Origin of the sequence: Collinsella sp. AF25-2LB, from assembly GCF_003458415.1 — a bacterium.
Taxonomy (GTDB): Bacteria; Actinomycetota; Coriobacteriia; order Coriobacteriales; family Coriobacteriaceae; genus Collinsella.
This window is the reverse complement of sequence record NZ_QRUF01000001.1, coordinates 1-57,671: the sequence shown is the minus strand read 5'-3', so window position 1 is coordinate 57,671 and position 57,671 is coordinate 1. Positions and strand designations below refer to the sequence as shown.

The window sequence follows — 57,671 nt, the reverse complement described above, 5'->3', positions numbered from 1 at the left end:
TATATTTGGACAGTGCATCACGCAGGGCGGGGCGACCGTTGTTGGGCGGATAGTGCGTGTCACCGCGGTCCAGTGCGGCGGTCACCTCGGCGCTAATCACATCGGGCGTGGGAAAATCGGGCTCGCCGAGCGCGAGCGCGATGCACCCCGGATGCTGGGCGGCGAGCGCGTTAATCCGGCGGATACCGGAGGGCTTGAGCGTGGCAAGCGAGGTATTCATGGACAGACGCATGGCGTTCCTTTCGTAAGGGTTGCACTAGGATAGCGCGGCGGGGCGCCACCAGACGGTGTAACCTAAACGGAAACGAGCCGGAAAGGAGATGGCATGGAGACGACCGCGCGCGGCGATGTACCAAAAACGCTGCAAACCATTGCGTATATCAGCATTCCCAATAGCGCCGATCTTGAGTTTTTGCTCTGGGACCTGCAGGATGCCATCGCCGCCTATGCTCAACTTTCCGGCACCGCACTCCCCCGCCCGGTCGACTTGAAGGCAAATGACGCCGGCAGCGTTGCCGATGGCATCGTGCTGGCCATTGAAGATGTGGCTGACGATGAGACGTTGACAGCCATCGAGCAGGCGCTTGAGCGCTTTGGCGGTACGGGAACGCGCGTCTATGTCGCGATTCGAGCCGCACAAGAGGGCACTGAGCAGGCGCGTGGGACCGCCGTTCGCCTGCACAAGGCATGTGAGCGCCATGGCCAATTGTGGTGTGGCGGCGTTGCCATCTGCGCCGGCAGCGGCATTGCGGCGCTTCGTCGCTCTCCGCGCATGGGACTCTTGCGGCGACCGTTTTCTGAGGCCATGGACAAGCTCGTGGGCGCCGTGCGCATGGGCTGCTCCGTCAAGCATGCACAGCGACTTGGCGGCGGCAATGCCGCCAACGTCGACGCCGACGGCATGGTTTGCGCCGAGCCAGCCGTGCCCGCGCCGATCTGGCGAGGCGTTCTGAAACGTCTGGGCGCCCACGCTCAAACAAAAATCTAAATTAAATTACAGCCCAGTCAACGGCCTCGCGCCAGCGCTCGACAAGGCGTTCCAGGCGCCATGCCGCATTGGCGGGACTTGTCGACGGCAGAACGATGGCCGGCAGCCCGGTGCGCTCTTGTAGATAGCGCTTGTAGAGCCGCCCTGCCGTGCCGCCGTTACAGACAACGACCTCGATAGGAGCTGCGCCGGTAATGCGCTCGACATGCGCCGGAACGACGTTTTTGATGCTGGCGTCACTCGAACCCTTGATGTCGCAGCTCTCGATCACATCCCACAGGGCCACGCCGCCGTTCAGCAGCATGGACCGCTTGGCGGCAATGGAGGCATCAAGCGTCGCGGGCTCACCGCTTGCCAAAGGGTCGCCCTCGTTGGGCGGCACAGGCACACCGAGGCACGCGGCCATCACGCGCCAAAAGCGATTCTGAGGGTTGCCGTAATAAAAGGAATTGGCGCGCGAAAGCACCGAGGGAAACGACCCGAGCACCAAAACGCGCGAGTGCTCGTCAAACACGGGCTCAAACCCATGCTCAATATGTTGATAGCCCTCGTCAGATACGGCCATGGGCTAGGCTCTCAACAGATAGCGCACCTCGTAGGGTGCAAGCTCAAGGGTACCCGTCAGCTCGACCGTGGGCGCATCGTCGGCAAGCAGGTCGACGAAGGACCCGTTGAGCTCGCCGGCGCCAAAGGTGTAAGGCTCACCCACAGCATTCACCGCCACGAGTACCGTCGCGCCGTCACAAGCGCGCTCGAACAGCAGCTGCTTGTTCTGGATCACCACGTTGCGATAGGCACCGTAGTTGAGAGCACGGGCAGCCGCGTCGTCGGCCGAGCGAAGGTGCGCAAGCTGCGTGATGAACGCCGTCAGCTCGTTGGGCGCAGGCTCATTGAGCGCAGGTCGCAGCGCCCAGTCGCCATCGGGGCCACCCTTTTCGCCGGCAATTCCCCACTCGCTGCCATAGTAGACGCACGGGATGCCCGGCATGCCAAAGAGCATGCCGTAGGCGGGACGCAGACACGACTTGTCGGTGAGGATACTTGCCAGGCGCGGCACATCGTGGTTGTCGACAAACGACAGCAGATGTTTGCCGCGGTAGATGCACCACGGATCGCCGCCAAACTGGCGGTGCAGCGAATGGGCGATCTCGAACATGTTGACCGAGTTAAAGCTGGAGTACAGGCCCTTGTAGCACTCGTAGTTGGTGCAGGAGTCGAGCATCTCGTCGTTGACGATTTGGTTGTAGTCGCCGTGGAGCGTCTCGCCGATCAGCACAAAGTCGGGCTTGAGCTCACGGGTAAAGGCGTGCAGGCGGCGCATAAAGTCGCGGTCGAGCATATAGGCAACGTCCAGGCGCAGGCCGTCGACGCCAAAGACCTCGGCCCAGCGGCGCACGGACTCGAGCAGGTAATCGACCACAGCGGGATTTTGCAGGTTGAGCTTCACAAGCTCAAAATGGCCTTCCCAGCCCTCGTACCAAAAGCCATCGCCATAGCAGGAATCGCCGTCAAAGCTAATGTGGAACCAGTCCTTGTACGGCGAGTCCCACTTGCGCTCCTGCACATCGCGGAAGGCCCAAAAACCGCGGCCGACGTGGTTGAAGACGGCATCGAGCACCACGCGGATGCCATGGGCATGCAGCGTGTCGCATACGGCGGCAAAGTCGGCGTCCCCACCCAGGCGACGGTCGATATGGCGCAGGCTGCGTGTATCGTAGCCGTGGCTATCAGATTCGAGCGGTGGGTTGATGAGCACAGCGCCAACGCCGAGTTCCTGCATGTAGTCGGCCCATTGGGCGACCTTCATGATAGGAGCATCGGGGTTGGGCGCGGCGTTGGCAGCCTGGGCGAGCTCACCCTCGGCAACGGGCGCGGCGTTTTCGCGCGGAGCCCCGCAAAAGCCCAGCGGATAGATCTGATAGAACGTCGTCTCGTATGCCCACATAACAGCCTCCCGGTAAGCTCAACACAACGACATCCATTGTATGCCCAGCTTGTATCCTCTCCCCCAAAATAAGTTGCGGTGGAATAGTTCCTGTCTGGGCCTTCAGAAGCCTTAAACAGGAACTATTCCACCGCAACTGATGAGGGGACGTGATTAGGCGACGGGCTTGGCGCGGCGGATGGCCGGAAACAGCACGGTGATGGCGAGGATGACGCCCACGACGGCAATCGCCCCGCCCACAAAGCCGATCCAGGCGATACCGGGACCCGAAACCACGGCTCCGCCGATCGCGGTACCCGTGCCGATACCGAGGTTGAACAGGCCCGAGAAGATCGACATGGCGACGGCCGACGAATCTGCCGGCGTGTGCTTGATGAGCTCGGCCTGAAACGCCACGTTAAAGGCCGTGGCGCAGCAACCCCACAGTGCGCAGACGGCAAGCACTGTCACGAGCGACGATGCGGCCGGCCCCATGAGCAGCAGGGCCACCGGCACGCCGGAGAGCGTGATAGCAAGGAACGGAAAACGGTGCCCGTCGAACAGGCGGCTGAACAGCCAGCTGCCCACCAAGCCGGAACAGCCAAACGCCGTCAGCGTCATGGTGATGGCGCCCGCATCGACGTGCGCGACCTGCGCCAGGAAGGGCTCGATATAGCTGTAGCTTGCGTAATAGCCGGTCGCCATGAAGACCGTGACTGCGTAGAGCGCGATGAGGAGCGGGTTCTTGAGCAGCTCGGGCAGCTGTTTGACGGTAAAGCGCTCACCCGCCGGCATGGCCGGGAACACCGCTGCCTGGTAGACGACCGCGATGGCTGAGAGGCCCCCGACCACGGCAAACGTCATGCGCCAGCCCACGGCCAAGCCAATGGCGCGACCGAGAGGCAGGCCAAAGATCTGCGCGATGGACGAGCCCGTGGCGATCATGCTGATGGCGAGCGCGCCGTGGCGAGTGTCGACCAGGCGCGAGGCCATAATCGAGGCGACTGACCAGAACACGGCATGTGCGCAAGCGACCACCAGGCGCGCGCAGACCAGGATGGGATAGGTCGGCGCCACAGCGGACAGGAACTGACCGAGCGAGAACACGGCAAGCACGCCCAGCAGCATCCGCTTAAACTCGAAACGCGAAGCGAACACCATGAGCGGCAACGACAGCAGCATGACGCCCCAGGCATAGACCGAGATCATGATGCCCGCCTGGGCCTCGGTGAGCGAGAACGACGCGGCGATATCAGTCAAAAGGCCGATGGGCATAAACTCCGACGTGTTGAACACGAACGCACAGCAGGTGAGCCCGACGAGTGGGAGCCACTGCCTGAGCGTGATGCCGTCTTGCCTTGCCTGAGTCATATATAACGTCTCCAATCGTTTTGAGCGGAGGCGATTATATAGCAACGGCCCCGCATCCGTCAGTACAGAAGCGGGGCCGAAAACAATTCGATACACAGAGGTTGCGTCGTCAATTCATAACTAAGCCAACCCCAGCAATATGCCCGCCGAATGCACGACAAACGCCACGATCCAGGCGACCGTCACCTGAAACGCGAATACGGCCACGGCATAGCGCGCGCCCAACTCGCTCTTGACGGCGCCGATGGACGCAACGCAAGGCGGGTACAGCAGCGTAAAGACCAAGAACACGTAGGCGGTAAACGGCGAAAACATGGCTGACAGTGCCGCGGGAGAGGTTGCGCCCAAAAGCACCGTGAGCGTCGAGATGACGCTCTCCTTGGCAATAAGTCCCGTGACGAGTGCCGTCGAGGCGCGCCACTCGCCAAAACCGAGCGGGGCCAACACCGGTGCGATGATGCTACCCAGACCGGCAAGCAGGCTTTGCGACTGGTCGGCGACCACGTTAAAGCGGATATCGAACGTCTGCAGGAACCAGATGACCACCGTAGCGGCAAAGATAATGGTAAAGGCCTTGGTAATAAAGTCCTTGGCCTTATCCCATGCCAGCATCACCGTCGTCTTGACGCTCGGCAGGCGGTAATTGGGGAGCTCCATGATAAACGGCACCGGGTCGCCCTTAAATGCCGTACGGTTGAGCACCAAAGCCGCAATGCAACCAACCGCAATACCAATCAGATAGAGCGAGACCATGGCGGGAACCGTCGCCTGTGGGAAAAACGCCCCGCACAGCAAGCCGTAAACCGGCAGCTTGGCCGAGCAGCTCATGAACGGTGTGAGCATGACCGTCATCTTGCGGTCGTGCTCGGATGGGAGCGTACGGGTCGACATGATAGCCGGCACGGTGCAGCCAAAACCGACGAGCATGGGCACAAAGCTGCGGCCCGACAGGCCAAAGCGACGCAGCACCTTATCCATGACAAAGGCCACGCGTGCCATGTATCCGGAATCTTCCAGAATGGAGAGGAACAAGAAGAGCACGACGATAATCGGCAGGAAGGTCAGCACGCTACCCACGCCCGTAAGCACGCCGTCGACAGCCAGCGAGCGCACCACGTCGTTGGTTCCGAACGCCTTGAGGCCCGCATCGGCCGAGGCGATGATGGCAGCGATACCGTCCTCCATGAGTCCCTGCAACGCCGCGCCGATCACGCCAAACGTCAGCCAAAAGACGAGGCCCATGATCACCAGAAACGCCGGAATGGCTGTGTAACGACCTGTCAGGATGCGGTCAATCTTGACGGAGCGCACGTGCTCGCGGCTTTCGTGCGGCTTGACGACGCAACGCCCGCACACGTCGCCGATAAAGCTAAAACGCATATCGGCCAACGCAGATAGGCGGTCGGTGCCGGCCTCGCCCTCCATCTGGGTAATGATGTGCTCGATAGCGTCGAGCTCATTGCGATCCAGGTGAAGCGCCTCGGTTACCAGCTCATCGCCCTCGACCAGCTTGGTCGCCGCAAAACGCACGGGAATGTGCGCCGTCGCGGCATGGTCCTCGATAAGGTTGGCGATGCCGTGGATGCAGCGATGCAGCGCACCGCCGTCTGGACCATCGGGTGCGCAAAAGTCCAGGCGACCGGGGCGCTCGCGGAACCGCGCCACGTGCAAGGCATGATCCACCAGCTCGCCGATGCCCTCGTTGCGGGCAGCGCTAATGGGGACAACAGGCACGCCCAACAGGCTCTCGAGCAGGTTGACGTCCACGGCGCCGCCGTTGGCCGTCACCTCGTCCATCATGTTGAGCGCGATGACCATGGGGCGGTCGAGCTCCATAAGCTGCAGCGTCAGGTACAGATTGCGCTCAATGTTGGTGGCGTCAATGATGTCGATGATGGCGTCCGGACGCTCATCGAGGATGAACTGACGGCTCACGACCTCTTCGCCTGTGTACGGCGACAGGGAGTAAATGCCAGGCAGGTCGGTAACGCTCGCCTCGGGATGGTTACGGATGGTGCCATCTTTGCGGTCGACCGTCACGCCGGGAAAGTTACCGACGTGCTGGTTGGAGCCCGTCAGCTGGTTGAATAACGTGGTCTTGCCGCAGTTTTGGTTGCCGGCAAGGGCAAAGTGCAGCGGCGCGCCCTCGGGCACGGCCGTCTTTGCCGCACGGGGCGAATACGTTCCCTCGCCCAGGGCCGGATGCTCCGTCGTGCCGATTGCGGCGTTAGCGCGCGGACCCGTATCGGTGTCGTGAATACCCACAAGCTCGATGCGAGCGGCATCGTCCTTGCGCAGTGTCAACTCGTAGCCACGCAGGCGAATCTCGAGCGGGTCGCCCATGGGGGCGTACTTCATCATGGTGACTTCGGTGCCCGGCGTTAGACCCATGTCCAAAATATGCTGTCGGAGTGCCTGATCGTCCGATGCCACCGATGCGACAACGGCGTCCTTTCCAATCTCGAGTGTATCGAGCTTCACGTCCGTGTTCCTCCCCCGGCGCCCACAGGGCGTTGCATTTATGTTCACCTTGGCTAACCGTTTGCCACGGCTAACCAATTTAACCATGCATGATAGCGCGAACACACAACGATGTTCAATCAGCAAATTGGCGCAATGGGGACAGGCAGGAGAGTTCAGGGCCATAGTTTCCCGATGAGGCCTCTCGGGGAAACTACATCCCAGAATTCCGGCTCGAAACGGGATATGGTTTCCCAAACAGACCTCTTACGGAAAATGCATCCCGGAATCCCCGCTCGAAACGGGACGCGCTTTCCCAGTCGAGGCCCTATGGGAAACTGCGTCCCACCTTGAAAGGCAAAACTGGGGCGCAGTTTCCGGACGGGGCATCAAAAACGAAGTTGCGGTGGAATAGTTCCTGGATGGGCTGGTTGATGCCCCAGATAGGAACTATTTCACCGCAAGTTATTGAAGGGCTTGGATGCCGGGACTCTTACAGATGGCGCTCCAGGAAGCGGAAGGCTAGGCGGATCCAGGGACGGACTGCCGCCTGCTTGTCCTCGTTGTCGACCGCGGTGTTGGCGTTGCCGAGCGAAAGGCCGTGACCACCCTGGTCGAAGACGTGCATCTCGCATGCAACGCCCTCCTCGGCCATGCGCTGCGCAAACGGGTAGACCTGCGCGATCGGCGCCGTCTTGTCGTCGGACACGCCCCACACAAAGGTCGGTGGCATCTGACGCGAAACATGCGTGGTGGGGCAGATGTCGGCCAGATGCTCGTCAGTTGCCTCGCCGCCCGTCACCATCGACAGGTAGTCGTTGAGCAAATCGCGCCCCGTCTTGCCGCCCGTCTTGGGCACACGCAAGTCAATGCGCGGATCGCGCGTCTGCATGTCACGCACATAGGCAAAGTCGAGCAATGGATAGCCCAGCACCACGGCATCGGGACGAATGTCGTCCGGACGCGCCCCGGCAAGTGCCGCGAAGGGGCCGGTCTTCCACTGTGTTGCCAGCGAGGCGCAAATCATGCCGCCAGCAGAAAAGCCCACGACGCACACGCGCTTAGGATCGACATGCCACTCGTCGGCGTTGGCGCGCACCGTGGCGACCATCTTGGCAAGATCTGCCTGGGGGTGCGGAAAGCTCACGTCACCCGTAGAACTCGTGACATAGTTGAGCACAAAGGCCTGGTAGCCGCGATCCAAAAATGCAAACGCCACCGGGTCCTGCTCGTGCGGAGCGATATGCGTAAACCCGCCTCCGCCGCAGATGATCACCGCGGGGCGGCGGCCATTCGGTTTATCGGGCAGCGGCTCGGCACCCAAATACGTAAACGTCGCCGGATAATCCTCGGTCGGCTCCTCGCCCCACAGCGCATGGTTCTCGACAATCATATGTGCTCCCTTCGCGCAAATTATGCGCCCTTGTTTTTCGCCTTCAAGCGTACCCCACTTGAACCCGTGGCGCAGAAACACTCCGGCAATAAGTTTCCCTTCAACTGATATATCACATAATCCCAGTTCAGAGGTATCGTTGAGCAGCGTAGAATAGGGGCGTTGACCAAGCCGCGAAACACATGTGAAACGTTTCCGGCAAACCAAACGCGCGATATGCGCCTATTTAAGTTGGAGGCAACTATGGGTCTGCTCGATTCGCTTAAGTCCACCTTCACCTCGACCGGCGAGGCGTCCGTTCCGCCCGCAGCAAGCTTCGCTACCCGCGAAGGCGTCATCTATGCCCCCGTCAACGGCGTGCTCGTCAACCTGAACGAGGTTCCCGACGAGACGATCGCCTCGGGCATGCTTGGCCAGGGCTATGGCATCGAGCCCATTACCGGCACCATCTATGCGCCCGCCAACGGCCGCATCGGTGCCACCACTGTCACCAACCACTCCATCGGCATGATTACCGAGGACGGCCTGCGCGTGTTCATCCATGTTGGCCTGGGCACCGTGGAAATGAACGGCAAGGGTTTTGCCCGCTTTGTCGAGATGGGCGATGTGGTCAAGGCAGGCCAGCCGCTCATCAGCTTCGACCGCGAGGCCATTAAGGCCGCTGGTCACGAGGACATCGTGACCGTCATCGTCTCCGAGCTCGATCGTCTTAAGAGCATCGACCATGTCGGCGAGTCTGGAACGCTTATCGGCGGCAACCCGCTCGTCAAGCTGGGCGACCCGCTGCTGGTTGCCAAGACCAAGTAGCCAGGCCCCACGCCACACAGCCAAAAGGCACCTCGTCAAGCGCCCGCGACCATTTGGCCGCGGGCGCTTTTCGTTTGAAAAACCATCCCGCCAATGCTTTATCTGTATAGCTCAAATGAGCCGAGCTGCTAGAATATCGAACTGTATGGATAACTATCATTCAACCGTTATGGGAGGATACGTGAACCGCACCAAAATCGCGCAGCTCTATGCCGATGCCGAGTCGCTCGGCGGCCAGACCGTCACCGTCGCCGGCTGGGTCAAGTCCGTCCGCGACATGAAGAACTTTGGCTTTGTTACGCTCAACGACGGCAGCTGCTTCCGCGACCTGCAGGTCGTCATGAACCGCGAGGCACTCGACAACTACGACGAGATCGCCCATCAAAACGTCTCGGCCGCACTCATTTGCACCGGCACCGTCAAGCTGACCCCCGATGCGCCCCAGCCTTTCGAGCTTTCTGCCACCTCCATCGAGGTCGAGGGCACGAGCGCCCCGGATTACCCGCTGCAGAAGAAGCACGCAACCGTCGAGTTCCTGCGCACCCAGCAGCACCTGCGCCCGCGCACCAACCTGTTCCGCGCCGTGTTCCGCATCCGCTCTGTCGCGGCTGCCGCCATTCACCGCTTCTTCCAGGAGCAGGGCTTTGTCTACGTCAACACCCCCATCATCACCACGAGTGACTGCGAGGGCGCCGGCGAGATGTTCCGCGTGACCACGCTCGACCCCAAAAATCCGCCCCTCACCGAGTCCGGCGAGGTCGACTGGAGCCAGGACTTCTTTGGCAAGCATGCAAGCCTCACCGTGTCCGGCCAGCTCAATGCCGAGAACTTTGCCATGGCCTTTGGCGACGTGTACACCTTTGGCCCCACCTTCCGTGCCGAGAACTCCAACACCACGCGCCACGCCGCCGAGTTTTGGATGATCGAGCCCGAGATGGCCTTTGCCGACCTGAACGACTACATGGATAACGCCGAGGCCATGCTCAAGTACGTCCTCAAGGACGTTATGGCAACCTGCCCCGACGAGCTCAATATGCTCAACAAGTTTGTGGACAAGGGTCTGCTCGAGCGCCTGGACCATGTCGCCAACTCCGACTTTGCCCGCGTTACCTACACCGAGGCCGTCGAGATCCTGGAGCAGGCAGTCGCTGCTGGCCACCAGTTTGATTACCCCGTGAGCTGGGGCATCGACCTGCAGACCGAGCACGAGCGCTTCCTGACCGAGGAGCACTTTAAGCGACCGACTTTTGTGACCGACTACCCGGCCGAGATCAAGGCGTTCTACATGCGCATGAACGAGGACGGCAAGACCGTCGCCGCCGCCGACTGCCTGGTGCCCGGTATCGGCGAGATTATCGGCGGCTCCCAGCGCGAGGAGCGCCTGGATCTGCTCGAGGCCCGCATCAAGGACCTGGGCATGAATCCCGAGCAGTACAAGTACTACCTTGACCTGCGCCGCTACGGTTCCTGCAAGCACGCCGGCTACGGTCTGGGCTTCGAGCGCTTGGTCATGTATCTGACCGGCGTGGGCAACATCCGCGACGTCCTGCCGCACCCGCGCACCGTGGGCAACGCCGACTTCTAATCGTCGGACGCTAGCTCGCGTCGCCACACGCCAATGCTCATCGCATAAGCGTCTCTCGACATCAGTCGAGAGACGCTTTTTTCAACAGCATCCGTCAAGCTTTTGGCAAGGTTTTGGTCAGTTGAGCAGGGCTGTTGAAAACTCAACCCGCCGTTTGCCGACGACTACCGACCGCCCAGAGCGCTCTGCGCCCCTGGGAAAGCCCCACGTCCTAGGCTCCATACCGTCGCCACCCAAAACGGAAAGGACGTGGGCACGATGACCGAAGCCGCTGTTGAAACCTACGACACCACGACGAGAGGCGCCGCCTCGATGGCAGCCTATCGCGCCGTTCGTATCCTGCAGCTCTTGAGCGAAAACACCGGCGAAGACAAGGCCATGCTTTCCGATGAGTTGATCCGGCGCCTCGCCCATCCCGACGACCCCGCCCGCATGCCCATCTCGGCGGCGCGGCGCAGCATCTACACCGCCATCTCCGCGCTTCGCCATGCCGGATACGAAATTGAGTACAAACGCGGCGTGGGCTACAAACTTCTTACCCGTCCGCTCACCGATGAAGAGATCATCCGGCTCCACGGTATGGTCATGCGCAACCGCTCCACGCCTATCGCTATCCGCAAGAGCATGGCGCAGCACTTAGTTGCCATGGCGAGCGCCGACGTTCGCGGCTACCTCGATACACCCGAACCCGCTCCAAGCGCAGGCAGCAAGGCTACCAAGGCAACACGCACGCCCATCAAGCGCATCGACACGTGCGAGCTCGTCGAGCAGGCCATCGACCACGGAACCACGGTGAGTTTTGATATTTCGAGCGTCACGGCACGTGGCGAAACCGAAGTAGCACGGATGACACTCCGCCCCTTTGCCATCAGGCAGCGCGATGGCATCTCGTATTTGCTGGGAACGGTCTATGACGCCCGAGGCGCCGATGACACGCTGCGTACCGTAGAGATTGGCCGCATGAGAAACGTCACCACACGTCTCCTCGACGGCAAGAAGCTTTTCGCCGCCCTGGACGAGGAGGAGGACGCCTCCGCTGCATAAGACCCTCCGCCGCCCATTCGACTACCCGTACCGCCCATCCGATTCTGTATTAAAAAACCCGCCAAGTTATTGTAAAAATGGACATCCGCGCTACTATAGTTCCACTTGCACTTTGTTTGAGTGCAGTGTTTCCAGCCATTTCTATACTGGGGGTAACGATATGAAGGACATCACCATCAGCCGCAGGAGCCTTCTGGTATCTGCTGGCCTGCTCGCGCTCGCTCCGCTCGCCGGATGCGGCGGCAACTCTGGTTCCGGCTCTGCTGCCGCCGGTTCCGACTACACCGTCGGCGTTCTGCAGCTCACCGAGCACTCCGCACTCGACGCCGCCAACGACGGCTTTGTCAAGGCCATCAAGAAGAGCGGCCTTAAGGTCAAGATCGACCAGAAGAACGCCCAGAACGACCAGTCCACGTGTAAGTCCATTGCCGACAAGTTTGTGGGCGACAACGTCAACCTGATTTATGCCATCGCCACGCCCGCCGCGCAGGCTGCCGCCGGCGCCACGGCCGATATCCCCATCGTGGGCTGCGCCATCACCGACTACGCCGCCTCCGGCCTGGTCCAGGACAACGACAAGCCCGGCACCAACGTCACGGGCGCTTCCGACCTCACCCCGGTCGCCGAGCAGCTCGAGATGATGCAGAAGGTCCTGCCCGACGTTAAAAAGGTCGGCCTGCTCTACTGCACCGCCGAGTCCAACTCCGACGTCCAGATCAAGGCCGCCAAGAAGGAGCTCGACAAGCTGGGCCTCGAGTACACTGACTTCACCGTCTCGAGCTCCAACGAGATTCAGTCCGTCGTCGAGTCTGCCGTGGGCAAGGTCGACGCGCTGTACTCCCCCACCGACAACACCATCGCCGCGGGTGCTTCGCAGGTCGGTCAGATCTGCAAGGAGAATAAGCTCCCCTTCGTGACCGGCGAGGAGGGCATGTGCATGGCCGGCGGCCTGTTCACCCTCTCCATCAACTACGAGGATCTGGGCTACGCCGCGGGCGAGATGGCAGTTAAGATTCTGAAGGGCGAGGCCAAGCCCGAAGATATGCCGATCAAGCACCTCTCGAGCAAGGACCTGGTCGTCGTCAAGAACGACGAGATGGCCGAGGCTCTAGGCATCGACCTTTCCGCTCTGGACGAGTAGCGCCATGCGCGGTAACGCGTCTAGGGCCCGCACGCGCGCCACAGCCGCGTTATTCAATATCTGAGCCACAGGGGCGGGCGCTGTAGACCGGCGTCCGCCCTGCTTGTTTCAGGTAAAACAAAACGTCTGTCCGCAGCTCTTTTATACATTGTTACCGCTATTATGGAAAATCACGTGTCCACCCTATTCTAGGAGGTATGAAGCATGCTCATTGCATTGCAGGGCGCCGTTTCGCAGGGCGTCCTCTGGGGCATTATGGTGCTTGGCGTGTTTATCACGTTCCGCCTGCTCGACATTCCCGATATGACCTGCGACGGCAGCTTTGCCCTCGGCGGCTGCGTCTGCGCTGTGCTCATCGTCAATAACAACGTCGACCCGCTGTTCGCCGTGCTGGCCGGTATGTGCGCCGGCGCCATCGCGGGCGCCGTCACGGGCATTTTGACCACCGTCTTTGAGATTCCTGCGATCCTCGCCGGAATCCTCACCCAGATCAGCCTGTGGTCCATCAACCTGCGCATCATGGGCAAGTCCAATACGCCCATTCTTGCCAAAGGCACCGTGTTCTCGGCCGTCAGCAATATGACCGGTCTGCCGCAGTCCACCGTTGCCATCATCTTGGGCATCCTGCTCGCCGTGGCTATCGTTGCCATCCTGTATTGGTTCTTTGGCACCGAGATCGGCTCGGCGCTGCGAGCCACCGGCAACAACGAGTACATGATCCGCGCTCTGGGCGTCAACACCAACTCCACCAAGATGATCGCCCTCGTGCTCTCCAACGCCCTCATCGGCCTTTCGGGCGCGCTCATCTGCCAGAGCCAAAAGTATGCCGACATTGGTATGGGCACCGGTGCCATCGTTATCGGTCTTGCCGCCATTGTTATCGGCGAGGTGCTCGGCCGTCTGCTGCCCGGCGGCCTCACGCAGTTTAGCGTCCGTCTTGCCTCCGCCGTCTTTGGCTCCGTGGTGTACTTCCTTATCCGCGCCATCGTGCTGCAGTTGGGCATGGACGCCAACGACATGAAGCTGCTCTCCGCCGTAATTGTCGCTGTGGCCCTGTGCGTGCCCGTGGTTTGGGAGCGCTATAAGCTCCGCAGCTCCTACACGAAGGGGGATGAGGCAGATGCTTAAGCTCTCGCACGTCAAGAAGACCTTTAACAAGGGCACCGTCACCGAGAAGCGCGCGCTCACCGGCGTCGACCTTACCCTAAATGACGGCGACTTTGTAACCGTGATCGGCGGCAACGGCGCCGGCAAGTCCACGCTGCTCAACATGATCGCCGGCGTGTACCCGCTCGATTCGGGCGTTATTGAGCTCGACGGCACCGACATCTCGCGCCTGAGCGAGTCGCAGCGCGCCAAGTACCTGGGCCGCGTGTTTCAGGACCCCATGCGCGGTACCGCTGCCGACATGCAGATCGCCGAGAACCTGGCCCTCGCCAAGCGTCGCGGCCAGCGTCGCGGCCTTTCGTGGGGCGTCACCAAGGCCGAGAAAGATGAGTACGTCGAGCTGCTCAAGCGCCTGGACCTTGGTCTGGACACGCGTCTCAACGCCAAGGTCGGCCTGCTCTCGGGTGGCCAGCGCCAGGCACTCACCCTGCTGATGGCCACGCTCACCAGGCCGCGCCTGCTGCTGCTCGACGAGCACACCGCGGCCCTCGACCCCAAGACGGCCTCTAAGGTGCTTAACCTGACCGAGGAGATCGTCGACGAGAACCACCTGACCACGCTCATGGTCACGCACAACATGAACGACGCCATCCGTCTGGGCAACCGTCTGATCATGATGCACGAGGGCCATGTGATCTACGACGTGGCCGGCGACGAGAAGAAGTCGCTCACCGTGGCCGACCTGCTGCAGAAGTTCGAGGAGGTCTCGGGCGGCGAGCTCGCCAACGACCGCATGCTGCTAAGCTAAAACCTGCCAAAAAGGGACAGGTTTATTTTGGTAGGTTTTATCTGCGCAAACGCCAAAACCGCCGCAAAGGGACAGAGGCCCTTGCGGCGGTTTTCGCATATTATGTCGATAATCCGATATTCAACCAGACATTCTGGCTAAGAACTAAGGAAACTGCCATGAAAAGACTCCCCCGCTTTGCGTTGGCCGCCGCGTTGTTTGCCGGCGCGCTCGCAGGCATCCCAAGCCTCGCTTTCGCGGGAAACCTGCCCGCCGCTATTGACGGCTCCGTGGCCGTCATGCACACCAACGATATCCACGGCAGCTACAAGTACAGCTACAACGCAAGCAAGGGCACCGGCACTGTGGGCTTTGACGGACTGGCGGTTCTCTATAGCGCCCAAAGCAGCGCCCCCGATCTTTTACTCGATGCGGGCGACACCTTCCACGGACAGTCCTTCGCCACCATGAGCGAGGGCAAGAGCATCGCCGAGCTCATGGACACCTTCTACGCCGACGGCTACGACGCAACCACGCCAGGCAACCACGACTGGAGCTACGGCGCGGACAAACTCCGCACCATGACCGGCTACAGCACCACCGGCACGCCCTTCGCCATGCTCTGCGCGAATGCAACGTCCTCGAACGGCGCATGGAGCTCGAGCATCACGAAGACGCTCGATCGCACCTGGGAGGATAGCGAGGATCACTCCACATTCGACTACAAAATCAAGGTCGGCGTCGTCGGAGCCATGGATGAGTCGCTAGGTTCCTCGCTGCGCGCGGACCTGGTCGCGGGCACCAGCTTCTCGAGTGCCGCGAACGCCATCAATGCCGAGGCAGAGCAGCTGCGCAAGGAGGGCTGCGATGTTGTTGTGTGTATCGCGCACACGCTCGACGCAAAGACCTTTGCCACGCGGCTCCGTGGCGTCGATGCCCTTATCGCAGGCCACGAGCACATCAACCTTAACGAGAAGGTGACGGGAGCCGACGGCAAGACGATCCACGTTGTCGAGGCAGGCAGCGCCTTTGCCGAGGTGGGGCTGCTTTCCATTCCGTACAAATACGACACGAATGGCACCGAGACGACCGACGATGACACGGTCACGGTCCCTGCAGACGGCAGCGACGAGAAGCTCTACACCGCCAAGAACGTCAACGACCTTTTGACAGACCCCGACAAGGGCTCCGACTACCAAAGCCGCCTTGAAGCCGTCCGCAACAAGATCAAGCCGCTCGACGAGGACTTTGAAAACGAATCGAACAAGGTGCTCGGCACATCCACCACCAACTATTTCTACGGCGAGGACGCCGCAGGCACGCATGGTTGGGAAATGGTGCGCACCACCGATTTCCGCCCCGGCAAGGAGGGCGACACCACCAAGGCCCAGACCATCGGCCACGTGATTTGCGGCTCCTATCTTGCCCTGACGGGCGCGGACTTCGCTATCGAAAACGCTGGCGGCATCCGCGGCGGCATCGCGGCGGGCAACGTGACCGCCGGCAACGTCATCGCCATCTCGCCCTACGGCAACACTGTGGAGACCTGGACCATGACCGGCGCGGACTTCCTCGCAGCGCTCGAGCACTCGCTACAAATCAGCGACGATTGCAACGACAGCTACGAGCTTCAGCAGGCTTATGTGGCGGCCGGTCACAGCGAGCAGGAGGCGCAAGACAAGTACAAGTGGCGCGATGACTCTGGCAGCGTTCTCTCCTTTGGCGGCATCAACGTGACGATTGATTGGACACAGCCCGAAGGCAAGCGCATTGTGAGCGCCACACTCACCAAAGACGGCAGCACGCTCGACCCCGCCAAGACCTATACCGTCGCCACCAACAACTACATCATCACCAACACGACCGACTTCCCCACCTTCGCAAACGCCACCAAGCACACCGAGTGGGGTACCTGCGAGTCAGCGCTAAGGGCGCTGATCGGGCAGGACAGCTGGGAGAGCAAGATGACCTCGCTCGCGGGCACCATCAGCTTTGGCTCCGCTGCCGTGGACCCCACGCCCACACCGGCCCCGACGCCTAAGCCCTCGCCTAAGACGGACACGACGACCACGAAGGTCATCACCAAGAAGACGACCGGTAAGCTCGCCGCAACGGGAGACCGCACGCTGGCAGTAGTTGGCGCGTGCCTTATCGGCGGCATCATCGTCATCATGCTCGGCATTATCTGGAAGCGTCGACGCTAAGCTACACCGCCGGGCCTTACAGCCCCGCCGCGTAAACCTTATATCGAGCACAGAAGCCCGTCCGAATTTGATCGGACGGGCTTCTTGGTGGGTATCATGGTTGAACGATCATTAGGAGGTTTTCCCTACATGGAATTGTTTGAGCCGATTCTTCATTTCTTTGAGCAACGGTGGGTCCACAACATCATCTGGGCCGTCATCTTGGCGATAGGCACCGCCGTCGCCGCCAAGGTCGTATCCAAGACCCTGAACCATCTGCTTAACCGAGACGATAACCCGCTTCCGGCATCGAGTATCTTCATCAACATCGCGCGCGCCGTCATCTGGATGATTGGCGGCAGCTTTATCCTCGATAACTGCTTTGGCATTAACGCAAACGCGCTCGTCGCCGCCCTTGGCGTCGGCGGCATCGCCATCTCGCTCGGCTTTCAGGACACGCTGTCAAACCTTATCGGCGGCATGCAGGTGACCTTTATGGGCATCATCAAGCCCGGCGACAATATCGAGGTCGGCGGCGTATCCGGCGTGGTCCAAGACATCACTTGGCGCCATACAACGATTGAGGATGCCTGTGGGCAGACCATCATCGTCCCCAACTCCAACATCTCCAAGAACACGCTCGTGCACCTCATGCCCTTTGGGCGCGTTGCCGTGCCCGTCGCGGTCAAGGACACGTCCAAGTGGGCTTCACTGGACGCACTGGCAGACGAGCTGACCAGCGCCACCAAAGCCGCCGTGCTTCCCATCTCGGGCTTTGACAAGGAGCCCTACGTACTCTTTAGCGAAATCGGCGACTTTGGCATCAAAGGAAAGATCGTCTTTATCGTCAGCGACGACAGCACTACTTTCACGGCAGCCGACGCCTGCATCCGCGCCATCGCCCCCATCATCGCCTAACCCGCCAAAAAGGGACAGGCACCTTTGTGGTGGTTTTCATTCGTGGTACCATGGTTTATGTAGTTGTTTAAACGACTAAGGGAGCAACATCATGGAAGAGGCCTATCGTCAAGCACGCAAGCGCGGCGAGCAAGGACGTCGACGCGCCATTAGCCAAAGCGAGCATCCATACCTTACGGACCTCGACAGTTTGATTGCTCAGCTCCCCTTAGGTCAGCGAGTGAGTGTCGGCCTGCGGGATATTCCGATCGAAATGGTCGTCGGCACTGTCACCAAGGGCCGTCAGTCCGCCTTTTCATGCAACTTTATGCCCCTGCTGCCGTTTAACACCGAGTTCGCCCGCAAGTGGTCCAACCTCTACGACATCCAGGTAACCGAGGGCTATCGCGACCCCATCATCGTCACCGAGTTCATGCATCGGTTCTATGTCCAGGAAGGCAATAAACGCGTCAGTGTCCTCAAATTCTTGGACGCTCCAACGGTTTCGGCCAGGGTCACCCGTCTCTACCCCGGCACATGGGATTCCGTCGAAAGCCGCCTGTACGGTGAATTCTGCGCGTTTTGGCGCGTCTGCCCCCTATACGAGATCGAGTTCTCGCGTGAGGGAAGCTACGAGACGCTCGCCAAGATGCTCGGTCAGAATCTTATCGAAAAATGGCCGCAGAAAAAGGTCGACTACCTGCGCCACACCTTCCTGCTCTTTAAGCGCGCCTACCTTCGCGCAGGCGGCGACCACCTGGACATTACGCCCGCCGACGCCATGCTCGTGTACCTCAATGTGTACAACCAGGACCGCCTGCTGGATACGCCAACGGATATCGTCGTAAACCGCCTGTGCAAGATTTGGCGCGAGCTGGTCATTGCCGGCAAAAATGACGAGGACAAGGTCGATCTTGTTGAAGCGCCGAGCGTCGACGAGGAGGAGTCGCCCGCCAAGTCCACCTCCGGCGTGCTCAACTTCTTTATGGGCAAGACCGTCTATTCGGCGACCAACCCCCTGCGCATCGCCTTTATCCATGAGTTCCCCTGTGCGACGTCGAGCTGGGACAGCCTGCACGACCAAGGGCGTCAGTATCTCGATGAGCACTTTGGCGGTATCGTGCGCACCGAGGCGTTCGAGGACTGTCACGATCCGGATGTGTTCTACGCCGCCGTGGAAACGGCTGTCAAACATGGGGCAAACGTCATCTTCTCGACCTCGCACCGCCTGATGGAATACACGCTCAGGGCTGCCGTTGAGTATCCCCAGGTTCGGTTCCTCAACTGCTCTATCGGCCTTCCCCATCAAAGCGTCCGTTCGTACTTTGGCAAGATGTACGAGGCCAAGTTCCTCCTGGGCGCCCTTGCCGCCAGCATGGCGGACAACCACCGCATCGGCTACCACGCGTCGGTCTTCGCCTCGGGCGCGCTCAGCGAGATCAACGCCTTTGCGATTGGCGCCTCGCTGCTCGACCCCCGTGCGCAAATTATCCTGACTTGGGGCGATGTGCCCGCCGGAGGCCTTGCCGAGGCCATGTGCCGCGAAGGTGTAAGCGTCATGACCGGCGCCGACATGTCAAAGTCGCTCGAAGACCCCACGGCCTACGGACTTCACCGCCTGGTCGATGGCAAGGTTACCGGCATCGCCATGCCGGTATGGAACTGGGGCCGTTACTACGAGCTCATCGTTCGCAGCCTTCTGCACGGCACGTGGGACGAGACCAGCGATGACAACCAAGTGCGCGCCGTCAACTACTGGTACGGCATGAGCTCTGGCGTTATCGACATCCGTTACGCTCCGGGCCTACCCTACCAGACGCGCAAACTCGTGCAGTTGCTCCGTAACGGCATTGTTGAGGGATCCATCAACCCCTTTGGCGGCGAGCTCCACAGCCAGAACGGCGTGGTACAGATCGAAGGCTTCCCTCCGCTGCCGAGCACGCAGATTGTCGAGATGAATTGGCTGGCGGATAACGTGGTAGGCACCATTCCGCAGCTCGACGATGAGCCGAAAGTCCCTGCCCTATGAAAATCCTTGCCATAGCCGATACCGAAGAACGATGCCTTTGGGAGTGCTTTCGCAAGGAACGCTTTGAGGGCGTCGACCTGATTTTGTCCGCCGGCGATCTGGACCCGGACTATCTTGAGTTTTTGGTTACGGTCATCAACAAACCGCTCATCTACGTGCGTGGCAATCACGATGACCGCTACGCACGTCATGCACCGGGCGGATGTATCTGCGTAGAAGACAGCGTGTACACGTACCGAGGGATTCGCATTGCGGGCCTTGGCGGGTCCATGCGTTATCGCGACGGCGCCAACATGTACACCGAACGCGAGATGTCCAAGCGCATGCGTAAGCTGTCGCGTAAGGTTAGGATGGTCGGCGGGTGCGACATTCTGCTTACCCATGCACCCGCCGCCGGTATGGGTGATCTGGACGATCTGCCGCATCGAGGGTTTGAGTGCTTTAACACGGCGCTTGAATCCTGGGGGGCCGACTACATGGTGCATGGGCATGTACACCAAAGCTACGGTTACGATTTTCAGCGCGAGCGGCAGCATGTGTGTGGAACGACGATCATCAACGCCTGCGGCTATACGCAGTTTGAGCTCGACCAGACGCGCTACCCCATCCGTGGCTGGCAGGCAGCCTGGCTCAATTCGCAAACCATGCGCCGCGAGCTCAAACGCCACGATGCCATCGAGTCCTCAACAGCCAGAACACCCTGGTAACCACCATAAAGGGGACACTGTCCCCTTTATGGTGCTTTTGACGCGATAGCAAGAAACCCGGTCCTGCACAAGGCAGAACCGGGTTTCTTTAGCAATGCTTGCTGTACTCAGGCAGTAACTAGCAGTTACTCAGCCAGGAAGTCACGCTGGACAGCGGGATCGACCTTGACGCCAGGGCCCATGGTGGAAGACACGGAGATGGACTTGACGTACTTGCCCTTAGCAGAAGAGGGCTTGACGCGCAGAATCTCGGTGTACAGGGCAGCGTAGTTCTCGACGAGCTGCTGCTCAGAGAAGGACTTCTTGCCCAGGGGCACGTGGCAGATGCCGTAGCGGTCGGCGCGGTACTCAACGCGGCCAGCCTTGAGCTCGGAGACCATCTTGGCGACGTCCATGGTCACGGTGCCGAGCTTGGGGTTCGGCATGAGGCCACGGGGACCAAGGATCTTACCGATGCGGCCAACCTTGGCCATCATGTTCGGCGTAGCGATAGCGGCGTCGAAGTTGATCTCGCCCTTCTGAATCTGGGCGACGAGCTCGTCGGAACCGATGATGTCGGCGCCGGCAGCCTCAGCCTCACGGGCCTTCTCGCCCTCGGCGAAGACGGCAACACGAACGGTCTTGCCGGTGCCGTGGGGCAGGGAGATGGAACCACGGATGTTCTGGTCAGCCTTACGAGTATCGATGCCCAGACGGAAGTGGGCCTCGACGGTCTCGTCGAACTTGGCGGTGTCGAGCTCCTTAATGAGCTTGGCAGCCTGAAGGGGGGTGTAGAGCGTGGCGCGGTCGATCTTCTCGGCAGCGGCGTTATAGCTCTTACCATGCTTAGCCATGTGCATTACCTCCTGTGGTTAAACGGGCGTGAGCCCTCCCACATCGTATCGTGTGCCCTATTGCACACATATAACGGGCGCCCCGGTCGGAGCACCCGTCATTACCTAAAGAAATCGCTACTCAGCGATGGTGACGCCCATGGAACGGGCGGTACCGGCGATGATCTTCTTGGCGGCGTCAATGTCGTTGGCATTGAGGTCCGGCATCTTGATCTCGGCGATCTTGGTGAGCTGCTCCTGGGAGAGCTGACCAACCTTGTCAGCCTGGGGCTTAGCGGAACCAGACTTGAGGTTCAGCTCCTTCTTGATAAGGTGAGCCGCCGGCGGGGTCTTGGTGATGAAGGAGAAGGACTTGTCCTCGTAGACAGAGATCTCAACGGGGATGATGTCACCCTTCTTGTCCTGCGTCTCGGCGTTAAAGGCCTGGCAGAACTGCATGATGTTCACGCCAGCAGCGCCCAGGGCGGGGCCGACGGGAGGAGCGGGGTTTGCTGCACCAGCAGGAATCTGGAGCTTAATGACGTTGGCAACCTTCTTCTCAGCCATGGTCATTCCTTTCGAATCACGAGTGTGAAGTACTTGCTATATCGTAAGCACGCACGTGTTAGAAGCACTCCTGAGATGAGCAGTCACAGAAGAAGCACGCTCGCGCGAACGGACGAAAACTTAAGCGATGACAGCGACCTGGTTAAAGTCAAGCTCGACCGGCGTCTCGCGGCCAAAGATCATCAGCGTGACCTTGAGCTTGCCAGCCTCGGTGTTAACCTCGGAGACCTTGCCATCAAAGTCGGTAAGCGGGCCATCGGTGACGCGGACGGACGTGCCGACCTGAATATCAACCGAGGTGCGCTTGGGCGAATCGCCCTTACCGGGACGACGAGTCATCTTGTTGTACTCGTCACGGGAAAGCGGAGCGGGCTTGCCGTTGCCGCCTAGGAAACCGGTGACGCCGGGCGTGTTGCGAACACACGTCCAAGCATCGTCATCCATCTCCATGCGGACCAGGACATAACCCGGAAAGATCTTGGAATCCTTGGTCTCACGCTTGCCACCCTCTTTGATCTCGGTGACGCGCTCCATAGGAATCTCGATATCAAAGATACGGTCCTGCATGCCCATGGTCTCGATGCGATGCTCGAGATCGGACTTAACGCGGTTCTCGTATCCAGAGTAAGTGTGAACGACGTACCAACGCTTAGACATGGTTTAGCCCCTCAATCCAGAGAACAGAGCAAGAGCCTCGCCAAAGCCAGCATCGAGCAGAGCGATGACGACGCCGACGACGATCAGAGAAGCGCAAACGACGACCGAGTAGTTCACGAGCTCCTTCTTATCGGGCCACGTGACACGCTTCATCTCGGACTTCACCGAAGCGAAATACTTCTTGGTGCGGGCGAAGAAACCAGGCTTCTCGTTCTTCTTGGACTTCGCAGCCTTCTCGCTCTTCTTGGCAACGGCCTTCTTGGCCTCAACCTTGGAGTTGGCGGCAGCGCTGTTGGCAGGTGCCGGCTGCTGAGCCTTCTTCTTGTTCTTCTTGTTGGCCATTTGGGTTACCTCCGCGCAATGCGCTTATACATGAGTAAACCGTAAGCTCCCAAGTGGGAGCTTACGGAATAATGACTGGCACGCCAGGAAGGACTCGAACCCTCAACACTCGGTTTTGGAGACCGATGCTCTACCAATTGAACTACTGGCGTATATGACTAGAGACTAGCGAGTCTCTTTGTGCAGCGTGTGGTGACGGCACCAGGGGCAATACTTCTTGATCTCCATACGATCAGGCATGGTCGACTTGTTCTTGGTGGTCGTATAGTTGCGGCGCTTGCACTCAGTGCACGCAAGAGTAACTAGAGTACGCATGTATCCTGAACCTTTCATTTCCGCCCCGTACGGGCACGAGTTGTTACTTTATCAGCTCCACGTAAGTGCTGTCAATGAAAACCTCGAGTCAATTGGTTCTCGGTGGATCCATTCATATTTGGAACACATCAATGAAGCCATCGAGATCTAATCGACGGTGCATCCAGGACCATTATCGATCCTCTCGACACCAGCAACGGCTCAATATCCATTGCAGAAAAGAACCCGGCACCCATATAAGTGCCGGGTTCTCTAAGTCAGCTATATCAAAGAGCTAATTTACTCAATGATCGTGGAGACGATGCCCGAACCGACGGTGTGGCCACCCTCGCGGATAGCGAAGCGCAGGCCCTCCTCCATGGCGATCGGGTGGATGAGGTCGCCCTCGATGGTGATGTGGTCACCAGGCATAGCCATCTCGGTGCCCTCGGGGAGCTTGACCGTACCGGTAACGTCGGTGGTACGGAAGTAGAACTGAGGACGATAACCATCGAAGAACGGGGTGTGACGGCCGCCCTCCTCCTTGGTCAGAACGTAGATCTCGCCGGTGAACTTGGTGTGCGGGGTAACCGAACCGGGCTTGCAGAGAACCTGGCCGCGCTCGATGTCCTCACGCTTGATGCCACGGAGCAGCAGACCGACGTTGTCGCCAGCCTCGCAGAAGTCCATGGACTTACGGAACATCTCGATACCGGTAACAACGGTGTTCTGGGTATCCTTGATGCCGACGATCTCGACGGGCTCGTTGAGCTTGAGCTCACCGCGCTCGACACGGCCGGTAGCAACGGTACCACGGCCGGAGATGGTCATAACGTCCTCAACGGCCATCAGGAACGGGAGGTCGTTGTTACGAGCAGGCGTCGGGATGTACTCGTCGACGGCGTTCATGAGCTCGCGGATAGCGTCCATCCACTTGGCGTCGCCCTCGAGAGCGCCCAGAGCGGAACCACGGATGACGGGGATGTCGTCGCCGGGGAAATCGTACTCGGAGAGGAGCTCACGGGTCTCCATCTCGACGAGGTCGATAAGCTCGTCATCGTCGACCATGTCGCACTTGTTCAGGAAGACGACGATGTAGGGAACGCCGACCTGACGGGCGAGCAGGATGTGCTCGCGAGTCTGAGCCATGGGGCCGTCGGTAGCAGCGATGACCAGGATAGCGCCGTCCATCTGAGCAGCGCCGGAGATCATGTTCTTGACGTAGTCAGCGTGGCCCGGGCAGTCAACGTGAGCGTAGTGACGGGAAGCGGTCTCGTACTCGACGTGGGAGACGGAGATCGTAATGCCGCGCTCGCGCTCCTCGGGAGCCTTGTCGATGTTCTCGAACGCAGTGAAGTCAGCCTTGCAGCCCTCGGTCTCGGAGAGAACCTTGGTGATGGCGGCGGTCAGCGTGGTCTTGCCGTGGTCGACGTGACCAATGGTGCCGATGTTAACATGCGGCTTAGTGCGCTCAAACTTCTCTTTGGCCATAAAGCCCTCCTCTTAACAGGTCGTCCCCGGACGGGACTTTGCCTTTATACCATAGTGGCCTCTCAACATACTATTGAGAAGCCACCGTGTTACCTATGGTAGCGGTGACTGGATTCGAACCAGTGACGCCACGGGTATGAACCGTGTGCTCTAACCAACTGAGCTACACCGCCGGATGGAGCCTGCAACCAGACTTGAACTGGTGACCTCTTCGTTACCAACGAAGTGCTCTACCGACTGAGCTATACAGGCACTTGACGGGTGGGAGCTATAGGATTCGAACCTATGTAGGCAAAGCCAACGGGTTTACAGCCCGTCCCCATTAACCACTCGGGCAAACTCCCAATCGTTCAAGTATCCGCAGGTCCTTTGGTCTTTTGGACCGCCGCCCCCGCGAACGAAAAAGATAATACGATGCAACCTTGGGGGCTGTCAACGAAAACCTCTAGATACACGGTTCCGGGCGTATCTATATAGCCGTGACCTGCGGTTTTATTGAGTTTGGATATGAAGGACGGTGGTTTTGGATACAGAGGTGACATTTCCCAAGGTAACACTTTGGCGTAGTGGAGTACACCTTCAGGATCGAACTTCGATAACAGCCTATTTGCACCTATATATAGGTCGAGATCGGGCTTCCGTGGCAGATTCGAGCGTGGATTTTCTTCCGTTTGAAATCGAGCGTGGACAATCTCCCACTATTGGCGTGCCCCCAAGGCCAAAGTGGCAGATTATCCACGATCATTCACTAAGCGGGAGATTTTCCACGCTCGTACGTCCGATAATCCACGCTCAGGGGGGGGCAGCCGAGCTCGACACGGCTTTTGTCTCGATCTGTAACATATAGAGAACATTTTCTCCCCTATCTGTTACAGGTCGAAATATTACGCAGAGACCCCAGCTTACGTCTCAATCTGTAACAGTAAGAACGGTTTTCAGCCTCTTCGTGTTACAGACCGAGATGTTATCGTCCGTCCCTTGGCAATGTCTCGATCTGTAACAATAAGGAGGGTCTTCAGCCCGCCCGTGTTACAGATCGAGACAAACCTAAAGCCTGGTGGGAGTCAAACCCGCTGACATGTCAACATAAATAGAAACGGGCCCTGTCCCATATAGAGACAGAGCCCGAAACTCTCATGGAGCCAGTGACAGGAATCGAACCTGCAACCCACTGATTACAAATCAGTTGCGCTACCGTTGCGCCACACTGGCACACTTGGCGCTTTCGCGCGAAGCCAATTAAGAATAAAGGAATTGCTGACAAGGCGCAACAGACCCTTTGACCGACCACATCTCAAAACTATTCGTCAGAACGAATAGTTTTATCCGTTCGCCAAAACCAAAAACTATTCGTTTTGGCGACGGCAACCCACAGTCCGTTGATTACAAATCAACGGACCGGCCAATTGGGAAACGGGTCTCTATGGATAATCCCCTACCTCCCGCGCAGGGCCTTGAGCTTGGCCAGGGAATCGGGGCTCAGGCGGCTGCCCAGGGTCATCTTGATCTGCGGAGCTTCCTCTGCCTCGTGAACGTCGTTGTCGATCTGTTTGATCTCGTCCACCAGCATACGGCTCGAGATGCGCGTAACGCCCTTACCCATGACGACGGCCTGGATCGTGCCGTCGCTCGACACCACGGAGCACGCGCGGCCTTCCTCGCGCGCCTCGATGCAGAGCTTCTGCACCACGGTGTCGGCCGATACGCCCGTCGGCGAAAACTCGATGCGCACGCCGCGGGCCGGCAGGTTGGGGCGCTCGCTGGAGATATTGCCCGCGCCGTCAAACACGATTACGGCCTCGTAGCGGCCCTGGGCAAACGCGGCAACATCGTTGATGAGTGCCGTGCGCGCCATATCGTGAACGTCGCTGGAATACGGATCATCGGAATGGTCGTAGACGAGCTTTTCGTAGCGCGGCGTGCAGTGGATCACGTTGTAGCCGTCGACCACCAGCAGCTCGGGCTTATTGGAGTGCACCGTCGAGACCGGGTCGGCGATGGCCTGCGCAAACGCATTGCCGCCCACGCCATAGGTCGCGGCCGAAACAATCGGCTTGGCCGAGCCTTCGCCAAAGCGCTTGGCCTTGGACTTGGCGCGGTTCTTCTTGGACATGCGCTACTCCTCCCCCATGAGCTCGCCGGCATTGCGGCGCAGCCACTCAAAGCACAGCGCGGTGGTCGCCTGGGCCACATTGAGACTCTCGGTCATGCCGCGCTGGGGAAGCTTGGTCAAAAAGTCGCATTTCTCGAGCACCAGGCGCGAGATGCCGTCGCCCTCGGAGCCCATGACGAGCGCAACGCGGCCCTCGAAGGGAGCATCCCAGCAACTGCCCTCGGCGTGCTCGGAAGCACCGCCCACCCAAAAGCTGGCGGCCTTGAGGTCGTCAAGCGCTCGGGCGATATTGGGAACCTGCGCGATGGGCAGGTGCATGACGGCACCAGCGGAGGTTTTGTAGCTGCCCACGGTCACACCGGCGGCGCGCTTGTTGGCAATGATGACGCCCGCTGCGCCCACGACCTCGGCAGAGCGCACGATCGCACCAAAATTGCCATCGTCGGTCACATGGTCGAGCACGACGACGAGCGCCGGTCCTTCACCCGCGCGATCGAGAATATCGGCGACATCGGCATAGGGGAAATTGCCCACCTCGAGCGCAATGCCCTGGTGAGCGCCATGGCTCGACAGCGCATCGAGCTGCGTGCGCGGCACATACTTAATGCGGACGTCCGCGGCGTTGAGGTCGTCGACCAGACGCGACAAGGCGGCATCGCGCTCCCCGCCCTCGGCGATGAGCGCGCACTTGACGGGAAAGCCGGTACGCAGTGCCTCGGCGGCAGCACGACGACCTTCGATAAACTCGCCCTTGGGAACCTGAACATTGTCGCGGTTGCGATCTCGCTGCGAACGCGCAGCCTGGGCTTGGGAGCGCTCGCGCTGGCCCTTGGGAGTGGCAGCGCGGTCGTTGCGGCGAATCGCACGCGAGCCAGAAGCAGCCTGCTTGCCTCCACGCGGTGCACGTTTGCGATTGTCGGCCATAAAACGGCCTCCTTAAATAGATAACGAACAAGAATCGACCGTCCGAGCCACGGCACCTTGCCTTTCAATCGTTGGGCATGACCACCAGGTCTATGCCCCCCCCTCTTTCAAGGCAATCTGCCGCACCTCGAACGGTCGACAAATACTAGAGACTCTTAATACGAGTACCCGCGGCCGTATCTTCAATCGTCAGGCCCAGGTCCTTGAGCTGGTCGCGGATGGCGTCGGCCAGATCCCAGTTCTTGGCGGCACGGGCCTCGGCACGGGCCTCGAGAATCTTGGCAGCGGCCTCGTCCACGTCGTCACCCGTGTAGGCGACCAGGCCGGCGGCAACGCCCAGCAGGCCCAGCGGCAACTCGACCTTGGGCTCGGGGAGCTCGACGCCAAACGTATCGAGCAGCTCGACCAGCGTATCGGCAGCAGCAAGCGCAGCGGCCTTGTCGGCAGCATCGCCCGCCCGCTCCAGGTACTGGTTGCACTCGGTCACAAAGCCAAAGACAGCACCCATGGCACCGGCAGTGTTAAAGTCGTCGTCCATGCACTCCTTAAAGGTGGCACGGGTCTCGGCGGCCTTGGCGGCAAACGCCTCGGATGCTGCCTCATCGGCATCGGCCGTCGCATGGTTCGCGGCCCAGCGCAGGTTCTCGACCGTACCGGCGATACGCATGAGCGAGTTCTCGGCACCCTCCAGGCGCTCCCAAGAAAAGTCAAGCGGCGAGCGATAGCTCGTCTGCAGCATCAGCAGGCGCAGGGCCGCGGCAGAGTGCTGTTCGAGCACCTCAGCCAGCGTAAAGAAGTTTCCGAGCGACTTGGACATCTTCTCGCCGTCGACCAGCAGCATGCCCGTGTGCATCCAGGTGTTGGAGAAACCCTGGTGCCAGGCGCAGGTGGCCTGGGCGCACTCGTTCTCGTGATGCGGGAAGGCAAGGTCGGAGCCGCCGCCGTGGATGTCGATCGGGGTGCCCAGGTAGCGATGCACCATGGCGGCGCACTCGGTGTGCCAACCGGGACGGCCCTCGCCCCAGGGGCTCGGCCAGCTGGGCTCGCCGGGCTTGGCGGCCTTCCACAGGGCAAAGTCGAGCGGGTCGTTCTTGTCCTCGTTCTCCTCGATGCGCGCGCCAACCATAAGGTCGTCGATGTTGCGGCCCGAGACCTGACCATAGTTGGGATCGCTGCGCACGGCAAAGTACACGTCGCCGTTATCGGCGGCGTAAGCGTGACCCTGCTCGATAAGCGTCTTGATCATAGCGATCATGGGGCCGATCTCCTTGGTGGCGCGGGGGCGCACATCGGGATCGAGCACGTTGGCGGCGCGCATGACGCCGATGAACTTGTCGGAGAACTCCGTCGCGACCTCGGCGGCCGTTCGGCCCTGCTCGTTGGCGCGCTTGATGATCTTGTCATCGACATCGGTGAGGTTCTGGGCGAACGTGACCTCGTAGCCGCTCGCGATGAGCCAGCGGCGAATCACATCGAAGCTGATGAACGTGCGGGCGTTGCCGATGTGGATGTTGTCGTAGACCGTGGGGCCGCACACGTACATGCGGACCTTGCCGGACTCGATGGGCTGGAACTCTTCCTTTTTATGGGTAGCGCTGTTGTAGATACGCATTCGTTACTCCTTAACGGTTTTCTGTAGCAGGCAGACGGCCCAGGCGCCAATTCCCTCGCCTTGGCCTTCCCAGCCGAGCTTTTCGGTCGTAGTGGCGGCAACGCCCACGTTTTCGACGTCAACGCCCAGGGCATGGGCAAGGTTGGCGCGCATGGCATCGCGGTGCGGGGTGATCTTAGGCTGCTGGCAGGCAATGGTGCAGTCGGCATCGACAAACTCAAAGCCAAGCTCGCGCGCATAGTCCATCACGCGAGCGAGCAGCACCATCGAATCGGCACCCTCGTAGGCGGGATCGGTGTCGGGGAATAGCTTGCCGATGTCTCCCCCGCGGCAGGCTCCCAGAATGGCGTCTGCCAGCGCGTGTGCAAGCACATCGGCATCCGAGTGGCCCAGCAGGCCGCGCTCGTAGGGGATGTCGACCCCGCCGATGATACATCGACGCCCCTCCACCAAACGGTGGACGTCGTAGCCGTGGCCAATGCGCAGGTTACTGAACATGGGGAAGGTCCTCTCCCTCGGCCATACGGCCAAGCAGAATCGCGGTTACGGGACGCAGGTCCTCGGGCACCGTAACCTTAAGGTTGTCGCGCGGACTCTGGACGCAGCGGACGCGTCCACCCATGCGCTCAACCAGCGATGAATCGTCGGTACCGATAAAGCCCTCGGCGATGGCTGCGGCGTGAGCGCGCTTCATGGCGTCGACGCTAAAGATCTGCGGCGTCTGCGCGGCCCAATAGAGCTCACGCGGCGGCGTCTCGACGATATTATCGCCGTCGACGATCTTGAGCGTGTCGATCGCGGGCTGACCGCACACGACACCGTCGAGGGCGCGGTCGCCCACAAGCACGTCGATCGCATGATCGATGGCCTCGGTCGTGATGAGCGGACGGGCGCCGTCGTGGATGGCGACGTACTCAAAGCCCGCCGGCACCGCGTGCACGCCGGCGCGGGTGGAATCCTGACGAGTATCGCCGGCATCGGCAAAACTGATGGGCGTGTCATAGTCAAACGGGTCGATGGCCAGGCGGCGCATCTCGGCACGGCGCTCGGCAGGGCACACCACCACGATGTGGCCGACCTTGTTGCTACGATCGAACGCGCGGATGGACCAGCTCATGAGCGGACGGCCCGCCACGTTAACGAGCTGCTTGCCGCCGGGATTTCCAAAGCGCTGGCCGCTGCCGCCGGCAACGACCACGGCGCATACGGGCGCCATTATGCGTTCCCCTGTTTGGTGCCCTTCATGCGGTACAGGGAGTCCGCAAGAATGGCAGGGTTGTTGACGCCAAAGTCGCCCAGGCGCTCCGGATCCTCGCTGATGTCATCCATGAGCTCCTGCAGCGAGCCGTACTCGTCGACGATCTTCTCGGCCACGCCGTCGCGCACAACAGACACGCGCGAAAGCGTGCGCAGGCCCAGCGGCGTCATGACGGAGTCCTCGTCCAGGTCGTCGTAACCCAGAACCGCCGCCACATGCTGTGGGTCGGACAGGTCCTTAGGCGTCATACGGCTCAGGTTGGCGCGGATCTTTTCGGCATTGGCCTCGGAGGAATCACTCGCATAGTCGCGAATCATCAGGTCGTACTCGGTATCCATGCTGGAGCCGGCGAGCTGCTCGAGCTGCATCTGCACGAGCTTGCCCTGGTTGCCCAGCTTGACAATGCAATCCTTAAGCTCAGTCTTTGCCTGCTGCATGATCTCGAAGCTCGAGAAAATCCCGGTGATATCGGCGAGCGTAACGTAGTCATCGAGCTCGAGGGCCGTCAGACGCAGCAGGGAGCGGTCGAGCGACTGACGGGTGGTCTGAAGCGTGGCGACGAGCTGGTTGACCGAGCTCATGATGGTGGTGACGGGCTGGATCTCATAGCTCTTGCCGTGAACGTACACGTTGACGACGGCACGACGGGCCGAGACCGAGATCACGATGGCATCGGTGAGCACCGACATGCGAGCGGCAGTGCGGTGACGCATGCCCGTCTCGCTCGTGGCAAGCGAGGGATCGGGATTGAGGTGGAAGTTGGCGCGCAGGATCTGGGTGAGGTCGCCGTCGATAACGATGGCACCGTCCATCTTGGAGAGCTCGAACAGGCGGTTCGAGGTGAACGAAATGTTGAGTGGGAAGCCGTCGTTACCGGCAGCGAGCACGTTTTCGGTGTCGCCGACGCAGATAAGGGCACCCAGGTGACCGGCGATGATCATGTCGAGGGCGGTGCGGATCGGCTGACCAGGTGCCGTCAGGCGGATGGCCTGTTCCATACGCTTTTGCAGCTCGTTCTTATCCAAGGCATCGCTCCCATCGCATACGCTCCATAAACGCTAAATAGTTTCTCACGGTTTGTCCCCGCGGCGCTCGCGAAATCCGATGCTTACAGAATGAGCGAACACCGCTGAGAGCCTCAACCCAAATGAGCTGTTCATGTGGTAGCATCGGGATTCACATGAATGAGGGAGTAGTCGCGTGACCGGGTTCGCCTCCGGTGGCGCGGCAAGTCAACATACTGGCCGATGCGGCCTGGCTTGCCTTAATGAACGAGACTCGTGGTTGTACGCGCAGCGCGTACGCCACGGGTCTTTTTTGTTGCTCCCCTGTCAGAAGTACACGCGGGTTCGCCCGCAAGGAGGGAGCCAAACCATGGGACTCGTAGAGCTCGTGCTGCTCGCCATTGGCCTTTCGATGGACGCCTTTGCCGTATCCATCTGCAAGGGCCTTGGCATGAAGAAGATCAACCTTAAGGTCGCCGTAGTGCTCGGCCTGTTCTTTGGCGGCTTCCAGGCCGGCATGCCCGTGATCGGATGGGCGCTTGGCAGCCAGTTTATAGGCATCATCGGCCCCATCGACCATTGGATTGCCTTTATCCTTTTGGCCTTCATCGGCGGCAAAATGCTGTGGGAGGCTTTTACCGAGGACGAGGATGAAGGCGACGGCAAGAATGCCGAAAAGATTGAACTGAGCGAGTACCTGATCCTCGCCATCGCCACCTCAATCGACGCCCTGGCCGTGGGCATCTCGTTCGCCGCGCTTTCGGTCGACATCGTTCCCGCCGTATCGCTTATCGGCGTCACAACGTTTATCTTCTCCGTCGCCGGCGTAGCGATCGGCCACACCTTTGGCGCGCGCTACGAAAAACCTGCCACCATCGTGGGCGGCATCGTGCTCATCCTCATCGGACTTAAGATCTTGCTTGAGCATCTGGGGATTTTGGCGCTGTAACGCCAAACACAATCGCTCAAAACTCAACGCCAGTATAAGGCCTCATGCAAAGTTTTGCATGAGGCCTTTTCGTGCAGACTTTTGCATGTCATACTGATATGCAAAAGTCTGCACGTTAGGAGATCGCCGTGAATACCCTTCCCATCACCACACCGCGCCAAGCTGGCATCTACGTGCGCCAGGCACGCGAGGCTCAGGGTCTCACCCGTGCCGCCCTCGCCAAAACGGCCAGTGTTTCGGAGCGCCTGCTCGCATCGCTCGAGCTAGGAGACGCCACCGGCATTCGACTCGACAAGTTGCTGTCCGTCTTTAACGCACTCGGCATAGGTCTCTTTGCGCAAAGCGATAACGACTCCATCGCATCGCCCTCCGAACATCCGACGACGAAAGCGGACCTCCCTATCGCGAACTCGAATGCCCTGCCAAAGCCAAGCGTAGGCAGACGACCCGCTCGACAGGGAACGCCATCTTCCTATGGTGCCTTGCTGGCCCAAATCGCAGCCGAGCAAGGCCTTTCCGACACTTCAGACCTCTCCTTTGGCTGTAAGGTTGTGAAATAAATGGCAGAGATGGAGCTTGCGACCCTCATTTGTGGCGAAATCGCAGGCACTCTCCGGCAAGACGAGCATGGACTCTGCAGCTTTGTATACGCCCCAACCTATCGCGGAGCACCACTATCGCTTACAATGCCGCTTTCCAATCGCACGTATGGCCATAACATCGTCCGCCCGTTCCTATTTGGCCTTTTGCCCGACAGCCAAGAGCAGCGTCGCGCTATTGCCGCCGAGTATGACGTTGCATCCAACAACCCCGTCGCCCTCTTGTGCCATATCGGTCTTGACTGCGCAGGGGCCGTTCAGTTTTGTCGAACCGATCAATTAGGCGCCGCCCGCGGCAGGGTCTCGGCATACCGCCCGCTTACCAATTCTCAAATCGCTCACAAGCTCAAAGCAATTCGCGATGACGAAAGAGAGACATGGATGGGCTCCAACGAAAGCTGGTCCCTGGGCGGCAACCAAGGCAAATTTGCACTAGTTTGGCATGATGGCCAATGGTGCGAATGTCTAGGGTCATCCCCCACTACCCATATCTTCAAAAATGGTGTCGTTGGGTTCAAACATCAGGCCTTAAACGAATTCGTCTGCATGAAAACGGCTCGGCGTGTTGGCATTCCAACTGCCAACGTCTCCTATTGCACATTTGAAGACGAAGCCGCGCTCGTCGTTGAACGGTACGACAGAATGGTCAATAGCAGCGGAAATATCGAAAGGCTGCATCAGGAGGACTTTTGCCAGGCGCTCGGTGTATTGCCAAGCCAGAAATACACCGCCGACGGAGGACCAACCACACGAGACATCCAAGAACGACTGATTAACACAGTCCCCCACCACATGAATCTTGTGCTTTTTACCTATATGTTGTTCTATAACGCCATTATCGGAGCGCCTGACGCACACGCTAAAAACTACTCGCTCATCCTAGGCAAAGGCACAAACGCAGCGCTCGCACCCATGTACGATGTCGCATCGGGCTTGGCGTACGAACGTATGCGCCGCCGGGCGCGCCTTGCCATGAGCGTTGGCGGCGAAAATCGAGTGGGGCGCATCGGTCCAGGCGCTATCCGCCGATACCACGGTATGGGCGACCCCGCGCTGGAGGCGGCGCTCACCGATGCCGGGCTATCCGAGAAGTTTTGCTTTGCGACCATGATGGACCTCGCCTACGAGGTGCCCATTTGTATGGAAGAGATCATGGACGAATACGCCGACCTGCCCGGCATGGCGGACCTGCGCGAGCATATGCTCGGCCCCGTCCGCGAAAACTGCCAGCGCACCCTCGACCTCATCAAGGCGGATATGGGCTAGGCGCCAATCAATCCACATTTCTTAAAAGAAGAGGGGGGCACCCGTCGCAAAAGTTCGGATGCCCCCTCTCGTAATGTCATTTGCAATCCGCTAGCACGTGGCTCGAACTGCTGCTAGCGCGACCCTTACGCGGCAAGGCGCTTGAGGACGTCGATGAGCAGCTCGTAGAAGCGCTCGGCAGAAGCGAGCTCCATGCTCTCGTCCGGGGTGTGGACATCGGAGAGCGTCGGGCCCACGGCGATGGCGTCCAGGCCGTGCAGGGCCTCAGCAAACAGGCCGCACTCAAGGCCAGCGTGAATGGACTCGATGCGCAGCTCGGAGCCAAAGAGCTCGCGATAGCTCTCGACAAAAACGTCGCGGACCGGCGAATGCTCGGCATAGCTCCAGCCGGGATACTCGAACTCGAACTTGGCGTCGAAGCCCAAGACATCGGCCAGCGTCTGCAGGCGGTCCTTGAACTCGTTCTGCAGCGAGGTAATCGAGGAGCGCGGGGACAGCATGATCTTGACCTGGTCGTCGGAAGTGGCGACCACGCCGATGTTGGAGGAAACCTCGACGGAGCCGTCGGTGGCGACGTTGCGGCGAATCACGCCATTAGGGGCAAGACGCAGGGCGCGGATGAGGGCAAGCGCGGACTTCTGATCCATGGCCTCGACCTCGGCGTCGTCGGCAATCTCGACGGTGCAGGTAAAACCGGGGTCGAAGACCTCGAGCTCGGCAGTGACGTCGGCGATGATGTCCTTTGCGATCTGGGCCGCGGCCTCGGCGGCAGCGTGGTCGGCGTAAACCAGCTCGGCCTTGCACTCACGGTTGATGGCGTTATCCTTAGTGCCGCCGTTAAAGCTAACGATGGCGGGCTCGCCGGCGACCATCAGGCGGTCGATGATGCGGGCCATGATGAGGTTGCCGTTGCCGCGCTCCAGGTTGATATCGTTGCCGGAATGACCACCCAGTAGGCCGGAGATGTCGAGCGTGAGGGTGCTGCCGGTCTTGTGCTCGCGCACGATGGGGCAGGTGTAGGTAACAACGACGCCGCCGGCGCAGCTGACGGTGGCAACGCCCTCTTCCTCGGAGTCAAGGTTAATCATGGTGCGGGCGTTAATCTGGGACTTGTCGAGCGTCTCGGCGCCGACCAGGCCAGTCTCCTCATCGGTGGTGAATACGCACTCGAGGGCGGGGTGAGCAATCGAATCGTCGTTGAGCACAGTAAGCATCAGAGCGACAGCAATACCGTTGTCGGCGCCCAGGGTGGTGCCGTTAGCGGTGAGGACGCCGTCCTTCACGACCAGGTCGATACCGTCGGTCGTAAAGTCGTGCTCAACAGAGCCCAACTTGTCGCACACCATATCGATGTGGCCCTGCAGCATCACAGTCGGGGCATTCTCGGCGCCGGCAGAAGCGGGCTTGCGAATGATGACGTTGTAGACCTCGTCCTGGTACACATCGAGGCCGCGCTCCTTGGCAAACGCAACCAGGAAATCGCTGATGCCCTTCTCGTTGCCAGACCCACGGGGGATCGCGCTGACCTCCTCAAAGAAATGGAACAGCTGGGCGGGCTCGTAGCCGGTGATCTTGTAATCCATGGTGCCTCCTTGGCGCAACTGGTTAGACAGTAAGACATGCGCCTTGTATATTCCCAGACTTTGCGTGCATAAACCAGTCGAAAACGCCGAGCGCCCTTGCATCATCGGCTAACGGTGGGGAGACGCCACTTTATTAAGGTAAAGCAGGTTAGACGGGCCGCGCCGAAGGGACGTTGGACCCTTCAACCAACCTCAACGCTTGATCAACGTTTATGCATACGCCATTGATATGTTTAATGAGATCTACTTTGAACGAAGGGGGCTTTCCAACAGAAAAAGGGCGCTCCTTTGGAACGCCCTCGTGGACACAAGGTTTTGTTACGCCCTACAGCGCGCCGGAACCGGTTTGCATCATGCCGCCGGGGCCCGAGGTCACGCCGCCGCTCACGGGCGCGGCGCTGCCAGTGTGCGGTGCCGCCGGGGTGGTATCGCCACCGAGCGTACCTGCCGGACGCGGCGCCGGAATCTCGCCCGTGCCGTGGCTAAAGACAAACTTGCCATCGGCCACGTCGCACAGGACGGTATCGCCCTCGCCCCACTCGCCGGCCAGAAGTTCCTCGGACAGCGGGTCCTCGATGAGCTTTTGAATAGCACGGCGCAGCGGACGCGCACCGTTGGTGAGGTCGGTGCCCTCGGCCACGATCTTGTCATAGGCCGCATCGGTGAGCTTGATGTTCATGCCGTTGGCAATCAGACGCTGGCGCAGGTCGTCCACCAGCAGGTGCGCGATCTTGGTGAGATTCTCGCCCGAGAGCTTCTGGAACACAACAATGTCGTCGATACGGTTGAGCAGCTCGGGGCGGAACAGGCGCTTGAGCTCGCCCATCGCGCGACCACGGATCTCACTCGACGTGAGACCCTGCTCGCCGGTGGTGCCAAAGCCCACGCTCGCATCCTGCGCAATCTCGCGGGCGCCCACATTGGACGTCATGATGATCACGGTGTTGCGGAAGTCGACCGTCTTGCCCTGGCTATCGGTCAGGCGGCCCTCCTCCAGCACCTGCAGCAAGATGTTGAAGATATCGGGGTGCGCCTTCTCGATCTCGTCGAACAGCACGACCGAGTACGGGTGGCGACGAACGGCCTTGGTGAGCTGGCCGCCCTCGTCGTGACCGACGTAGCCCGGAGGGCTACCGATGAGCTTGGAGACCTCGAACTCGCTACCGAACTCGGACATGTCGAAGCTGATGAGCGCGTCTTTGCTGCCAAAGAGATACTCGGCGAGCGTCTTGGCGAGCTCGGTCTTGCCCGTGCCGGTGGGACCCAGGAAGATAAAGCTGCCGCCGGGACGACGCGGGTCCTTGAGCGGCGAGCGGCTGCGGCGCACGGCCTTGGCGACGGCCTCGACGGCCTCGTCCTGGCCGATAATGCGGGTCTTGAGCACGCTTTCGGTCTGCAGCAGGCGACGGCTCTCGCTCTCGGTGAGCGAGGAAACCGGCACGCCCGAAGTCACGGACACGATGTCGGCAATCTGACTCACGTCGATGGTGAGCGGGCTGGCGTCGAGCTCGGCGGTCCAGGCGGCCTTGGCTTCGGCGAGTTCAATCTCGGCGGCCTTCTGCTGCTCGGTGATCTCGGCGGCCTTGTTCATGTCATCGCTCTCGGTGGCCTCCTGCGCGGCGGCCTTGAGCTCCTCTATACGATGCTCGGCCTCGCGCACCGGCTCGGGCGCGCGATTCGCGGCGATGCGAGCGCGGGCACCGGCCTCGTCGATGAGGTCGATGGCCTTATCGGGCAGGAAGCGATCCTGGATGTAGCGGTTGGAAAGGTTCGCGGCGGCCTCGATAGCACCCTGCGTATAGCGCACATGGTGGTGCTCCTCGTAGCGCGGCTTGAGCGCGGTCAGGATCTTGACCGTGTCCTCGACGCTCGGCTCCTCGACATCGATGGTCTGGAAGCGGCGCTCAAAGGCCGGATCTTTAGTGAGGTACTTACGGAACTCCTCAGCCGTGGTGGCACCAATGATCTGGAAAGCACCGCGCGCGAGCACGGGCTTGAGCATAGAGCTCGCATCGATAGAACCCTCGGCAGAACCGGCACCGATGATGGTGTGCATCTCGTCGATAAACAAGATGACGTCGTCGGCTTCGGTCGCCTCCTGGATCACGTTCTTGAGGCGCTCCTCAAACTCACCGCGATACTTGGCACCCGCGACAAGACCCGGCAGATCGAGCGTCCAGATATTCTGGTTCATAAGATTCTCGGGCACATTGCCAGCAGCAATCTGCTGCGCCAGGCCCTCGACGATAGCCGTCTTGCCCACGCCGGGATCGCCCAGGATAAGCGGATTGTTCTTGGTGCGGCGCGAAAGGATCTCCATCATGCGCTGGACTTCCTTTTCGCGGCCAATCACGGGATCGAGCTCGCCGTCGCGCGCCTTCTGCGTGAGGTTGGTGGCGAACTGCTTGAGCGTGTCGGTGCCGCCCCCCTTTTGCTGAGAGGCATCCGAGCCGCTAAAGAACGGCAAGCCCGCACCGGGGCGACCGGCGCCGGCTCCGGCGAGCGGACGCTTCTTGTCCTGATCCTTGGCGGTGAGTTTCTCGATAGCCTTTTTGATGGAGGCGGACGACACACCCAGGCGCATGAGGATGTCCATGGCCATGCCGTTGCCCTCTTCGACGATGCCGATCAGCAAGTGCTCGGTCGACACGTAGGTCTGGTTGTTCTCACGCGCCACGCGGAAGGAGCGCTCCATCACGCTAATGACGAGCGGCGTAAAGGCAAGCTTGGCAGCCTCGGTCTCCTCGCTGGGCTCGGGAACCGTGGTCTGGACCTCTTTGAGGGTATCCATGATGTCGTCGTAGGAGATATCGAGCGAGCGCAGCGCCTCAGCGGCAATGCCCTCGTCCTCCTTGGCGAGCGCGAGCAACAGATGCTCGGTACCCACCTTATTTGAATGAAGATCGAGCGCCTCCTGCTTGGCCATGGACATGACCTTGCGCGCGCGATCGGTAAAACGGTCTAACATGCTAGTTCCTCTTAGACGAGCTAGTTTTTTTCAAACGCAAAGCGCCACTCGTGGCGGCGCTTTGGTCTCTTTACCCATATGGAGTATATGTTAACCGCTGGGGCCTTTTCCGCATGCAGCCATACGACAACGTCTACAAAAAAGGAATTGCCAGGTGCGTCTGCATCGGCCCAACGAGCGTGGATTTTCGGACACCCATTCCACGAGCGTGGATAATCTCCCGTTTTGAGCCCGTAAACAGGCCAAAAACGGGAGATTATCCACGTTCATGTTTTGCGGATCAGTTTCATTTGCACCAATTAGCTGGTGTGGCGCCAGCGAGGGTCGGTGAGCGTACGCGCCACACCCAGGCCAACGGGCAAAAACGCCACGATGAGCACTGCACGCACAAACCAGCCGAGCATATTGACCGTGTCGAAGGTGCACATGTAATACATCGAGCGATACAGATACAAGCCCGGCACCATAATGACAATCGATGGCACCGTGAGGGCGATACGTGGGTAGGTGAGCTTGATTTCGGCTAAGCTCGCGAGCAGCCCCGATACCAGCGCGCCAATAAACGCTGCCGCCTCGGGAGGCATACCTACGCTCAGGCCCAGGAAGGGAAACAGCGCCGGCGCATCGACGAGCGTAAGACGCAAGGTATTGGACACGGCGCCGATCAGCCCAGCTGCCGCGGCCATCTTTACCGGGCTGTTGAACATCACCGAGAAGCCGAATACGCCAACGAAGCTCATCACCACGCGCAGGAGCGTAAGGGCAAGCGGCGAAAGGCCGAGCGGGGCAAAATCATCCGGTGCCAGCCCCACACACTCGGCAACCATCCAGCCCACAAGGGTCGCCATCACAATAATCGACACGGCATACGAAAGACGCTCAATGCCGCTTCGCATATCGAGCTTAGCGATGTCGAGGCCTGCCGTAATGAGGGGAAAGCCGGGAATCACAAAGAGCATGGCGCCGATATAGCCTTCTTGGTGCGACATTGCCCCCGGTACGACCTGGCCAAGGCCGAGCAATGCCAGCAGATACGAAACGCAAGCGAGCGCAACGCCAATCGTCAGCGCGCTAAACTGGCCAAGACCCTGCTTGAGAATATGAGAGCGAGCAAAGTTGCCAACACCAGCGCCTACGAATGCGCAGGCCATCTCGATAGGGCCGCCGCCGAGCAAAAAGACGAAGGCGCCGCAAGCACAAGCTGCCGCAAGGCCCTGTTGCCAGGGAGAGTAATCGGGTTTTGAACTCTCAACGGTCTTGAGCATCTCGTGGTATTCGTGCACGGTAAACCGGCGCCCATACGTCTCGATTTCCTTTAGGAAGCTCTCCATCATCCAAATGCGATGGGTATTGACTCCCGTTGTGGGCAGGCTGACAACCTCGTTAAAGCAGTGGCCATCTTCGATGCAGGTGCACTCAAACGACAGAAGACTTAAGTCAACGTGGACGGTGACACCGAGTACGGCGGCAACGCGATTCATGGTATCGCGTACACGCCAGGCACCCGTTCCGCTCGCGAGCATAAGCATACCGGTGCGGCAGATGATGGATGACTTATCGGTGAGCGGCGCATCGACGGCAAGCTCATCGCCTGCCGTCACGATCTGGTGCCAGTCTGTTTTCATATGGAGTGCGCCGGCACGAACACCGTGGTGCATGGGGGCTCTCGAAAGCAGCGAGTCAAGGCGCGAAGACTGTGGGGGCTCCGCTGATCCGACCTCGTCCTCGTCGGGCTCTTCATCAATAAGGTCGAAAGTATCGAGCGCCGCCGGCTCGCGACGGTCGATCAATTCCTCGTCCTCATCATCAAAGTAGTTGAACTGATCGAGCATGTCCTCTTCGATTGCACGCTCGCTCGCGTCGTCCATATAGACGCTCCCTTCCTGCCGACTAACCCCCATCCTAGACAGCAACGGCTAAAGGAAACATAAAAGAGACGACTGTCACGCGAGCCATGTGCGCAATATCCGTTGGGCAGTCGTCTCCCTTGCACCAATAGCTTGACAAGGACTGTCCCCAAGTGCCGGCAGAAAAGGAACGTCCCTAAGTGCCAACCAGGGCAACACCGCAGATAGAGGACGGACAGCGAGCGACGTCCAGGGCGAACAAGTTGGCATGAAAAAGGCAAGGCATAGACCTTCTGGTCATGCCTTGCCTTTTGAATGACAAATTGTCGCCCTGGGCGGCGCGCAGCGTCAACTGGTTACGCGGGTTGGTAAACCCGCGTAACCCCCTAGTACATCTTTGCGCCGGCAGGGATGGAATCGTCGAGCTGGATCAGGTTGAGACGCTCCTCGCCCTCCTCCTCGTGGATGGCACTGATGAGCATGCCACAGCTGGGGATGCCCATCATCTTGCGCGGAGGCAGGTTGGTGATGGCGAGTAGGGTCTTGCCGACCAGGTCCTCGGGCTCGTAATAATCGTGAATGCCGGAGAGGATGGTGCGGTCGGTGCCGGTGCCGTCATCGAGCGTAAAGTTCAGCAGCTTCTTGGACTTCTTGACGGCCTCGCATGCCTTGACCTTCACGGCGCGGAAGTCGCTCTTGGAGAAGGTATCAAAGTCGACGAACTCCTCAAACAGCGGCTCAACGGCAATCTTGGAATAATCAACCGTGGGCTTAAGCGGCTTGACGAAGGGGCTCGCGGCGTTGCCGGCCTCGGCGGCCTTGGCAGCAGCGGCACCGGACTGGAAACCCTTCTCGGGCTTCATGTGCGGGAACAGCAGCACGTCGCGAATGGAAGCCTGGTTAGTGAGCAGCATGACCACGCGGTCGATACCGATGCCGATGCCGCCCGCGGGAGGCATACCGTACTCGAGGGCGCGCACGTAATCCTCGTCGTACTCCATGGCCTCATCGTCGCCGCCGGCCTTCTCGGCCATCTGGGCGGCGAAGCGCTCGGCCTGGTCGACCGGGTCGTTGAGTTCGGAGAACGCGTTCGCGTACTCGTGGCCGGCGATGACCAGCTCAAAGCGATGGGTCAGGCGCGGGTCATCCTCAAAGCGCTTGGCAAGCGGGCTAACCTCGATGGGGTAATCGCACACGAAGGTGGGGTTGACGATGGTGTCCTCGCCCAGCTCGTCATAGATCTCGGCGATGATCTTGCCGGCGGTCCACTCGGGCTTGATCTCCAGGCCCTTCTCGCGCGCGGCGGCAGCAAGCTCCTCAACCGGCGTGTCGATGGTGACCTGCTTACCAATCACGTCAGAGACGATATCGGTCATGGAACGGCTTGCCCACTCACCGGAAAGGTCGATGGTCTGGCCCTGGTACTCAATAACCTCGGGATTGCCGATAGCCTTGTTAGCGGCCTTAATGACACCCTGGGCGAGCGCCTTCATGCCCTCGAGATCGGAGAAGGCGCGGTAAGCCTCCATCGTGGTGAACTCGGGGTTGTGGGTGAGGTCCATACCCTCGTTGCGGAAGATGCGGCCGATCTCGAAAACGCGCTCAAAGCCGCCGACGATGCAGCGCTTGAGGTGCAGCTCGGTGGCAATACGCAGGTAGCACTCCTGATCGAGCGCGTTGAAGTGCGTGATGAACGGCTTGGCAGTAGCTCCGCCCTGGATGGTCTGCAGGATAGGGGTCTCGACCTCCATGTAGCCATCGGACTCCATAAAGCGGCGGAACGTGGAGAGGATCTGCGAGCGCTTGCGGAAGGTCTCGCGAACGTCGTCGTTGGCGATCAGGTCGACATAGCGCTGACGATAGCGGGTCTCCTTGTCGGAGAGACCGTGAAACTTCTCGGGCAGCGGGCGAACGGCCTTGGACAGCAGCGTCGCGCTCTTGGGGGCAACGGAAAGCTGGCCACGCTTGGTGCGCACGACCACGCCGGTCACGCCAAGGATATCGCCAAGGTCGAGGGCCTTGAGCGTATTCCAGGCGGCCTCGTCCATATCGTTGATGCGGCAGAACAGCTGGATCTCGCCGGTCGCGTCGCGCACGACAATGAACATGATCTTGCCCTGACCGCGCTTGGCGACCACACGGCCGCCGATCTTCACGACGTCCTCGGTGTCCTCGCCATCGGTGAGCTCGGCGTACTTAGTCTCGATGTCGACGACGTAGTCCTCAATCTCGGAGTGCTCGGGATAGGGGTTCTGGCCCGCCTCGAACAGGGCGGCGCGCTTGGCCAGGCGCGTGGCGCGCTCGTCGTTGAGCGTCGATGCCTGCTCGGCGGCGTTCTGGTTCTCTGCCATAGTTAGCTCCTCAAACTAAAACGCTCCCCAGGATTCGGTCCCAGGGAGCGAAAACATACCTTTACGCGGGACCGTGGTCTAGCGTGCGATCTTGGCGATGGTGTAGATGCGGGTCTTGCCGGAAGGCGTAACGACCTCGACGGAGTCGCCCTCGCCGTGACCAATGATGGCGTGGCCGACCGGAGACTCGTTGGAAATCTTGTGCTCGAGCGAGTTGGTCTCGGTGGTACCGACGAGCGTGACTTCCATGACCTCACCGTTGGGATCGATCAGAGAAACGGTGGAACCGATGGAGACGGTCAGATCGCCCGTGGTGGCAGCAACCTGAGCGTTGGCGAGGATGGCCTGAATCTCGGCAATGCGAGCAGCATTCTGGGCCTGCTTGTCCTTGGCGGCGTCGTACTCGGAGTTCTCCGAAAGGTCGCCGAACGCGCGGGCTTCCTTGATGTCCTCGACGATCTCCTTGGCGTAATCGCCCTCACGCCAAGCGAGCTCCTCGACGAGCTTCTGGCGGCCCTCAGCGGTCAGTACGATCTGGCTTGCGTCCATACGGATATCTCCCCAACTATGATGTAACGATCAACTGTCAACAAAACGAAAAAGACCGGCTAGCCTGCGGGCAAGCCGGTCAGGTGCTCACCCCAAAGGGATGGGACTACTCTGCGTCCGCGTCGCTGTCCTCTGCCTGCTTCTTCTTGGCAGCAGCGAGCTTGGCCTCGAGCTCAGCGATCTCCTTGTCCTCCTCGGACTGCTCGACCACGACCTCCTCGGCCTGCTTGGTTTCGCCCTTATCGTCGCCCTCCATACCCTCGCGGATATTCTTGACGGTAGAGCCGAGGGACTTGCCGAGCTTCGGCAGGTTCTTGGGCCCGAAGATAATCAGGACAACAACGAGAATAATGATGAGCTCAGGAGCCCTCAGTCCAAACATGTAGACCTCCACAATACAGCGAGACAAGCTCGAATGAGTATACCGCGGGTGTCGCGGTATCACAACAATAGCTAAAAAAAGGGACCGCAAGAAGCGGTCCCTCCTCATGCTCTGGTCGGGTTGACTGGATTTGAACCAGCGACCCCTGCGTCCCGAACGCAGTGCTCTACCAAACTGAGCCACAACCCGTTAGCTCGACTATAGTAACAAAGATTTCCGCCATGTGCTAGAAAATTTTTTACTTCTTTGGCACTTCGATGCGAACCGCGTTGGAAATCAGCTCCGTTGCGCAGGCCCACCAGCCATTTTGCCGAGCGGATGCCGCGAGATTGGATGCCGTGGCTGCGGTGTCGCAAATGGCAAACGAGCAAGCACCCGACCCGCACACATCCACGGCAATAGTGCCGTCCTGCGCACGCAACCAGTCGAGAACCGTTTGGATTTGAGGCTCCATTTGCGCGGAAATGACGCCCAAATTGTTGTGGATGAGCGTATATGCCGTCTCGGCATCCCCAGCACGCAGGGCCGAAGCGATCGCGCCGGGCTTGTCTGCCGGTACCGGGTTCTCATCAAAACGTCGATAGGCTTCAATTGTTGAAACGCTCGCCTCGCGCGGCTTGACCAGCACAACGGGCGTTGCGGGCAGCGCGGGATACTCGGTTGCCAGCACGTCTCCCCCGCCCACATAGAATGCGGGGCTCGCGTGTAAAAAGAACGGCACATCGGCGCCAATGCCGCGCGCGATGTCATCCAGCGCAGGATCGCTGCGATCGACGCCCCAGAGCTCCGCTAAGGCGACAATGACCGCCGCGGCGTCCGTCGAGGGACCGCCCAGACCAGCACACAGCGGAATGTGCTTCTCGATCGTCACGCAAACGTTGGCCTCCCGACCATAACGCTCGGCCATAGCGGCCGCCGCACGATACGCCGTATTCTTTTGCATGGGAAAGTCGGATGCCGGAACCGTCTGGACGGTCAGCTCCTGCGCCGGGGCGACCGTCACGATATCGGCAAGACCGACGGCTGCCATCAGGGAATCGACCTTGTGGTAGCCGCGGTCGTCACGCTCGGTATGAACCCCCAGGTAGAGGTTGATCTTTGCCGGCGCAGAAAGGGTCAGGGACCAATCGGTCACCGTTAGTGCTCCTCGAGCTGATTGCCGAGCGGGGTAAAGATGTGCTCGCCGCTCTCGGGGTCGAACAGCTCGACCTGGCCGGTGAGGACATCGATATACTGGTAGGACTGGCGCGACTTGCGGCCACGGCGCTCGTCAACCTCGACGATAAAGACGGCGGGGTGAACACTCTTGATGGTGCCCATGCGCTCGACGACGCGGGTGCGGCCCATGTTGGCCTTCACCTTGACGCGATCGCCCACCATATCGGTCAGCTTCTCGTGGATGTCGTCGACGTGATTGACTTCCATCTCTTCCATGAACAGGGCCTCCAGAAGGTGCAATTCAAAAAGGGGATAATACCCCTAAGATAGACAAAACTCTAATACTATAGCACCCTGCTGTCACCATACGCAAGTCGAATCTCTACTTATATGCGTAACCTAAAGGTTGTCAGTGTCCAGAACGATGGTAAAGGGGCCGTCGTTGACGAGGCTGACCTTCATGTCGGCTCCGAAGATGCCGTGCGCCACATGCTCGACGTCTTCGCGCACCAGCGCCAGGAAGTACTCATAGAGCTCGTTGGCCACATCGGGCGCGCCGGCATCCGTAAAGGACGGGCGGCGGCCATGACGGCAATCGGCAAACAGCGTGAATTGCGACACCATGAGCACCTCACCGTCGACATCGGCAAGCGCCAGATTGGTCTTGCCGTTCTCGTCCTCGTTAATGCGCAGGCCCCGGAGCTTGCTCCACAGCTTATCGGCCTCGGCGCGTGTATCACCATGGCCCACGCCCAGCAGTACCAGGTAACCGCGGCCAATCTTTCCCACACACTCGCCGTCGACCGTCACGCCGGCATTGAGCACGCGCTGCACCACCGCACGCACGGCCTACTCCTCGCCCGTCAGCTTGGCAGACAGGTGCTCGAGCGCATGGAAGCGATGACTAATGGCGTTCTTCTCGTCCGCCGTGAGCTCGGCCATGGTCTTGCCCGGCGTGTCGAGCGGCAGGAACAGCGGGTCATAGCCAAAGCCATGGTCACCGCGGCCCTCATGCGCGATAACGCCTTCACAGGTGCCCTCGCCATAGGTGACCAGGCCGTCCGTGTCGATAAGCGCGACGACGCTCATAAAACGCGCGGTGCGGTCCTCGTCGGCCACGCCCTCCAGATTCACGAGGAGCTTGGCGTTGTTGGCGGCATCGTCGCCGTGCACGCCCGCATAGCGTGCGCTGTACACGCCCGGCTCACCGTCCAGGGCATCAACGACCAGGCCCGAATCGTCGGCGATGGCCATAAGCCCCGTCTCCTCTACCGCGGCTTGCGCCTTGATGATGGCGTTCTCCAAAAACGTCGTACCGTTTTCCTCGGGGTCCTCAAAATCACCCAGCTGACCCAACGCCACAAAGCGCACCTCAGGCATGACCTTGCCCAGAATGGCCTCGATCTCGGTGAGCTTATGGGCATTGCCCGTTGCCACGACGATGGTCGCTGCCGGGTCGAGGGTGTCGATGTCGATCTTCTCAAGTGCCATGAGTGGTCTCCTTGTCTCTATAGCAATGCCGCGCCGAGGGCGACGAGGGCCTCCGCCTCTCCCCTCTCAATCAACGGCAGTCTTATACTTCGACGTTTTCCCAGATAAAACCTGCCAAAATAAACCTGTCCCTTTTTGGCAGGTTAGGCGAGGGCCTGGCGCTGAAGCTCGATGAGCTCGGCGATGCCCTTGTCGCCCAAGTCGAGCAGGGCGTTGAGACGCTTGCGGTCGAAGGGCGCTTGCTCGCCGGTGCCCTGGAGCTCAATCATCTCGCCGGTGTCGGTAGCGACAAGATTCATGTCGACCTCGGCGTGGCTGTCCTCGGAATAATCCAAGTCGAGCAGGGTGTTGCCGTCGACGACGCCCATGGAAATAGCGGCAACCTGACCGGTAAGCGGAATGCGCTCGATCTTGCCGGCCTCGACCCACATAGCAAGGGCGTCGTGCAGCGCCACCCAGGCACCGGTAATGCTCGCCGTACGCGTGCCGCCATCCGCCTGGATCACATCGCAGTCGACGGTGACGGTGTACTCGCCGAGCGCCTTCATGTTGACGACGGTGCGCAGGCTGCGGCCGATGAGGCGTTCGATCTCCATGGAGCGGCCCTTACGCTTGGCGTACTCGCGCTTGCAACGCTTACCGGTCGATGCCGGCAGCATGGCATACTCTGCGGTTACCCAACCGGCCTTGGCACCCTTGCGCCAGCCCGGCACGCCATCCTCGATGGTGGCGGCGCACAGCACGCGCGTGTCGCCAAACTCTGCCAGGCACGAGCCGTGGGCGTGCTTCATGACGCCGCGGGTGAGCTTAACGGGACGCAGCTCGTTTGCGGCGCGGCCGTTGGCGCGGTTGACCTGCATATATTCCATGGAACTATCCTTTCGGCAAAAGATGTGGCGAAGACTCCGGCGACATTGTGTGCCTAACCGAGTTCGTCGATATCGACATGCTCGATGCTTTTGAGCGGCTGGCCAAAGATAAAGCTGCCCGCCACCGCAAACTCGGCAATGTTGTCGGACGTGGTGGCAAAGCGATGCTGCGGCTCGGCGGTGTTGCCCGCCAGCTGCTCACGGCGCGTGAGGATATCGGTCAGCTCGCGGGTGGTCTCCTCGGCGGAGCTCACCACGCGCACCCCGGGCCCCAACGCATGACGGATGGGGCCCACCAGCAACGGAAAGTGCGTACAGCCGAGCACCACGGTATCGATGCCACGATCGTGCAGTGGCTCGACTGTGGCGTTGACCAGCGCGCGAACGGCTGGCGTATCAAAAATATCCTCGTTCTCGAGCCATTGCTCCTGCAGATGCGCGCCCGAGGCGAGCTCGTGCTCGACAACCTCGACAAAGCTCGAGGCAGGGCAGCCATACACGTCCACGCCGGCATCCAAGTCCTGGATGGCGCGCGTGTAGGCGCCCGAGCGGATGGTGAGGTTGGTGGCGAGCACGCCCACACGGCGCGTGCGGGTGCTGTTGATGGCGGCACGCGCGCCCGGCGCGATTACGCCAATCACGGGGACATCGAGCACCTGCTGAGCCAGGCGAAGCGCCGCTGCCGTCGCCGTATTGCAGGCGATGACCATGATCTTGACGTCGTGTCTCGAAAGCCAGCGCCCCGCCTGTAGCGCAAACGAGCGCACCTCGTCCTCGGTGCGGGTGCCGTAAGGGCAGCGCTTGGTATCGCCAAAGTAGTAGACGGACTCGTGCGGAAGCGCCGTCGCAATCGCGCGCGCAACCGTCAAGCCGCCCAGACCCGAGTCGAACACGCCGATGGGGCGCGTATCACCGGCCAGATTCTCGATATCGGACATTACCTCACCAGATTCTCTCTCGAAAAGATATGGCCAAGCGTAACGGCACTGCGCTATGAACGGGCCGCGACGAGCAGCTCCGCCGTCGCCGCCCAGCCGTCAACGATCCTGCCGCGCGTGACAAAGGCGTTATCGCAGGACGCAAGAAACTCGGACGCGCCGGCGCTGGTCAGACCGTTCTCGACCAGGCAGAACGTGCCCACGTGGTCGGCCATGTAGAAATCAGACTCGGAATCGCCGAGTGCCAGCGTCTCGTCGCGCTCGATGCCCAGATGCTCGCAGAAACGCGCGACCGCCACGCCCTTGTCGAGACCCGACGGATTGATGTTAAAGGCACGACCGTCCTCGACGCGATCGAGCTCGAGGGTCGTCGGCTTGGACAGATGAGTCAAGTGGCCGTTGCAGGCCCAGACCAGACCGCAGCCGGCCTCGTCGAGGATGGCCTGCGCCTCGTCATCGGGAATATCGCCGCGCATGCCGACGGTGACCTCGCGGTACTTATAGCCAGTCGACATGTCGTTGTGGTACTCGATCTTGTGCGGCCAGCGAGCGAGAATCTTCTCGCACACGCCGGTCTGCTCAATCACCTGGTGCGGCGTAAGGCCGCAGGCGGGGTCGTAAGGCATGTCGCCGGTCAGATACTCCCAGTCGTTGGCCTTGAGGTCGTACATGACCAGACCACCCATCTCGCCAATGTAGGAGTTGAGGCCGAGCACGCGGGCATCTTCGTGGATCATGGTGCGGTTGCGACCCGAGGTGGGAATTACCTGGATGCCAGCGCGGGCAAGCGCCACGACGGCCTCGACGAGCTTGGTCGAGGGATTGCCGTCGTTGTCGCGCAGCACGCACGAGCCGGGCGCGAGCATCGTGGCGTCCAGATCGGTAAAGACATACTTGACCTTGGCAAGGCGCTCGCGCATCTCGCCCGAAAGCTCGGCAACGGTCGGCAGGATGTTGTGGGACATGGTCACTCCATTTATTACGTAGAAAAGACTTAATCTTGGTACCGCGTTTTCCCTAAGGTGAACACGCTTGAGAGGCACCGCATCATCGGGCGTCGATGATTCGCAAACGCCATCCCAAAGGCAGCGGCGCTTAGGCGTCGTACGCCGCAAGGATGCGCTTGAGAACCGAGCCATCACGCTCGCAGGGCTCGGGTCCGTTCTTGCGCAGCATGCACTCCTCCTCGCCCTTGCCGGTCACGATAACCACAGCGGGGCGGTCGGTCTCGCGCACGGCCGTCTCGATAGCGGCGGCGCGGTCGCACACGATCTGCCAGCTATCGTTTCCCTGCGCCTGGACATTGCGCGCGATCTCGGCGCAGATGTCCTCGACGTCCTCGGGGCCCGGGTCATCCTCGGTAATCACGATGCGATCGGCGTACTTGCCGGCAGCGATACCCATCGTAGTACGGCGATCGACACCCTTGCCTCCCGTTGCACCAAAGACAACCGCCAGCTCGCGCTCGGGATAGTTCTCGCGCAGGTCGCGCAAAAGCGTCTCGAGGCTCATGCCGTTGTGCGCATAGTCAACGACGCCCAAAATCTTGCCCGATACAGACGGATAGAGCTCCATGCGACCGGGAACAAAGACGCCCTCAAAGCCATGGACGATGCCCTCTTCGGAAATGCCGAGGGCCTCGGCACAGGCAATGGCGGCAAGCGCATTGGACACGTTGAACTTGACGGGCGTGGGGATCACGATGTCACGCGTAAAGCGCGGCGTGCGGACCGTGGCGATCACGCCGCAATCGCCGTTGCGAATGGCCAACGCACGCACGTCGGCGCGTCCATCGGTCAGCGAGAACGTCACCGTGCGCTCGCAGCGGGACGCCGCCTCGAGCACGCGGTCGACGTGGTCCATATCGAGGTTGACCACGGCAAAGCGGCTCTGCGAAAAAATCTTGAGCTTGCTGGCAAAGTAATCCTCGAGCGTGGGGTGCTCGATCGGCGAGATATGGTCCTCACCGATATTGGTAAAGGCGCCCACTTCAAAGTCAATCTTGCCCGTGCGCTCGTATTTGAGGCCCTGGCTCGACGCCTCCATGACCAGCCACGGAGCGCCCGCCTCGGCGGCATGTGCGATACGCGACTGCAAAAGGAAGGACTCGGGGGTCGTTAGCTTAGAAGGACCGACCTCGATACCGTCATCGAACTCGATACCCGTGTTGAGGGCTGGTCGATGACGGCCCGTGAGCTTAGCCTCGTTGGCAAGAATGCCACGCAGATAAAAGCTGCAGGTCGACTTGCCCTTGGTGCCCGTAAAAGCGCAGACCTTCACCTTGCCCGAGGGATGACCGTAATAGGCGTCCGCCACCACAGCGAGCGTACGGCGGATATCGTTGACGATCACAGCGGGAATATCGACGTCGTAATCGACCTCGGACACGTACGCCACGGCGCCTTCGGCAATCGCCGAGACCAGATACTCGGGCTTGAACGCACGGCCCTTGCAGACAAACAATGTACCCGGACGCACCTGGCGCGAGTCGTCGGTCGCAAACTCGATGTGCTGGTCGCATAGAGTATCCGGCTTGGAAACAACAAGGGCCTCGGCCTCGAGCAGCTCCACATAGCGCATCAAAGCCAGCTTCTCCTTCGTCGTACCCGACATATAACGACCTTTCTCGCTAAACCTAACCTTAAAAGCAAAAACCGTCCCAGATGAATCCGGTCGCGCCCCTGTATTATCAACCATCCTAATATGCCACCTGACCTTGCGAGTGTCTCAGCACCCTAAAAACTTGCAAGGACCAGCACACGGTTAATTCGAAATAACAAAACCCCCGCCCTACAAATGCGCGTGATGCGGGAATGACCAGTGAGTCTGTCATGCTCTACAAGGACACGTCGCTGCTTTCGAGCGTCGGCGTCATGGAACTCATGCTGTTCTCCAAAACCTCACGACCACCACGGGCAACATCACACCCTACATTTGCGCCGCACCCTACTATCTGGTTGTGACGATTCCGCTCATCCACGTCGTCACCAAGGTAGAGCACCGCCTTGCCAAGCGCGGCAAGCGCTAGCCCCTCTCGCGCTCTCACACACAGCAATCGTCGTAGCCGCGGCCCGCCGCTTCACCCAACGTGCGGGCCGTGGTTTTTCGGTCCCCTCGGCGCTTATGCCCCATCACGAAGCAAAAGATTGGCATGATAGTAAGGATTGATTGATATCGACTGCTGCAAACCTTGCGGCAGCGCACCTAAGCCGTCAGCAGAAAGGATCTTGCATGTGCGGTTTTGTCGGTTTTACCGGTACAGATGAACAGAGTGAGCTGGTTCTCACGGCCATGATGAATCGCATCATCCATCGCGGGCCGGATATGGGTGGCCAGCACATCGTCGATGACGTCGCCCTCGGCTTCCGCCGTCTTTCGATTCTCGACCTTTCCGAGGCTGGCGCTCAGCCCATGTCGAGCGATGACGGCAAGGTCACCATCGTCTTCAACGGCGAGATCTACAACTTCCAGGAGCTTCGCGCCGAGCTCGAGGCTGCCGGCTACGTCTTCCACTGCAACGCCGACACCGAGGTCCTGGTGCACGGCTACGAGGAGTGGGGCGAGGACCTGGTCAACCGCCTGCGCGGCATGTATGCGTTCGTGATTCACGACCAGAACAGGAACAAGCTCTTCGGCGCCCGTGACATCTTTGGCATCAAGCCGTTCTATTACTACCGGGCCTCCGACGGCTCGCTGCTGTTTGGCTCCGAGATCAAGAGCTTCCTGGACCACCCCAAGTTTGAGAAGGCCGTCAACCGCGACGCGCTGCGTCCCTACCTCACGCTGCAGTTCCCTGCCACGGAGGAGACGTTCTTTAAGGGCGTGTTCAAGCTTGCCCCCGCGCATTGCTTTACGTACGACCTTACGACCAACACTATGGATATCAAGCGCTACTGGAGCTGCGACTTTACCGATGACAACTCCAAGAGCTTCGAGGAGTACGTGGACGAGTGCGACAAGGTCGTGCACGAGAGCGTTGCCGCGCACCGCATCGCCGATGTTAAAGTTGGCTCGTTCCTCTCCGGCGGCGTCGACTCCAGCTACATTGCCGCCTGCCTCATGCCCGACACCACGTATTCCGTCGGCTTTGACTACAAGAACTTCAACGAGACCAACTACGCCGCCGAGCTTTCCGACAAGCTTGGCATTAAGAACGTGCGCAAGATGATCACCGCCGACGAGTTCTTCGACGCGCTACCCGATATCCAGTACCACATGGACGAGCCGCAATCGAACCTCTCCAGCGTGCCGCTGTACTATCTGGCACAGATGGCCGCCGAGGAAGTTACCGTCGTCCTTTCGGGCGAGGGCGCCGACGAGCTGTTTGCCGGCTACGAGTGGTACGAGGACACCCCCGAGATGCGATCCTTCAAGAAGCGCGTGCCGCTCGGCGTGCGCCGTGCCCTGGGCTCGCTCGTTCAGCATCTCCCCTACTTTAAGGGTCACAACTTCCTGACCAAGTGCGCCGAGGTCCCCGAGCGCTGGTACGTGGGCCAGGCAAAGGTGTTCGACCCGTCCGAGGTTGACGAGGTTCTCAAGCCAGCTTACGACACCGGCAAGAACGCCTCCGAAATGTGCGCAGAGTACTACAAGCAGGTCCCCGACTGCTGCGAGCTCTCTAAGAAGCAATATCTGGATATGAACATGTGGCTTCCGGGCGACATCCTGCTCAAGGCAGACAAGATGTGCATGGCGCACTCCCTGGAGCTCCGCGTTCCGTTCCTGGACAAAAAGGTCATGGAGTTCGCCGAGCATATTCCCGCCAACTACCGTGTCAACGAAGAGGGCTGCAAGCTTGTCCTGCGCCACGCCGCCAATCGCACGCTGCCCGATGAGTGGGCAACACGCAAGAAGGTTGGCTTCCCGGTGCCAGTTAAGTTCTGGCTGCGCGAGCAGAAATACTACGACTACGTCAAGGAGTACTTCACCGCACCGTGGTCTGCCGATTTCTTTGACACCGATGCGCTCATGAAGCTGCTCGACGATCACTTTGAGGGCCGCGCGCTCAACCAGCGCAAGATCTATACCACGCTGACGTTCCTCATTTGGTACAAGCGCTTCTTTATCGACGAGAACAAGGGCACCGAAGGCCCCTTGTCTGTTGGCAGGACGGCGGCGCGGAACCATTTACAGACCAGGGAATAGGTGATACTCTGGACGCAGACACAAGGCTCCCAGCCGTCATCAAGAGCAAGACAGTTGCCGCCGTCATAATTGCAGCAGTCATGCACCAGCCGCCGGACGGCTCGGTACTGCTGGTAGGTCAGTCGGGGAATGCCGTTCACCGCTCCACCTCCCGGCGTTTCTGCTGGGTCTGCTCCTGCTGGTGTATGGCAGCATCGGCGTTCCGCTTCACCTGTTGAAGCCGCCGCAAATCGTCTTGGATAGGCTTGTACTGCTCATACTCGGCTGTGTACTCCTGGTGAAGCCTCGCCTGTTCCTGTTCCCACGCATGAACGGGGATTTTACCAGCAGGGGAACGGTGCTTGTCCAGCTTCCGGCGGGCCATGTGGAACGTCCTCAACTCGTTCTCATGCTCCCTCTCGAATTTTTCCCGCTTGCCCTTCCACTTGATACCCTGCAACTCGTCATAGACGGGCTTGGTGTCTCGGTAGAGGTCAACAAGGCGAAGCAGTTCCTTCAATTCGTTCAGACGGTCACGCTTCGCTTTCATGGATGTGTTGATGGCCTCCGTTCGTTCACTCTGGGCGGCGATATGGGTCTCTAAATCTTCCAGCGTAGCGATGCCCCTCTCGGTCAGAAAATTGATGGCCTCGGCAAAACCTTTAAGATTTCCAATCCTGGCGTTGCGGCTCCATGCTCCGGCGTTCCGGCCCTCATAGTAGTCGGTCAGCAGGGCGGCAAGGGTCGGGGCCTGGGGCTTGCTCAATTCTTCTTTTATGGCCTTAATCCAATCCGTCAGGCCGGCGATTTTCTTCCGAATATCCCGCAGAATGTTGTTGGCCTTTTTTATCCAGCGGTTCAGATCGCCCTTGTCGGTGGGGATGCCCTTGGCCTCCATCTGGCGGACGGCCACGCCCTCATGGACGGTGGGCAGCAGGTCAAGGCCCTGACGCTCATAGGAGCGGTGGTCGATGCGGCAGGTCAGCCCCTTTTCCTCAAACTTGGCGTTCACCATAGCGGCCCACGCCTCCCGCCAATGTTCCAGTGTTTCCGGGCTTCCCCAGTCGGTAGTGGGAACAGCGTCAAAGAGGGGCTTGCCGTCCTCTCCCATAATGCGGTTCCCGTCCTCGTCCAGACGGTAGCGGCGGCGCTGCTTGCACCCCCATTTGCCGTCTGGCTCAATGGGCCGGATGGGGCAGAGAACATGAAAGTGCGGGTTAGGAATACCGCCGTCCTCCTTGTCCGGCTGGTGGATGGCAAAGTCGGCAATCATGCCCCGGCCCACAAGCTACTCCGAAACAAATTGCCTTGCAAGAGCGATGTTTTCCTCCAATGAAAACTCGTTCTGCAAGGCAATGTCAAAGCTATATGCAAGCTGGGCTTTCTTGCCGCGCTCGGCCTTCTCCACGGCGTTCCAGAGGGTGGCGCGGTCTTGGTACTGGTTGGGGGCCTGGGGCGGCAGGAGAATGTCTGTGCAGACCACGCCGCCCTTGTGGGTGTAGTCGCTGACCTCGCCATAGTATTCGCTATACAATTTCTCCCCGGCTCGGTAGGCGGCGGACGTGACAACAGACTGTCCCGCGCTCCGTTTGACCTGGGTAACGTGGAGATGGAACAGGGCCAATTATCCGCTTTCCTGCTGGTCAGTGGCTTGGCTCACCAGGGCGGCAACTTCCGGCAGGGAAAAGACCTTTTCCATCAAAAGAAAAAAGGCCCTTTCGCTCATGCCGCGCACCTCCGGGGCGATACTCTCCACCGCTCCGCCACGGGTGATAAGTCGGTGGTTTCGCTTCTTCCTTTCGCCTTGGGTGTAGTAGCGGATGCGGTTCTCATACCGCTGGCCTCTGTGCTGGTACTGCTCCAACTTAGCGGTGGCCTCAGCATACTCTTTCTCTAATTCTTCGCGTGACTTGTCCATCGTGTTTGACCTCCTTCTTGGCAAAACAAAAGACCGTCTACCTGCTGTGTCGGGTAAACGGTCAAGGGTAACGGTATTCGGTTTTAGCCTCGCTGGAAAGGTGCAGACGCAGAGCGGATGTACCTTTCCAGCGAGGGCGCAGGGATAGCCGCAAAGCGGCGCAAGGGGCGCAGCCCCTTGTACGGAGCGGAGCGACGCAAACGGCCCGGACTTTCGGAAGTCCGGGCCGTAGCCTCGCAGAGCGCACGATACATGGTCGCAGACCATGTATAGAAGTGCGCCCTTTGTTCCAAAGGGATTTTATAAGTCCATCATTGATGGGAGAATTTTGTTGAACATATGGCGCACCTTATCAATCCGGGTGTTTGGGCGGCGTGGCTGAAAAACTGGTTCGCCGCTGGCGATTTGATACCCCTTCAATTCTGTTAAACAAACGCTTCTCCCGTTTGTATAAAAGGTGAGGTCATTGCGGTACTCTTGCACACAGCGGGCAGGGATTTCGCCAGTAAAAATCACCTCGCTGTTTTTAACCTGGGTCGTTTCAATACTCGCGCAATATTTTGGTGCGTCATGATAAGCTCTGGAGAGATATTCCTGCGGCGCATAGAGTGTAAAAGAAAGATATGGTTCCAATAGCTGCGTCCCCGCCTTTTTCAACACCTGCTCCAATACAATAGGTGCCAATGACCGAAAGTCTGCGGGAGTGCTGACCGGACTATAATAAAGCCCATACTCAAAACAGATTTTACAGTCCGTTACCTTCCATCCATACACGCCTTGTTCCAGACCGTAGCGGATACCATCCAATACAGCGTTTTGAAAACTCTGATTCAAGTATCCAACGGAAACTTTGCTCTCATACTGCACTCCGGTGCCAAGGGGGAGAGGGGTGACGGACAGCCCGATGGACGCCCAGAATGGATTGGGCGGCACTTCGATATGAATGGTGTGACTTACCGCTTTCAATGGCCTCTCCATATAGATGACGGTAGGTTCTTTTGCAGTTGTGTTGAGCTGATATTTTTCCACCAGAAGATCAGAGATAATTTCCAATTGTACCCGGCCCAAAAAGGAGAGAATGATCTCATGGGTCACAGCGTCTACTTCATAGCGCAGAAGCGGGTCGGTATCCGCAATTTCTGTCAAGGCGTTTAACAAGCGTTCCCTCTGTTCTGGTTTCTCTGGTGCAATTGCTGTCCGCAGCAAAGGGAGAGGATTGTCGCTCCACGTTTCACGGGGCAGCAGCAGTTTGTTTCCCAGCACATCATTCAGCCGCAAACTGTCGCAGGGTACAATGACGATCTCGCCCGCATGGGCAATCTCTGTTCGGACAATCTCACCCTTTGAGGGGATACGCATTTCCGTAATTTTCAGTTTTTCTTTCCCTGCCAAGGCTACGGAATCCCGCAAATGAAGCGTACCGCTATACAACCGCAGATAGGCAAGGCGTTGGCTCTGGTTTGCGTACTCAACTTTGAACACAGTTCCGCACAATTCAGAGCTGTTCTGCCCGGTGGGTGATTGGAATGTATCTGTGACCGCTTCAATGAGTTGTCGGATTCCCAAGTTTACCTTGGCACTGCCATGATAGACCGGAAACAGAGAGACGCTTTGGATTCTCCTGTTTTCCTCCCGCAGAAGTTCTTCTTTGTCCATTGGTTCTCCGGCAATATATTTCTCCAACAATTCATCACAGTCCGCAATCACGGTATCCCAATTCTCCAGCCCCATGTTTTCCATGATGGATATATCCGGGGAAAGCTGCACGTTCTGCTTAATAATCATATTTGCGGAGAGCTTATCTCGGATAGACTGATACACACCTGGCAGGTCAATCCCGTCCTGGTCGATTTTGTTAATAAAGATAACAGTTGGGATTTTCATTACTTGCAGAGCATGAAACAGAATACGGGTCTGCGCCTGAACGCCGTCTTTTGCAGAAACAACCAAAATCGCTCCGTCAAGAATGGCAAGGGAGCGATAGACCTCCGCTAAGAAATCCATATGCCCAGGAGTATCCACAATGTTGACCTTACAATCGTGCCACTGAAAGGAAGTGACCGCCGTTTGAATGGTGATTCCACGCTGCCGCTCTAAAAACATGGTGTCCGTTCTCGTTGTTCCCTGATCCACACTGCCGGGCGCCTCGATTGCTCCGCTGGTATATAACAGGCTCTCCGTC

49 protein-coding genes, 6 tRNA genes and 2 pseudogenes (1 of these 57 running past the window's edge) are annotated in these 57,671 nt (G+C 59.7%); 15 read left to right on the top strand and 42 right to left on the bottom strand.

The features are described 5' to 3' along the window. Positions 1 to 232 carry the 5' portion of a pyridoxal phosphate-dependent aminotransferase gene (locus DWY51_RS00295; protein WP_099432080.1) on the bottom strand. It extends 905 nt beyond the left edge of the window, so only the first 232 of its 1,137 coding nucleotides appear in the window; the start codon lies at positions 230 to 232; its stop codon lies off the left edge, out of view. Positions 233 to 325: 93 nt separating this feature from the next. Between DWY51_RS00295 and DWY51_RS00290 the strand changes: the two genes are divergently transcribed. Next, a complete protein-coding gene (locus DWY51_RS00290; RefSeq protein ID WP_099432081.1) occupies positions 326 to 988 on the top strand; it encodes a hypothetical protein in 663 nt (220 codons plus the stop codon). A gap of 1 nt (position 989) precedes the next feature. Here the strand turns inward: DWY51_RS00290 and DWY51_RS00285 are convergent, their stop codons facing one another. The 5 genes from DWY51_RS00285 to DWY51_RS00265 all read right to left on the bottom strand — a co-directional run bounded on the left by DWY51_RS00285 (position 990) and on the right by DWY51_RS00265 (position 8,136). Then, the gene (locus DWY51_RS00285) at positions 990 to 1,553 is read right to left on the bottom strand and encodes a uracil-DNA glycosylase family protein (protein ID WP_117769345.1); all 564 of its coding nucleotides are present in this window, start codon (positions 1,551 to 1,553) and stop codon (positions 990 to 992) included. Between the two features lie 3 nt (positions 1,554 to 1,556). Continuing rightward, positions 1,557 to 2,933 (bottom strand): alpha-amylase family glycosyl hydrolase, encoded by a 1,377-nt coding sequence (locus tag DWY51_RS00280; protein ID WP_117769343.1) that lies wholly within the window; start codon positions 2,931 to 2,933, stop codon positions 1,557 to 1,559. Between the two features lie 153 nt (positions 2,934 to 3,086). Next, positions 3,087 to 4,283, bottom strand: coding sequence for an MFS transporter (locus tag DWY51_RS00275; RefSeq protein ID WP_099432084.1), 1,197 nt, complete (start codon positions 4,281 to 4,283; stop codon positions 3,087 to 3,089). Between the two features lie 120 nt (positions 4,284 to 4,403). Then, a complete protein-coding gene (gene feoB, locus DWY51_RS00270) occupies positions 4,404 to 6,764 on the bottom strand; it encodes a ferrous iron transport protein B (protein WP_117769342.1) in 2,361 nt (786 codons plus the stop codon). A 472-nt stretch (positions 6,765 to 7,236) separates the two neighbouring features. Further along, on the bottom strand, positions 7,237 to 8,136 hold the full coding sequence (locus DWY51_RS00265) for an alpha/beta hydrolase (protein WP_099432086.1): 900 nt from the start codon (positions 8,134 to 8,136) through the stop codon (positions 7,237 to 7,239). A gap of 243 nt (positions 8,137 to 8,379) precedes the next feature. Between DWY51_RS00265 and DWY51_RS00260 the strand changes: the two genes are divergently transcribed. The 10 genes from DWY51_RS00260 (at position 8,380) to DWY51_RS00215 (ending at position 20,423) form a co-directional block, all read left to right on the top strand. Continuing rightward, positions 8,380 to 8,943 carry a PTS glucose transporter subunit IIA gene (locus DWY51_RS00260; RefSeq protein ID WP_040359007.1) on the top strand — a complete coding sequence of 188 codons (564 nt, stop codon included), beginning with the start codon at positions 8,380 to 8,382 and terminating at the stop codon, positions 8,941 to 8,943. A gap of 181 nt (positions 8,944 to 9,124) precedes the next feature. Continuing rightward, positions 9,125 to 10,528: an asparagine--tRNA ligase gene (gene asnS, locus DWY51_RS00255; protein WP_117769340.1), complete on the top strand. Its 1,404-nt coding sequence runs from the start codon at positions 9,125 to 9,127 to the stop codon at positions 10,526 to 10,528. Between the two features lie 258 nt (positions 10,529 to 10,786). After that, entirely contained in the window at positions 10,787 to 11,572 is a 786-nt protein-coding gene (locus DWY51_RS00250; protein WP_117769338.1) for a hypothetical protein, read from the top strand. A 160-nt stretch (positions 11,573 to 11,732) separates the two neighbouring features. After that, a complete protein-coding gene (locus DWY51_RS00245) occupies positions 11,733 to 12,713 on the top strand; it encodes an ABC transporter substrate-binding protein (protein WP_117769336.1) in 981 nt (326 codons plus the stop codon). Between the two features lie 204 nt (positions 12,714 to 12,917). Continuing rightward, a complete protein-coding gene (locus DWY51_RS00240; RefSeq protein WP_055309412.1) occupies positions 12,918 to 13,841 on the top strand; it encodes an ABC transporter permease in 924 nt (307 codons plus the stop codon). Next, on the top strand, positions 13,834 to 14,628 hold the full coding sequence (locus DWY51_RS00235) for an ABC transporter ATP-binding protein (protein WP_055250279.1): 795 nt from the start codon (positions 13,834 to 13,836) through the stop codon (positions 14,626 to 14,628). Before DWY51_RS00240 ends, DWY51_RS00235 begins: the two co-directional genes overlap by 8 nt. 158 nt (positions 14,629 to 14,786) lie before the next feature. Beyond that, positions 14,787 to 16,811, top strand: coding sequence for a bifunctional UDP-sugar hydrolase/5'-nucleotidase (locus tag DWY51_RS00230; RefSeq protein ID WP_117769334.1), 2,025 nt, complete (start codon positions 14,787 to 14,789; stop codon positions 16,809 to 16,811). Positions 16,812 to 16,940: 129 nt separating this feature from the next. Beyond that, on the top strand, positions 16,941 to 17,708 hold the full coding sequence (locus DWY51_RS00225; protein ID WP_117769332.1) for a mechanosensitive ion channel family protein: 768 nt from the start codon (positions 16,941 to 16,943) through the stop codon (positions 17,706 to 17,708). A gap of 91 nt (positions 17,709 to 17,799) precedes the next feature. Beyond that, the gene (locus DWY51_RS00220) at positions 17,800 to 19,716 is read left to right on the top strand and encodes a BMP family ABC transporter substrate-binding protein (RefSeq protein ID WP_117769330.1); all 1,917 of its coding nucleotides are present in this window, start codon (positions 17,800 to 17,802) and stop codon (positions 19,714 to 19,716) included. Then, the gene (locus tag DWY51_RS00215; protein ID WP_006234987.1) at positions 19,713 to 20,423 is read left to right on the top strand and encodes a metallophosphoesterase; all 711 of its coding nucleotides are present in this window, start codon (positions 19,713 to 19,715) and stop codon (positions 20,421 to 20,423) included. The genes DWY51_RS00220 and DWY51_RS00215 overlap by 4 nt, the downstream gene beginning before the upstream one ends. Positions 20,424 to 20,548: 125 nt before the next feature. Here the strand turns inward: DWY51_RS00215 and rplA are convergent, their stop codons facing one another. The 17 genes from rplA to disA all read right to left on the bottom strand — a co-directional run bounded on the left by rplA (position 20,549) and on the right by disA (position 31,491). Next, positions 20,549 to 21,256, bottom strand: coding sequence for a 50S ribosomal protein L1 (gene rplA / locus DWY51_RS00210; RefSeq protein ID WP_022093892.1), 708 nt, complete (start codon positions 21,254 to 21,256; stop codon positions 20,549 to 20,551). Positions 21,257 to 21,373: 117 nt separating this feature from the next. After that, the gene (rplK, locus tag DWY51_RS00205) at positions 21,374 to 21,802 is read right to left on the bottom strand and encodes a 50S ribosomal protein L11 (RefSeq protein ID WP_022093893.1); all 429 of its coding nucleotides are present in this window, start codon (positions 21,800 to 21,802) and stop codon (positions 21,374 to 21,376) included. A gap of 120 nt (positions 21,803 to 21,922) precedes the next feature. Next, the gene (nusG, locus tag DWY51_RS00200) at positions 21,923 to 22,459 is read right to left on the bottom strand and encodes a transcription termination/antitermination protein NusG (RefSeq protein WP_006234984.1); all 537 of its coding nucleotides are present in this window, start codon (positions 22,457 to 22,459) and stop codon (positions 21,923 to 21,925) included. 3 nt (positions 22,460 to 22,462) lie between these two features. Beyond that, positions 22,463 to 22,801, bottom strand: coding sequence for a preprotein translocase subunit SecE (gene secE / locus DWY51_RS00195; protein WP_117769328.1), 339 nt, complete (start codon positions 22,799 to 22,801; stop codon positions 22,463 to 22,465). A gap of 76 nt (positions 22,802 to 22,877) precedes the next feature. Then, positions 22,878 to 22,953 (bottom strand) — tRNA-Trp (locus DWY51_RS00190). 13 nt (positions 22,954 to 22,966) lie between these two features. Continuing rightward, positions 22,967 to 23,116, bottom strand: a complete 150-nt coding sequence (gene rpmG / locus DWY51_RS00185; RefSeq protein ID WP_022093895.1) for a 50S ribosomal protein L33 — start codon at positions 23,114 to 23,116, stop codon at positions 22,967 to 22,969. 279 nt (positions 23,117 to 23,395) lie between these two features. After that, the gene (gene tuf, locus DWY51_RS00180) at positions 23,396 to 24,586 is read right to left on the bottom strand and encodes an elongation factor Tu (RefSeq protein ID WP_089572520.1); all 1,191 of its coding nucleotides are present in this window, start codon (positions 24,584 to 24,586) and stop codon (positions 23,396 to 23,398) included. Between the two features lie 96 nt (positions 24,587 to 24,682). Next, positions 24,683 to 24,759 (bottom strand) — tRNA-Met (locus DWY51_RS00175). A gap of 3 nt (positions 24,760 to 24,762) precedes the next feature. After that, positions 24,763 to 24,838 (bottom strand) — tRNA-Thr (locus DWY51_RS00170). A 10-nt stretch (positions 24,839 to 24,848) separates the two neighbouring features. Further along, a tRNA-Tyr gene (locus DWY51_RS00165) sits at positions 24,849 to 24,930 on the bottom strand. 793 nt (positions 24,931 to 25,723) lie between these two features. Next, positions 25,724 to 25,798 (bottom strand) — tRNA-Thr (locus DWY51_RS00160). Positions 25,799 to 26,021: 223 nt separating this feature from the next. Beyond that, the gene (locus DWY51_RS00155) at positions 26,022 to 26,699 is read right to left on the bottom strand and encodes an NYN domain-containing protein (RefSeq protein WP_117769326.1); all 678 of its coding nucleotides are present in this window, start codon (positions 26,697 to 26,699) and stop codon (positions 26,022 to 26,024) included. Between the two features lie 3 nt (positions 26,700 to 26,702). Then, positions 26,703 to 27,623: a 23S rRNA (guanosine(2251)-2'-O)-methyltransferase RlmB gene (gene rlmB, locus DWY51_RS00150; RefSeq protein ID WP_117646057.1), complete on the bottom strand. Its 921-nt coding sequence runs from the start codon at positions 27,621 to 27,623 to the stop codon at positions 26,703 to 26,705. Between the two features lie 145 nt (positions 27,624 to 27,768). Beyond that, on the bottom strand, positions 27,769 to 29,235 hold the full coding sequence (cysS, locus tag DWY51_RS00145) for a cysteine--tRNA ligase (protein ID WP_117646056.1): 1,467 nt from the start codon (positions 29,233 to 29,235) through the stop codon (positions 27,769 to 27,771). Between the two features lie 3 nt (positions 29,236 to 29,238). Continuing rightward, complete coding sequence (gene ispF / locus DWY51_RS00140; RefSeq protein ID WP_006234975.1) at positions 29,239 to 29,733, bottom strand: 2-C-methyl-D-erythritol 2,4-cyclodiphosphate synthase; 495 nt, start codon at positions 29,731 to 29,733, stop codon at positions 29,239 to 29,241. Continuing rightward, positions 29,723 to 30,451: a 2-C-methyl-D-erythritol 4-phosphate cytidylyltransferase gene (ispD, locus tag DWY51_RS00135; RefSeq protein ID WP_117769324.1), complete on the bottom strand. Its 729-nt coding sequence runs from the start codon at positions 30,449 to 30,451 to the stop codon at positions 29,723 to 29,725. The genes ispF and ispD overlap by 11 nt, the downstream gene beginning before the upstream one ends. Next, the gene (gene disA / locus DWY51_RS00130; protein ID WP_369831362.1) at positions 30,451 to 31,491 is read right to left on the bottom strand and encodes a DNA integrity scanning diadenylate cyclase DisA; all 1,041 of its coding nucleotides are present in this window, start codon (positions 31,489 to 31,491) and stop codon (positions 30,451 to 30,453) included. Before disA ends, ispD begins: the two co-directional genes overlap by 1 nt. 376 nt (positions 31,492 to 31,867) lie before the next feature. On the opposite strand from disA, the gene DWY51_RS00125 reads away from it, so the two are divergent. The 3 genes from DWY51_RS00125 (at position 31,868) to DWY51_RS00115 (ending at position 34,311) form a co-directional block, all read left to right on the top strand. After that, positions 31,868 to 32,446, top strand: coding sequence for a manganese efflux pump MntP family protein (locus DWY51_RS00125; RefSeq protein WP_117769322.1), 579 nt, complete (start codon positions 31,868 to 31,870; stop codon positions 32,444 to 32,446). A 128-nt stretch (positions 32,447 to 32,574) separates the two neighbouring features. Further along, entirely contained in the window at positions 32,575 to 33,006 is a 432-nt protein-coding gene (locus DWY51_RS00120) for a helix-turn-helix domain-containing protein (RefSeq protein ID WP_158556873.1), read from the top strand. Then, on the top strand, positions 33,007 to 34,311 hold the full coding sequence (locus tag DWY51_RS00115; RefSeq protein ID WP_117769318.1) for a type II toxin-antitoxin system HipA family toxin: 1,305 nt from the start codon (positions 33,007 to 33,009) through the stop codon (positions 34,309 to 34,311). It abuts the gene before it with no gap. 125 nt (positions 34,312 to 34,436) lie between these two features. On the opposite strand, the gene DWY51_RS00110 is transcribed toward DWY51_RS00115, so the two are convergent. The 15 genes from DWY51_RS00110 to DWY51_RS00035 all read right to left on the bottom strand — a co-directional run bounded on the left by DWY51_RS00110 (position 34,437) and on the right by DWY51_RS00035 (position 51,060). Beyond that, positions 34,437 to 35,894: an aminoacyl-histidine dipeptidase gene (locus tag DWY51_RS00110; RefSeq protein WP_117769316.1), complete on the bottom strand. Its 1,458-nt coding sequence runs from the start codon at positions 35,892 to 35,894 to the stop codon at positions 34,437 to 34,439. Positions 35,895 to 36,219: 325 nt separating this feature from the next. Further along, a complete protein-coding gene (locus DWY51_RS00105; protein ID WP_117769315.1) occupies positions 36,220 to 38,862 on the bottom strand; it encodes an ATP-dependent Clp protease ATP-binding subunit in 2,643 nt (880 codons plus the stop codon). A gap of 299 nt (positions 38,863 to 39,161) precedes the next feature. Continuing rightward, the gene (locus tag DWY51_RS00100; protein ID WP_233504572.1) at positions 39,162 to 40,730 is read right to left on the bottom strand and encodes a threonine/serine exporter ThrE family protein; all 1,569 of its coding nucleotides are present in this window, start codon (positions 40,728 to 40,730) and stop codon (positions 39,162 to 39,164) included. Positions 40,731 to 41,095: 365 nt separating this feature from the next. Further along, positions 41,096 to 43,060, bottom strand: a complete 1,965-nt coding sequence (lysS, locus tag DWY51_RS00095) for a lysine--tRNA ligase (protein WP_117769311.1) — start codon at positions 43,058 to 43,060, stop codon at positions 41,096 to 41,098. A 78-nt stretch (positions 43,061 to 43,138) separates the two neighbouring features. Further along, on the bottom strand, positions 43,139 to 43,609 hold the full coding sequence (greA, locus tag DWY51_RS00090) for a transcription elongation factor GreA (protein WP_117655963.1): 471 nt from the start codon (positions 43,607 to 43,609) through the stop codon (positions 43,139 to 43,141). Between the two features lie 106 nt (positions 43,610 to 43,715). After that, positions 43,716 to 43,991 (bottom strand): twin-arginine translocase TatA/TatE family subunit, encoded by a 276-nt coding sequence (gene tatA, locus DWY51_RS00080; RefSeq protein WP_158556872.1) that lies wholly within the window; start codon positions 43,989 to 43,991, stop codon positions 43,716 to 43,718. Between the two features lie 112 nt (positions 43,992 to 44,103). Then, positions 44,104 to 44,180: transfer RNA gene (locus DWY51_RS00075), tRNA-Pro, on the bottom strand. A 49-nt stretch (positions 44,181 to 44,229) separates the two neighbouring features. Further along, positions 44,230 to 45,126, bottom strand: coding sequence for a 4-(cytidine 5'-diphospho)-2-C-methyl-D-erythritol kinase (ispE, locus tag DWY51_RS00070; protein WP_117769310.1), 897 nt, complete (start codon positions 45,124 to 45,126; stop codon positions 44,230 to 44,232). A gap of 2 nt (positions 45,127 to 45,128) precedes the next feature. Continuing rightward, complete coding sequence (locus DWY51_RS00065) at positions 45,129 to 45,425, bottom strand: Veg family protein (RefSeq protein ID WP_006234957.1); 297 nt, start codon at positions 45,423 to 45,425, stop codon at positions 45,129 to 45,131. A 123-nt stretch (positions 45,426 to 45,548) separates the two neighbouring features. Next, positions 45,549 to 45,995 carry a D-aminoacyl-tRNA deacylase gene (gene dtd / locus DWY51_RS00060; RefSeq protein ID WP_117769307.1) on the bottom strand — a complete coding sequence of 149 codons (447 nt, stop codon included), beginning with the start codon at positions 45,993 to 45,995 and terminating at the stop codon, positions 45,549 to 45,551. 3 nt (positions 45,996 to 45,998) lie between these two features. Next, complete coding sequence (gene rdgB / locus DWY51_RS00055) at positions 45,999 to 46,640, bottom strand: RdgB/HAM1 family non-canonical purine NTP pyrophosphatase (RefSeq protein WP_117769305.1); 642 nt, start codon at positions 46,638 to 46,640, stop codon at positions 45,999 to 46,001. A 143-nt stretch (positions 46,641 to 46,783) separates the two neighbouring features. After that, on the bottom strand, positions 46,784 to 47,509 hold the full coding sequence (gene rph / locus DWY51_RS00050; protein WP_117769303.1) for a ribonuclease PH: 726 nt from the start codon (positions 47,507 to 47,509) through the stop codon (positions 46,784 to 46,786). 53 nt (positions 47,510 to 47,562) lie between these two features. Then, positions 47,563 to 48,447, bottom strand: coding sequence for a glutamate racemase (gene murI / locus DWY51_RS00045; RefSeq protein ID WP_117769301.1), 885 nt, complete (start codon positions 48,445 to 48,447; stop codon positions 47,563 to 47,565). 53 nt (positions 48,448 to 48,500) lie between these two features. Next, on the bottom strand, positions 48,501 to 49,412 hold the full coding sequence (locus tag DWY51_RS00040; RefSeq protein WP_117769299.1) for an HAD family hydrolase: 912 nt from the start codon (positions 49,410 to 49,412) through the stop codon (positions 48,501 to 48,503). A gap of 130 nt (positions 49,413 to 49,542) precedes the next feature. Then, positions 49,543 to 51,060: a Mur ligase family protein gene (locus DWY51_RS00035; protein WP_117646049.1), complete on the bottom strand. Its 1,518-nt coding sequence runs from the start codon at positions 51,058 to 51,060 to the stop codon at positions 49,543 to 49,545. A 618-nt stretch (positions 51,061 to 51,678) separates the two neighbouring features. Here DWY51_RS00035 and asnB point away from each other — a divergent pair. Continuing rightward, entirely contained in the window at positions 51,679 to 53,592 is a 1,914-nt protein-coding gene (gene asnB, locus DWY51_RS00025; RefSeq protein ID WP_233502307.1) for an asparagine synthase (glutamine-hydrolyzing), read from the top strand. On the opposite strand, the pseudogene DWY51_RS00020 reads toward asnB, so the two are convergent. The 4 genes and pseudogenes from DWY51_RS00020 to tet form a co-directional block, all read right to left on the bottom strand. After that, positions 53,541 to 53,732: pseudogene (locus tag DWY51_RS00020) on the bottom strand (cysteine-rich VLP domain-containing protein); the annotation flags it as partial. The gene asnB and the pseudogene DWY51_RS00020 overlap by 52 nt on opposite strands. After that, positions 53,729 to 55,195: pseudogene (gene mobQ, locus DWY51_RS00015) on the bottom strand (MobQ family relaxase). The pseudogenes DWY51_RS00020 and mobQ, both read right to left, overlap by 4 nt. After that, positions 55,196 to 55,489, bottom strand: a complete 294-nt coding sequence (locus DWY51_RS09465; protein WP_021631985.1) for a DUF3847 domain-containing protein — start codon at positions 55,487 to 55,489, stop codon at positions 55,196 to 55,198. It lies immediately after the preceding pseudogene. Positions 55,490 to 55,789: 300 nt separating this feature from the next. Then, on the bottom strand, positions 55,790 to 57,671 hold a 1,882-nt coding region (gene tet, locus DWY51_RS00005), incomplete at its 5' end, for a TetM/TetW/TetO/TetS family tetracycline resistance ribosomal protection protein (RefSeq protein WP_117769297.1).

Bases quoted from the DNA above. Each gene is read 5' to 3' on its own strand.
- DWY51_RS00290 (WP_099432081.1), top strand. From the start codon at position 326: ATGGAGACGACCGCGCGCGGCGATGTACCAAAAACGCTGCAAACCATT.
- DWY51_RS00285 (WP_117769345.1), bottom strand. From the start codon at position 1,553: ATGGCCGTATCTGACGAGGGCTATCAACATATTGAGCATGGGTTTGAG.
- DWY51_RS00280 (WP_117769343.1), bottom strand. From the start codon at position 2,933: ATGTGGGCATACGAGACGACGTTCTATCAGATCTATCCGCTGGGCTTT.
- DWY51_RS00275 (WP_099432084.1), bottom strand. From the start codon at position 4,283: ATGACTCAGGCAAGGCAAGACGGCATCACGCTCAGGCAGTGGCTCCCA.
- DWY51_RS00265 (WP_099432086.1), bottom strand. From the start codon at position 8,136: ATGATTGTCGAGAACCATGCGCTGTGGGGCGAGGAGCCGACCGAGGAT.
- DWY51_RS00260 (WP_040359007.1), top strand. From the start codon at position 8,380: ATGGGTCTGCTCGATTCGCTTAAGTCCACCTTCACCTCGACCGGCGAG.
- DWY51_RS00250 (WP_117769338.1), top strand. From the start codon at position 10,787: ATGACCGAAGCCGCTGTTGAAACCTACGACACCACGACGAGAGGCGCC.
- DWY51_RS00245 (WP_117769336.1), top strand. From the start codon at position 11,733: ATGAAGGACATCACCATCAGCCGCAGGAGCCTTCTGGTATCTGCTGGC.
- DWY51_RS00240 (WP_055309412.1), top strand. From the start codon at position 12,918: ATGCTCATTGCATTGCAGGGCGCCGTTTCGCAGGGCGTCCTCTGGGGC.
- DWY51_RS00235 (WP_055250279.1), top strand. From the start codon at position 13,834: ATGCTTAAGCTCTCGCACGTCAAGAAGACCTTTAACAAGGGCACCGTC.
- DWY51_RS00230 (WP_117769334.1), top strand. From the start codon at position 14,787: ATGAAAAGACTCCCCCGCTTTGCGTTGGCCGCCGCGTTGTTTGCCGGC.
- DWY51_RS00225 (WP_117769332.1), top strand. From the start codon at position 16,941: ATGGAATTGTTTGAGCCGATTCTTCATTTCTTTGAGCAACGGTGGGTC.
- DWY51_RS00220 (WP_117769330.1), top strand. From the start codon at position 17,800: ATGGAAGAGGCCTATCGTCAAGCACGCAAGCGCGGCGAGCAAGGACGT.
- DWY51_RS00215 (WP_006234987.1), top strand. From the start codon at position 19,713: ATGAAAATCCTTGCCATAGCCGATACCGAAGAACGATGCCTTTGGGAG.
- rplA (WP_022093892.1), bottom strand. From the start codon at position 21,256: ATGGCTAAGCATGGTAAGAGCTATAACGCCGCTGCCGAGAAGATCGAC.
- rplK (WP_022093893.1), bottom strand. From the start codon at position 21,802: ATGGCTGAGAAGAAGGTTGCCAACGTCATTAAGCTCCAGATTCCTGCT.
- nusG (WP_006234984.1), bottom strand. From the start codon at position 22,459: ATGTCTAAGCGTTGGTACGTCGTTCACACTTACTCTGGATACGAGAAC.
- secE (WP_117769328.1), bottom strand. From the start codon at position 22,801: ATGGCCAACAAGAAGAACAAGAAGAAGGCTCAGCAGCCGGCACCTGCC.
- rpmG (WP_022093895.1), bottom strand. From the start codon at position 23,116: ATGCGTACTCTAGTTACTCTTGCGTGCACTGAGTGCAAGCGCCGCAAC.
- tuf (WP_089572520.1), bottom strand. From the start codon at position 24,586: ATGGCCAAAGAGAAGTTTGAGCGCACTAAGCCGCATGTTAACATCGGC.
- DWY51_RS00155 (WP_117769326.1), bottom strand. From the start codon at position 26,699: ATGTCCAAGAAGAACCGCGCCAAGTCCAAGGCCAAGCGCTTTGGCGAA.
- rlmB (WP_117646057.1), bottom strand. From the start codon at position 27,623: ATGGCCGACAATCGCAAACGTGCACCGCGTGGAGGCAAGCAGGCTGCT.
- cysS (WP_117646056.1), bottom strand. From the start codon at position 29,235: ATGCGTATCTACAACAGCGCTACCCATAAAAAGGAAGAGTTCCAGCCC.
- ispF (WP_006234975.1), bottom strand. From the start codon at position 29,733: ATGTTCAGTAACCTGCGCATTGGCCACGGCTACGACGTCCACCGTTTG.
- ispD (WP_117769324.1), bottom strand. From the start codon at position 30,451: ATGGCGCCCGTATGCGCCGTGGTCGTTGCCGGCGGCAGCGGCCAGCGC.
- disA (WP_369831362.1), bottom strand. From the start codon at position 31,491: ATGGAACAGGCCATCCGCCTGACGGCACCTGGTCAGCCGATCCGCACC.
- DWY51_RS00125 (WP_117769322.1), top strand. From the start codon at position 31,868: ATGGGACTCGTAGAGCTCGTGCTGCTCGCCATTGGCCTTTCGATGGAC.
- DWY51_RS00115 (WP_117769318.1), top strand. From the start codon at position 33,007: ATGGCAGAGATGGAGCTTGCGACCCTCATTTGTGGCGAAATCGCAGGC.
- DWY51_RS00110 (WP_117769316.1), bottom strand. From the start codon at position 35,894: ATGGATTACAAGATCACCGGCTACGAGCCCGCCCAGCTGTTCCATTTC.
- DWY51_RS00105 (WP_117769315.1), bottom strand. From the start codon at position 38,862: ATGTTAGACCGTTTTACCGATCGCGCGCGCAAGGTCATGTCCATGGCC.
- DWY51_RS00100 (WP_233504572.1), bottom strand. From the start codon at position 40,730: ATGGACGACGCGAGCGAGCGTGCAATCGAAGAGGACATGCTCGATCAG.
- lysS (WP_117769311.1), bottom strand. From the start codon at position 43,060: ATGGCAGAGAACCAGAACGCCGCCGAGCAGGCATCGACGCTCAACGAC.
- greA (WP_117655963.1), bottom strand. From the start codon at position 43,609: ATGGACGCAAGCCAGATCGTACTGACCGCTGAGGGCCGCCAGAAGCTC.
- tatA (WP_158556872.1), bottom strand. From the start codon at position 43,991: ATGTTTGGACTGAGGGCTCCTGAGCTCATCATTATTCTCGTTGTTGTC.
- DWY51_RS00065 (WP_006234957.1), bottom strand. From the start codon at position 45,425: ATGGAAGAGATGGAAGTCAATCACGTCGACGACATCCACGAGAAGCTG.
- rdgB (WP_117769305.1), bottom strand. From the start codon at position 46,640: ATGGCACTTGAGAAGATCGACATCGACACCCTCGACCCGGCAGCGACC.
- rph (WP_117769303.1), bottom strand. From the start codon at position 47,509: ATGGAATATATGCAGGTCAACCGCGCCAACGGCCGCGCCGCAAACGAG.
- murI (WP_117769301.1), bottom strand. From the start codon at position 48,447: ATGTCCGATATCGAGAATCTGGCCGGTGATACGCGCCCCATCGGCGTG.
- DWY51_RS00040 (WP_117769299.1), bottom strand. From the start codon at position 49,412: ATGTCCCACAACATCCTGCCGACCGTTGCCGAGCTTTCGGGCGAGATG.
- DWY51_RS00035 (WP_117646049.1), bottom strand. From the start codon at position 51,060: ATGTCGGGTACGACGAAGGAGAAGCTGGCTTTGATGCGCTATGTGGAG.
- asnB (WP_233502307.1), top strand. From the start codon at position 51,679: ATGTGCGGTTTTGTCGGTTTTACCGGTACAGATGAACAGAGTGAGCTG.
- DWY51_RS09465 (WP_021631985.1), bottom strand. From the start codon at position 55,489: ATGGACAAGTCACGCGAAGAATTAGAGAAAGAGTATGCTGAGGCCACC.